Annotated in this window: 56 protein-coding genes (1 of these 56 running past the window's edge); 44 read left to right on the top strand and 12 right to left on the bottom strand. The window is 26.8% G+C overall.

The features are described from left to right. Nucleotides 1-480, bottom strand: a 480-nt coding sequence (locus Q7K47_05605; protein ID MDP0506695.1) for a carbamoyl-phosphate synthase domain-containing protein, incomplete at its 3' end; no start/stop codon positions are given. 284 nt (nt 481-764) lie between these two features. On the opposite strand from Q7K47_05605, the gene Q7K47_05610 reads away from it, so the two are divergent. From Q7K47_05610 to Q7K47_05630, 5 genes are all read left to right on the top strand, one after another. Next, nucleotides 765-1,166 (top strand): GrdX family protein, encoded by a 402-nt coding sequence (locus tag Q7K47_05610; GenBank protein ID MDP0506696.1) that lies wholly within the window; start codon nt 765-767, stop codon nt 1,164-1,166. A gap of 10 nt (nt 1,167-1,176) precedes the next feature. Beyond that, nucleotides 1,177-1,818: a hypothetical protein gene (locus Q7K47_05615; GenBank protein ID MDP0506697.1), complete on the top strand. Its 642-nt coding sequence runs from the start codon at nt 1,177-1,179 to the stop codon at nt 1,816-1,818. 271 nt (nt 1,819-2,089) lie between these two features. Continuing rightward, on the top strand, nt 2,090-3,259 hold the full coding sequence (locus Q7K47_05620; protein ID MDP0506698.1) for a M20 family metallopeptidase: 1,170 nt from the start codon (nt 2,090-2,092) through the stop codon (nt 3,257-3,259). A gap of 19 nt (nt 3,260-3,278) precedes the next feature. Next, nucleotides 3,279-4,022 carry a basic amino acid ABC transporter substrate-binding protein gene (locus Q7K47_05625; GenBank protein MDP0506699.1) on the top strand — a complete coding sequence of 248 codons (744 nt, stop codon included), beginning with the start codon at nt 3,279-3,281 and terminating at the stop codon, nt 4,020-4,022. A 65-nt stretch (nt 4,023-4,087) separates the two neighbouring features. After that, nucleotides 4,088-6,205: an EAL domain-containing protein gene (locus tag Q7K47_05630; GenBank protein ID MDP0506700.1), complete on the top strand. Its 2,118-nt coding sequence runs from the start codon at nt 4,088-4,090 to the stop codon at nt 6,203-6,205. 19 nt (nt 6,206-6,224) lie between these two features. Here the strand turns inward: Q7K47_05630 and brnQ are convergent, their stop codons facing one another. Beyond that, entirely contained in the window at nt 6,225-7,499 is a 1,275-nt protein-coding gene (gene brnQ, locus Q7K47_05635) for a branched-chain amino acid transport system II carrier protein (GenBank protein ID MDP0506701.1), read from the bottom strand. A gap of 232 nt (nt 7,500-7,731) precedes the next feature. Between brnQ and Q7K47_05640 the strand changes: the two genes are divergently transcribed. From Q7K47_05640 to Q7K47_05655, 4 genes are all read left to right on the top strand, one after another. Then, nucleotides 7,732-9,285, top strand: coding sequence for a CoA-transferase (locus Q7K47_05640; GenBank protein MDP0506702.1), 1,554 nt, complete (start codon nt 7,732-7,734; stop codon nt 9,283-9,285). Nucleotides 9,286-9,304: 19 nt separating this feature from the next. Then, nucleotides 9,305-10,081 carry an enoyl-CoA hydratase-related protein gene (locus Q7K47_05645; GenBank protein ID MDP0506703.1) on the top strand — a complete coding sequence of 259 codons (777 nt, stop codon included), beginning with the start codon at nt 9,305-9,307 and terminating at the stop codon, nt 10,079-10,081. A gap of 73 nt (nt 10,082-10,154) precedes the next feature. Then, nucleotides 10,155-11,297 (top strand): acyl-CoA dehydrogenase family protein, encoded by a 1,143-nt coding sequence (locus Q7K47_05650; protein MDP0506704.1) that lies wholly within the window; start codon nt 10,155-10,157, stop codon nt 11,295-11,297. A gap of 142 nt (nt 11,298-11,439) precedes the next feature. Next, on the top strand, nt 11,440-12,837 hold the full coding sequence (locus Q7K47_05655; GenBank protein ID MDP0506705.1) for a sigma 54-interacting transcriptional regulator: 1,398 nt from the start codon (nt 11,440-11,442) through the stop codon (nt 12,835-12,837). Nucleotides 12,838-12,843: 6 nt separating this feature from the next. Here the strand turns inward: Q7K47_05655 and Q7K47_05660 are convergent, their stop codons facing one another. The 6 genes from Q7K47_05660 to Q7K47_05685 form a co-directional block, all read right to left on the bottom strand. Further along, the gene (locus Q7K47_05660; protein MDP0506706.1) at nt 12,844-13,200 is read right to left on the bottom strand and encodes a DUF134 domain-containing protein; all 357 of its coding nucleotides are present in this window, start codon (nt 13,198-13,200) and stop codon (nt 12,844-12,846) included. A 77-nt stretch (nt 13,201-13,277) separates the two neighbouring features. Then, nucleotides 13,278-13,490, bottom strand: a complete 213-nt coding sequence (locus Q7K47_05665; protein ID MDP0506707.1) for a DUF5320 domain-containing protein — start codon at nt 13,488-13,490, stop codon at nt 13,278-13,280. 89 nt (nt 13,491-13,579) lie between these two features. After that, nucleotides 13,580-14,539 (bottom strand): dipeptidase, encoded by a 960-nt coding sequence (locus Q7K47_05670; protein ID MDP0506708.1) that lies wholly within the window; start codon nt 14,537-14,539, stop codon nt 13,580-13,582. A gap of 34 nt (nt 14,540-14,573) precedes the next feature. Further along, on the bottom strand, nt 14,574-15,911 hold the full coding sequence (locus tag Q7K47_05675) for a HAMP domain-containing sensor histidine kinase (protein ID MDP0506709.1): 1,338 nt from the start codon (nt 15,909-15,911) through the stop codon (nt 14,574-14,576). Beyond that, the gene (locus Q7K47_05680; GenBank protein ID MDP0506710.1) at nt 15,901-16,572 is read right to left on the bottom strand and encodes a response regulator transcription factor; all 672 of its coding nucleotides are present in this window, start codon (nt 16,570-16,572) and stop codon (nt 15,901-15,903) included. Before Q7K47_05680 ends, Q7K47_05675 begins: the two co-directional genes overlap by 11 nt. A gap of 92 nt (nt 16,573-16,664) precedes the next feature. Then, a complete protein-coding gene (locus Q7K47_05685) occupies nt 16,665-17,057 on the bottom strand; it encodes a hypothetical protein (protein MDP0506711.1) in 393 nt (130 codons plus the stop codon). A 175-nt stretch (nt 17,058-17,232) separates the two neighbouring features. On the opposite strand from Q7K47_05685, the gene Q7K47_05690 reads away from it, so the two are divergent. The 23 genes from Q7K47_05690 to Q7K47_05800 all read left to right on the top strand — a co-directional run bounded on the left by Q7K47_05690 (nt 17,233) and on the right by Q7K47_05800 (nt 37,239). Beyond that, the gene (locus Q7K47_05690) at nt 17,233-18,090 is read left to right on the top strand and encodes a cobyric acid synthase (GenBank protein MDP0506712.1); all 858 of its coding nucleotides are present in this window, start codon (nt 17,233-17,235) and stop codon (nt 18,088-18,090) included. A gap of 3 nt (nt 18,091-18,093) precedes the next feature. Then, complete coding sequence (cbiB, locus tag Q7K47_05695; protein MDP0506713.1) at nt 18,094-19,035, top strand: adenosylcobinamide-phosphate synthase CbiB; 942 nt, start codon at nt 18,094-18,096, stop codon at nt 19,033-19,035. Between the two features lie 12 nt (nt 19,036-19,047). Beyond that, nucleotides 19,048-20,106, top strand: a complete 1,059-nt coding sequence (locus Q7K47_05700; protein MDP0506714.1) for a histidinol-phosphate transaminase — start codon at nt 19,048-19,050, stop codon at nt 20,104-20,106. Then, nucleotides 20,103-21,446: a cobyrinate a,c-diamide synthase gene (locus Q7K47_05705; protein ID MDP0506715.1), complete on the top strand. Its 1,344-nt coding sequence runs from the start codon at nt 20,103-20,105 to the stop codon at nt 21,444-21,446. The genes Q7K47_05700 and Q7K47_05705 overlap by 4 nt, the downstream gene beginning before the upstream one ends. Continuing rightward, nucleotides 21,443-22,090: a precorrin-8X methylmutase gene (locus Q7K47_05710; protein MDP0506716.1), complete on the top strand. Its 648-nt coding sequence runs from the start codon at nt 21,443-21,445 to the stop codon at nt 22,088-22,090. Before Q7K47_05705 ends, Q7K47_05710 begins: the two co-directional genes overlap by 4 nt. Continuing rightward, on the top strand, nt 22,090-23,214 hold the full coding sequence (gene cbiD, locus Q7K47_05715; GenBank protein ID MDP0506717.1) for a cobalt-precorrin-5B (C(1))-methyltransferase CbiD: 1,125 nt from the start codon (nt 22,090-22,092) through the stop codon (nt 23,212-23,214). Before Q7K47_05710 ends, cbiD begins: the two co-directional genes overlap by 1 nt. Further along, nucleotides 23,211-23,834 (top strand): precorrin-6y C5,15-methyltransferase (decarboxylating) subunit CbiE, encoded by a 624-nt coding sequence (gene cbiE, locus Q7K47_05720; GenBank protein MDP0506718.1) that lies wholly within the window; start codon nt 23,211-23,213, stop codon nt 23,832-23,834. Before cbiD ends, cbiE begins: the two co-directional genes overlap by 4 nt. 1 nt (nt 23,835) lies before the next feature. Beyond that, nucleotides 23,836-24,405: a precorrin-6Y C5,15-methyltransferase (decarboxylating) subunit CbiT gene (gene cbiT / locus Q7K47_05725; GenBank protein MDP0506719.1), complete on the top strand. Its 570-nt coding sequence runs from the start codon at nt 23,836-23,838 to the stop codon at nt 24,403-24,405. A gap of 17 nt (nt 24,406-24,422) precedes the next feature. After that, nucleotides 24,423-25,142: a precorrin-2 C(20)-methyltransferase gene (gene cobI, locus Q7K47_05730; protein ID MDP0506720.1), complete on the top strand. Its 720-nt coding sequence runs from the start codon at nt 24,423-24,425 to the stop codon at nt 25,140-25,142. Then, a complete protein-coding gene (cobM, locus tag Q7K47_05735) occupies nt 25,121-25,891 on the top strand; it encodes a precorrin-4 C(11)-methyltransferase (GenBank protein ID MDP0506721.1) in 771 nt (256 codons plus the stop codon). The genes cobI and cobM overlap by 22 nt, the downstream gene beginning before the upstream one ends. Continuing rightward, nucleotides 25,888-26,868, top strand: coding sequence for a cobalt-precorrin 5A hydrolase (cbiG, locus tag Q7K47_05740; protein MDP0506722.1), 981 nt, complete (start codon nt 25,888-25,890; stop codon nt 26,866-26,868). The genes cobM and cbiG overlap by 4 nt, the downstream gene beginning before the upstream one ends. Then, nucleotides 26,861-27,589 carry a precorrin-3B C(17)-methyltransferase gene (cobJ, locus tag Q7K47_05745; protein ID MDP0506723.1) on the top strand — a complete coding sequence of 243 codons (729 nt, stop codon included), beginning with the start codon at nt 26,861-26,863 and terminating at the stop codon, nt 27,587-27,589. The genes cbiG and cobJ overlap by 8 nt, the downstream gene beginning before the upstream one ends. Next, nucleotides 27,590-28,360, top strand: coding sequence for a precorrin-6A reductase (gene cobK / locus Q7K47_05750; GenBank protein ID MDP0506724.1), 771 nt, complete (start codon nt 27,590-27,592; stop codon nt 28,358-28,360). Then, nucleotides 28,344-29,246 carry a hydroxymethylbilane synthase gene (gene hemC / locus Q7K47_05755; GenBank protein ID MDP0506725.1) on the top strand — a complete coding sequence of 301 codons (903 nt, stop codon included), beginning with the start codon at nt 28,344-28,346 and terminating at the stop codon, nt 29,244-29,246. The genes cobK and hemC overlap by 17 nt, the downstream gene beginning before the upstream one ends. Beyond that, complete coding sequence (gene cobA, locus Q7K47_05760) at nt 29,236-30,714, top strand: uroporphyrinogen-III C-methyltransferase (GenBank protein ID MDP0506726.1); 1,479 nt, start codon at nt 29,236-29,238, stop codon at nt 30,712-30,714. The genes hemC and cobA overlap by 11 nt, the downstream gene beginning before the upstream one ends. A gap of 116 nt (nt 30,715-30,830) precedes the next feature. Next, nucleotides 30,831-32,042 (top strand): threonine ammonia-lyase, encoded by a 1,212-nt coding sequence (gene ilvA / locus Q7K47_05765; protein ID MDP0506727.1) that lies wholly within the window; start codon nt 30,831-30,833, stop codon nt 32,040-32,042. Between the two features lie 72 nt (nt 32,043-32,114). Next, nucleotides 32,115-33,356 (top strand): serine/threonine protein kinase, encoded by a 1,242-nt coding sequence (locus Q7K47_05770; GenBank protein ID MDP0506728.1) that lies wholly within the window; start codon nt 32,115-32,117, stop codon nt 33,354-33,356. A gap of 1 nt (nt 33,357) precedes the next feature. Beyond that, nucleotides 33,358-34,140 carry a VacJ family lipoprotein gene (locus tag Q7K47_05775; GenBank protein ID MDP0506729.1) on the top strand — a complete coding sequence of 261 codons (783 nt, stop codon included), beginning with the start codon at nt 33,358-33,360 and terminating at the stop codon, nt 34,138-34,140. Continuing rightward, on the top strand, nt 34,140-34,922 hold the full coding sequence (locus tag Q7K47_05780; protein ID MDP0506730.1) for an MBL fold metallo-hydrolase: 783 nt from the start codon (nt 34,140-34,142) through the stop codon (nt 34,920-34,922). Before Q7K47_05775 ends, Q7K47_05780 begins: the two co-directional genes overlap by 1 nt. Before the next feature lie 8 nt (nt 34,923-34,930). Then, nucleotides 34,931-35,515, top strand: a complete 585-nt coding sequence (locus tag Q7K47_05785; GenBank protein MDP0506731.1) for a uracil-DNA glycosylase family protein — start codon at nt 34,931-34,933, stop codon at nt 35,513-35,515. Beyond that, nucleotides 35,508-36,068, top strand: a complete 561-nt coding sequence (locus Q7K47_05790; protein MDP0506732.1) for a 5-formyltetrahydrofolate cyclo-ligase — start codon at nt 35,508-35,510, stop codon at nt 36,066-36,068. Before Q7K47_05785 ends, Q7K47_05790 begins: the two co-directional genes overlap by 8 nt. 56 nt (nt 36,069-36,124) lie before the next feature. Continuing rightward, nucleotides 36,125-36,877 carry a YebC/PmpR family DNA-binding transcriptional regulator gene (locus tag Q7K47_05795; GenBank protein ID MDP0506733.1) on the top strand — a complete coding sequence of 251 codons (753 nt, stop codon included), beginning with the start codon at nt 36,125-36,127 and terminating at the stop codon, nt 36,875-36,877. A gap of 107 nt (nt 36,878-36,984) precedes the next feature. Continuing rightward, nucleotides 36,985-37,239 (top strand): SemiSWEET transporter, encoded by a 255-nt coding sequence (locus tag Q7K47_05800; GenBank protein ID MDP0506734.1) that lies wholly within the window; start codon nt 36,985-36,987, stop codon nt 37,237-37,239. Between the two features lie 30 nt (nt 37,240-37,269). Here the strand turns inward: Q7K47_05800 and mgsA are convergent, their stop codons facing one another. Continuing rightward, a complete protein-coding gene (gene mgsA / locus Q7K47_05805) occupies nt 37,270-37,641 on the bottom strand; it encodes a methylglyoxal synthase (protein MDP0506735.1) in 372 nt (123 codons plus the stop codon). Nucleotides 37,642-37,656: 15 nt separating this feature from the next. Next, the gene (locus Q7K47_05810) at nt 37,657-38,406 is read right to left on the bottom strand and encodes a DeoR/GlpR family DNA-binding transcription regulator (GenBank protein MDP0506736.1); all 750 of its coding nucleotides are present in this window, start codon (nt 38,404-38,406) and stop codon (nt 37,657-37,659) included. A 141-nt stretch (nt 38,407-38,547) separates the two neighbouring features. Between Q7K47_05810 and Q7K47_05815 the strand changes: the two genes are divergently transcribed. From Q7K47_05815 to Q7K47_05865, 11 genes are all read left to right on the top strand, one after another. Then, the gene (locus Q7K47_05815) at nt 38,548-39,702 is read left to right on the top strand and encodes an iron-containing alcohol dehydrogenase (protein ID MDP0506737.1); all 1,155 of its coding nucleotides are present in this window, start codon (nt 38,548-38,550) and stop codon (nt 39,700-39,702) included. Nucleotides 39,703-39,705: 3 nt separating this feature from the next. Continuing rightward, nucleotides 39,706-40,554 (top strand): class II fructose-bisphosphate aldolase, encoded by an 849-nt coding sequence (locus Q7K47_05820; GenBank protein ID MDP0506738.1) that lies wholly within the window; start codon nt 39,706-39,708, stop codon nt 40,552-40,554. A gap of 240 nt (nt 40,555-40,794) precedes the next feature. Further along, nucleotides 40,795-41,814 carry an inositol 2-dehydrogenase gene (iolG, locus tag Q7K47_05825; protein MDP0506739.1) on the top strand — a complete coding sequence of 340 codons (1,020 nt, stop codon included), beginning with the start codon at nt 40,795-40,797 and terminating at the stop codon, nt 41,812-41,814. A gap of 36 nt (nt 41,815-41,850) precedes the next feature. Continuing rightward, a complete protein-coding gene (locus Q7K47_05830) occupies nt 41,851-42,645 on the top strand; it encodes a 5-deoxy-glucuronate isomerase (GenBank protein MDP0506740.1) in 795 nt (264 codons plus the stop codon). A 52-nt stretch (nt 42,646-42,697) separates the two neighbouring features. After that, on the top strand, nt 42,698-44,293 hold the full coding sequence (locus Q7K47_05835; protein MDP0506741.1) for a solute:sodium symporter family transporter: 1,596 nt from the start codon (nt 42,698-42,700) through the stop codon (nt 44,291-44,293). A gap of 229 nt (nt 44,294-44,522) precedes the next feature. Beyond that, nucleotides 44,523-46,454, top strand: coding sequence for a 3D-(3,5/4)-trihydroxycyclohexane-1,2-dione acylhydrolase (decyclizing) (gene iolD, locus Q7K47_05840; protein MDP0506742.1), 1,932 nt, complete (start codon nt 44,523-44,525; stop codon nt 46,452-46,454). 27 nt (nt 46,455-46,481) lie between these two features. Beyond that, nucleotides 46,482-47,384 (top strand): myo-inosose-2 dehydratase, encoded by a 903-nt coding sequence (iolE, locus tag Q7K47_05845; protein ID MDP0506743.1) that lies wholly within the window; start codon nt 46,482-46,484, stop codon nt 47,382-47,384. 27 nt (nt 47,385-47,411) lie between these two features. Next, nucleotides 47,412-48,422, top strand: a complete 1,011-nt coding sequence (gene iolG, locus Q7K47_05850; GenBank protein ID MDP0506744.1) for an inositol 2-dehydrogenase — start codon at nt 47,412-47,414, stop codon at nt 48,420-48,422. A gap of 29 nt (nt 48,423-48,451) precedes the next feature. Continuing rightward, a complete protein-coding gene (iolC, locus tag Q7K47_05855; GenBank protein MDP0506745.1) occupies nt 48,452-49,468 on the top strand; it encodes a 5-dehydro-2-deoxygluconokinase in 1,017 nt (338 codons plus the stop codon). Nucleotides 49,469-49,865: 397 nt separating this feature from the next. After that, nucleotides 49,866-51,911: an ATP-dependent DNA helicase RecG gene (recG, locus tag Q7K47_05860; protein ID MDP0506746.1), complete on the top strand. Its 2,046-nt coding sequence runs from the start codon at nt 49,866-49,868 to the stop codon at nt 51,909-51,911. 85 nt (nt 51,912-51,996) lie between these two features. After that, nucleotides 51,997-53,712, top strand: a complete 1,716-nt coding sequence (locus Q7K47_05865) for a proline--tRNA ligase (protein ID MDP0506747.1) — start codon at nt 51,997-51,999, stop codon at nt 53,710-53,712. 117 nt (nt 53,713-53,829) lie between these two features. Here the strand turns inward: Q7K47_05865 and Q7K47_05870 are convergent, their stop codons facing one another. Next, nucleotides 53,830-54,378 (bottom strand): ferritin family protein, encoded by a 549-nt coding sequence (locus Q7K47_05870; GenBank protein MDP0506748.1) that lies wholly within the window; start codon nt 54,376-54,378, stop codon nt 53,830-53,832. Nucleotides 54,379-54,468: 90 nt separating this feature from the next. Then, nucleotides 54,469-56,145, bottom strand: coding sequence for a phosphoenolpyruvate carboxykinase (ATP) (locus tag Q7K47_05875; GenBank protein MDP0506749.1), 1,677 nt, complete (start codon nt 56,143-56,145; stop codon nt 54,469-54,471). A 180-nt stretch (nt 56,146-56,325) separates the two neighbouring features. Here Q7K47_05875 and Q7K47_05880 point away from each other — a divergent pair, with 180 nt between their 5' ends. Continuing rightward, nucleotides 56,326-57,671, top strand: the beginning of a protein-coding gene (locus Q7K47_05880; GenBank protein MDP0506750.1) for an acyl-CoA dehydratase activase-related protein. Its footprint extends 2,905 nt past the window's final position; 1,346 of the gene's 4,251 nt are visible here — the first part of the coding sequence; its start codon is at nt 56,326-56,328; its stop codon lies off the right edge, out of view.

The raw sequence follows: 57,671 nt of genomic DNA on the forward strand, positions 1-57,671 counted from the left end.
TTCTTTTGTACTAACTTCACTGACAGCTTTTGAATTATCAAAACTGTTAAATTTTTCAGCTAGTTCTTTTTCTGTTAAATCTTCAGAAGTGATAATAGCTTTCATAGCTCCTTCTTCTCTAATTATTTTAACAAGTTGTCTAGTATCTACTCCTTTAAAAGCAACGATATTATTTTGTCTTAAAAATCCATCTAAAGTCATTTCACATCTAAAATTGTTAGGAAGTTTTGCATCTTCTTTTATTATAAAGCCTTTTAAATATGAACCGTTAGACTCCATATCTTCTAAATTTATACCATAATTTCCTATCATTGGATACGTCATAACAACAATTTGTCCACAGTAAGATGGATCAGTTAAAAGCTCTTGATAACCAGTCATTCCAGTATTAAAAACTATTTCTCCTACTGTATCGTTAAGTTCTCCAAAGATTTTCCCTTCAAAAACATTTCCATTTTCAAGAATTAATTTTCCTTTCATGTAACCTCCTAATAAAATTATATAAAAAAAAAGATATAACATTTAAGTTATATCTGAAATTCAAAATAAATATTAAAAAAATAAGAAAAAAATGAAAAAATAAATAAAAAATAGGAAATTCTTAAATTATCATAGTCCTTAAAAATAGTTCTAAATTTATACATCATTTCCTCCTTGTTAATTTCTTAAAGAAGAGTATACTATAAAAAAAAAATAATGTCAAATAAAATAAAAAATATGGTATACTAGATAGAGCATTAAAATTCATAGTAGGGAGGCTTCTAATGAAATTTAAAATAATAACAAATAACAAAAAAGTTTTTCATTTCTATAAGGAGACTGATGATGTTGTTTATTTGAAAGATACTTTAAAAGAGGCTAATTTAACAAAGGTTTTAGCAGAAGTTTATAAATATGTATTGAAGGGGCATAAATTATTGAGTGATCCAATAATTTATAATTTAGAAAATATAGAGAATCCATTTAAATCAATATTAATTTCTAAAGATATTGATAGAAGTGGAATAAATTCTTTAAAAATGGTAAAGGGTGCTTTAAAAATATCAGAAAAATTACCTCAGCCTGATTTAGAAAAAAATTCCAAGGATCGTCTAGAGGAATACAGGTACGTGGATCTTAATTTATTGAGAAATAGTATAAAAGAATTAAGTACAAAAAATAAATAGGTGGTGTAGGGTGAAAAATGATATTGATTTTAGAAAAATAGTACAAAAAACTAAATTTAAATTCATTCCAGTGATAAGTTTAAAAGATAACTCAATATATGGTTATAAAATTATAAAAGATTTTAGTGAAGCAGGTTTTGAGGATAATGACTATATATATAATTGTGCCTTTGAAGATGGACTGTTTGAATTTTTTATTTTAAAATTACAAGAAAGATCTTATAAAATAGCTAAAGAAAAAGGTCTTCTAAATAGTAAATTATTTTATACATTAAGAGCAAGTCATATAACTGATCCAGATTTCTTTTTTTCTAGTGTAAATAATTTAACAAGTAATTTTGGAATATTGCCAGAAAATCTTGTTTATGAAATAAAAGAGGCGAAAGAATGGAGTAAAATCGATAGCTTTTTAAATTATTTAGATGAGGATACAATATTTTTATTTAAAGAAACGCAAAAAAATCCTTTAAATTTAAGTATTGTAGAATATTTATCTCCAACATTTTTAGAAGTATCTTCTTTGGAGAGTGTAAATAAGATAAAAGCAAATAAAAATATAGATAGTAAAATTATTTTTAAAGTGAGCGGTAATAAAAGGATAATAAGCAGTCAGTTACTTAAGAAAAAAATTGATTTAGCATACAAATATTAGAAAAAATTTGACAATTTAGAAAATAAGTTTTATAATAGCACAAATAAAAAAAAAGGAGTTCTTAATATGTTTAAAACTATAAGGAGACAAAGGAATATTAGTAGTAAAATAGAATATTCTAGAAGTCTGTTTAGGTTATTTTAAAATATATAAGAATGAGATTAATTAAATAAGCATATAAAATGCATTAATTTTTAAGTTAAAACCATTTTTAGATATAAATCTAAAAATGGTTTTTTTTGTTTATAAAAATAAAAAAAGGTGGTTAGAAATGTTAGAGAAAATAGAAAAAAAATATAAAGAAATATTTTCAGATTTAAAACATTTAAATGAATATTTATATAATAATCCAGAAATTGGAAGAGAGGAAATAAAAGCGTCAAAAGCGCATATAGAATTATTAAAAAATAATGGATTTGAAATAACTGAAAAATATATAGGGATAAAAACAGCCTATAAAGCAGAATATAAATCTAAAAAAAAGGGACCTAGAATTTGTTTTATGGCAGAATATGATGCGTTACCTGAAATAGGACATGGATGTGGTCATAATATATTAGGAGTGACAAGTGTTGGAGCAGGAATAATATTAAAAGAATTTGTGGATATTTATGGAGGAAGTGTTATAGTACTGGGAACTCCAGCAGAAGAAAACTTTGGTGCAAAAGTAGATATGGCAAAAGCAGGGGTATTTGATGATATAGATGTAGCTATAATATCTCATCCAACAGGGGGATGTCATAAAAAAAGTTCATCTAGCCAAGCTATTCAAGCCTTAGAATTTAAATATATAGGGAAAAGTGCCCATGCAGCGGGAGATCCTTATAATGGGATTAATGCTTTAGATGCAGTTATTCAATTATTCAATAGCGTTAATGCTTTAAGACAGCAAATAAAACCTACTTCAAAAATACATGGGATAATTTCTAAAGGTGGAGAAGCAGCAAATATTATTCCTGATTTAGGGGTGGCTAATTTCTATATTAGAGAAAAAACAACTAAAGAAATGGAAAAATTAAGTGAAAAAGTAATAAATTGTGCTAAGGGAGGAGCAATAGCTACTGGTTGTAAATTAGAAATAAGAAATTATGAATATACATTTAAACATTTAATTACAAATGAAAAATTATCAAATATTTATAGTGAAAATTTGATGAAATTAGGAATAAAGAAAATAGAAATGTCAGAATCTGATGGTTCAACAGATGCAGGGGATGTAAGTCATGTTTGTCCCACAATTCATTCTTATTTTCCAATAGCAAACAAAGAGTTGGTAGGTCATAGTTTAGAATTTGCAAAGGCAACTATAACAAAAGAAGCTTATAAAGGAATGAAGGAAGCTATGTTTGCGATGATTTTAACAGGAATAGATATAATTACAAAAAAAGATTTACTTGAAGATGTAAAAAAAGAATTTAAAAAAATTAAAAAATATAATTAAAATATTAGGAGGAAAAATTATGAAAAAAATATTAGTTTTAATGTTAACAGTGGTTGTTTTTAGTTTTAGTTTTGGAATGAAAAAAATATATGTTGGTACAAATGCAGAATTTAAGCCTTATGAGTATTTAGAAGGAGATAAAATAGTAGGTTTTGATATAGAGCTTATGGAGGCTATGGCTGGAAAATTAAATTATGAAGTTAAATGGGTAAATATGAGTTTTTCAGGTTTATTACCAGCTTTACAAAGTAATAAAATAGATATTGTAATAGCTGGTATGGCAGCAACTCCAGAAAGAGCAAAAGCGGTAGATTTTTCTAAACCTTATCTTGCTTTTGGAACAGGGCACGCAGTTATTGTTAATAAGGACAGTAATATTCTTATAAAGGAAGATTTAAAAGATAAAGAAGTGGGAGTTCAGTTAGGTTCCAAACAAGAACAATTAGCTGAAAAAGAGGGGGCTAAAATAGTTTTATTTGATTCTTTTGCAGGAGCGATTCTAGCATTAAAACAAAATAAGATAGATGCAGTAGTTATGGATGAGAATAGTGGAGAAGAATATATGAAAAAAACAAAGGAATTAAAAATAGTTGATAAAATTATGGATAATTCTCCGGGGGAATCTTTAGCATTTAAAAAAGGAAATAAAAAATTATTAAAAGAATTTGAAATAGCCTTTGAGAAAGTATTAAAAAATGGTGAATATTTAGAATTAGTTAAAAAATATTTTCCTAATAAAGTAGAGAAAAATATTATTAAATAAATATTTGAAAAACATATGAAATATAGTATACTAGTATCGGAAGTTGCTTTTTATGGAGGGAAATTATGGTTAATAAAAAATACACGATATTAGTAGTTGATGATAGTGAAATAAATATAAGTATATTAGATAAAATATTAAAAGAGGATTATAATGTCTTATCTGCAAAAAATGGAAAAGAAGCTTTAGAGATTATTCGTTCTGAAAAGCATAAAATAGCAACTATTTTACTGGATTTGGTAATGCCTATAATGGATGGATTTGAATTTTTAAGGATACATCAAAAAGATAGATTAATTTCAGGTATACCTATTATTGTTATGACTCAGCAAAATGATACACAAACTGAAATAAAGGCTTTATCATTAGGTGCTTCTGATTTTTTACCTAAACCCTATAATCCAGTTATAATAAAACATAGAATTAACAATATCATTGAATTAATCCAAAATTCTTTACTTGTAAATACTTTAGAAAAAGATAGTTTAACTAACTTATATACTAAAGAAGCTTTTTATGGATATGTTGAAAGATATTTAAAAAATTCCAAATTAGAATTTGATATAATCGGTTTAAATATTGAAAGATTTAAATTGATTAATAATATTTTTGGAATGAAAGAGGGAGATAAATTACTTAAATTTATAGCAAATTTAATAGAAAGAAAATTTGCTGATTATAAGATTATATGTTCCAGAGCTGTTGCAGATCAATTTTATATTTTTATAAATAGGGATGCAAAATATGAAAAGATATTATACGAAATAGAGAAAGAAATAAAAAGTTATAATTTAAATATAGAAATTTTAATGCATTTTGGAATATATGAAATAAAAAATTTAAAAGATCCAGTGAGTATAATGTGTGATCGAGTAAAATTAGCTATAGATTCAATAAAAGGAAAATATAATATACTTTATTCCTATTATGACGATGAAATAATAGAAAAAATAATGGCAGAACAGCAGCTTTTAAATTGTATGGAAGAGTCTCTAGAAAATAAAGATTTTAAAGTTTATTTACAACCGAAAACTAACTTAATAACAGGAGAAGTTGTAGGAGCAGAGGCATTAATTAGGTGGATACATAAAGATTTAGGTTTTATAACTCCAAATAGATTTATTCCTTTATTTGAAAAAAATGGATTTATAACAAATATTGATATGTTTGTATTAGAGAGAGTATGTTTTGTAATAAAAAACTGGTTAGAACGAGATATAAAACCAATAAAAATTTCAATAAATTTATCTAGAGTAGATATATATAACCCAAATTTAATAAATATGATGATGGTAATTATTGATAAATATCAAGTTCCTATTAAATATATTAGTTTAGAAATAACAGAAACTTCTTATACAGAAAATTCTAAGCAATTAATAACAGTAGTAAAACAATTGAAAAAAATAGGATTTAACATAGAAATGGATGATTTTGGAAGTGGTTATTCTTCTTTAAATATGCTTGAGGAATTACCAATTGATGTTTTAAAATTAGATATGAAATTTTTGGAAACTTCTTCAAAAACAAAAAATAATATAGGAATTTTAAATTTTGTAGTAAGTTTAGCAAAATGGTTAGATTTATCTTTGATTGTAGAAGGGGTAGAAACTTTAGAACAAGTTAATTATTTAAAAAGTATAGGTTATGTTTATGGTCAAGGGTATTATTTTTCTAAACCTATGCCAGAAAATGATTTTGAAGAATATTTATTGAAAAAAAGAGATGGATTAATAAATTTAAGTAAAAAGGAAAAAGTAAAAAATTTGTTTGTTCCTTTGATTGAGATAGAAGAAATATGGAATCCCAATTCTCAATTTAGTAAAATTTTTGGAAGTAATCTTGGAATTTTTTCAATATTGGAATATACAGATAGAAAATTATCAGTAATAAGAGCCAATGAAAGATTTTTTGAAAAAGTTAACATTTCTAGAGATATAATCTATAATAAAGAATTAAATATTTTAGATTTAATTCACAATCAAGATAAGGAAGAGTTTATTCAAAAACTTGATGGGGTATTTATAGGGAATAAAGAATTTTCAATGAAATTAAAAGTAAAAGATTTAAATGATTTCTCTACTTATTTTAAATCGGATATAAAAGTAGTTCCTTTGATAACCACAACAACAAAATTAATTTTGTTAGTTTCTTATGAAAATATAGAAAAAATAAATAATTAAAATGAAAAAGAACCAAAGTTTATAAAACTTTGGTTCTTTTTTTTGAGATAATAATTGAAATAATAATTCCGATTAGGCAAGGGAAAAGCCATGCAAAACCAGATTTAGAAAAAGGAATTGAATTAAAAAAATTATAAAGATATGAAATTTTTAAAGTACTAGTAATCATTTGCAAAATAACAATTGTTAGAGTTGTATAAGTAGCTGTTCTATAAACTAGCTTATTTGATACTTCAAAAATATTAAGAAGTATTAAAATTATTGTAACAGGATAAAGAATACATAAAACAGGAACAGATAATTTTATAATGAAATCAACACCATTAATAGCCATAATAGCTGAAAAAATACAAGTGAAGGTTGCAATATTTTTATAAGAAAAAGTGGTTATTTTTTCAAACCAGTCTCCAACTAGAGCAACTAGTCCAACAGAAGTAGTTAAACAAGCTGCAGAAACACAAATTCCAAAAATTAATTTTCCTAAATGTCCCATTGTTATCTGTGCAAGATATAGAGAAGCCATTGTTGTTGAAGAAAAATTAGAAATGCCACTTATTCGAGCTCCTAAATAAATTAAACAAAAATAAATAAGTCCAAGTCCAAGAGCAGCAATGATTCCTGCAATAGATAAATATTTTTTCTTTTCATTAAAATTAGTTATTCCTTTTTCTTCTAAACCTTTTACAATAATACTTCCAAATAAAACAGAAGCAATAGCATCCATAGTTTGATATCCATTAATAAATCCATAAGTAAATACATTATCTACATCTTTAGAAATTGGAGATCCTATATCCTTTGTTATTCCTAAAAAAGATAATAATATAAGAATTATTAAAATAATAGGTGTTAAAAATTTTCCAATAATATCGGTAATAGTAGATTTTTTTAAAACTAAAGCTAAGGTTAAGCTAAAAAAAAGAATAGATCCTATAATAGATACAAAGAAATGATAGTTGCTATTAACAAAAGGAAGGATACCCATTTCTAAAGTTGTGGATCCTGTTCTAGGAATAGCAAATAAAGGTCCAATTACTAAAACTAAACAAGTGCAATAAGTAGTATTGAAACGAGAAGAAATTTTAATTGCAAAATTATCTAATTTTCCAATTTTAGTGAAAGAAAGAATACCTAGTAAAGGTAACCCTACTCCAGTAAGAAGAAAACCTATTCCAGAAAAAAACCAATCTTTTCCTACATTAACTCCTATAGAAGGAGGAAATATTAAATTTCCTGCTCCAAAAAACATCGCAAATAAAGCAAAACCCATAATAATAATTTCTTTTTTTTTCATAATTTAATCCTTTACATATATATTTTTTAACGCTTGAATATAAATTATATCAAAAATATAAAATTGTATCAACTTTTTGTAAGGGGGATTAGCTATTTGGAGACAAATTCTTCACATGGAGACAAAAAAATACAAGCGAAATAACTTATGTTAAGAATAAATGGGGATTGAAATTTTGGCATAATTTTTGCTTACTCTTATACCAGAGATTAAGGAAAGTAAGGGGTGAAAAATGAGACCAATTTCAATAATAACAGCAGAAGCAGCAGCAAACTTAATAAAAGATGAATCAACAGTATTTATTGGAGGGTTTGTTGGAGTTAATGCTCCAGAAGCTTTGAATAAAGCAGCAGAAAAAAGATTTTTAGAAACAGGATCACCTAAAAATTTATTCGTTTATTTTGCAGCAGGGCAAGGTAATAGAGATGGAAGTCAAACAGATCACTATGCACATGAAGGAATGGTAAGGAAAGTAGTTGGCGGGCATTGGAATATGATTCCTAAAATGGGAAAGATGGCTTTAGAAAATAAGATAGAAGCTTATAACTTTCCACAAGGGACTCTATGTCAATTATTGAGAGATACAGCAGCTAAAAAACCTGGGATAATCACACACGTAGGGCTAAATACTTATGTGGATCCTAGAATTTCAGGAGGAAAATTAAACAATATAACTAAAGAAGATTTAGTTGAGTTAATTGAAATTCATGGAGAAGAAAAATTATTTTATAATGCTATTCCTATAGATATTTGTTTTATCAGAGGAACATATGCTGATGAATCTGGAAATATTAGCTTAGAAAGAGAAGTAGCAACTTTAGAAGCAACTTCTGCAGCACAGGCAACTAAAAATAATGGTGGGGTTGTAGTAGTTCAAGTAGAAAAAATATTAAAAAATGGGATGTTAGATCCTAAATTAGTTAAGATACCAAGAATATATGTGGATGCCGTTGTAATAGCAGAGCCAGAAGATCATGAACAGTGTTTTGGATGTTCTTATGATCCAGCAATGACTGGAGAAGTTGTTATTCCTTTAAATAGCATAGAAACTCCTAAAATGAGTACTAAAAAAATAATAGGAAGAAGAGCTGCAATGGAGTTAACTGAGGATACAGTAGTTAATTTAGGAATAGGAGTTCCTGAATACATTTCATCAGTTGCAAATGAAGAAGGAATAGGAGAATATTTTACTCTTACAGTTGAGGCAGGAGCAGTTGGAGGAATACCTCAAGGTGGAACTCGTTTTGGAGGGTCTATAAATCCAGAATGTATATTAGATCAACCTTATCAATTTGATTTTTATGATGGTGGGGGAATCGATTTAGCATTTTTAGGCTTAGCAGAAGCAGATGCGAAAGGTAACATAAATGTATCAAAATTTGGTCCTAGAATAGCAGGATGTGGAGGATTTATTAATATAACTCAAAACGCTAAAAAAACATATTTTTGTGGAACATTTACTACAGGAGGATTGAAAACAAAAATAGAAAATGGGAAATTAGTAATTTTAGAAGAGGGCAAGAAAATAAAGTTTGTAGAAGAAGTAGAACATATAACTTTTAGTGGAGATTATGCAAATAAAATTAATCAGCCTGTTAAATATATTACTGAAAGAGCTGTTTTTGAATTAAGAAAAGATGGAGTTTATTTAGTAGAAGTAGCTCCAGGGATTGATATACAAAATCAGATAATTGATTTAATGGGATTTGTTCCTAAAATAGATGGAAAAGTTGAGCTGATGGATGAAAGAATTTTTAAAGATCAAGTAATGGGATTAAAAAGATAATTATAAGGAGGAGTTAAAGATGGAAAATATATTATTTGAAGAAAAAGATGGGGTAATGTTTATAACTATTAATAGACCAAAGGCATTAAATGCTTTAAATTCTTCAACTATAGAAGAACTAGGAGAAGTTATAGCTAATGTTGAAAAGAGAAAAGATATAAAAACAGTTATAATTACAGGATCAGGAGAGAAGGCATTTGTTGCAGGAGCTGATATTTCTGAAATGCATACGCTTAATGCTATGGAAGGAAGAGAATTAGCTAGAAAAGCTCAAAAAGTATTTTCTAAAATAGAACATATGCCACAAGTTGTAATTGCTGCTGTTAATGGATATGCTTTAGGTGGTGGATGTGAATTATCAATGGCTTGTGATCTAAGAGTTGCATCAGAAAAAGCAAAGTTTGGGCAACCAGAAGTTAATTTAGGAATTTTACCTGGATTTGCAGGAACACAAAGATTGCCAAGATTAGTAGGAAAAGGAATTGCAAAAGAATTAATTTTTACTACTGATATGATTGATGCAAAAAGAGCTTATGAAATTGGACTTGCAAATAAAGTAGTAGCTCATGAATCATTGATGGAAGAAACTGAAAAAATGGCTAGGAAAATAATGACTAAGGGAATGTTTGGTGTATCATTAGCAAAAGCAGCTATAAATGATGGAATGAATATGGATACTGAGTCAGCTTATAAATATGAAGCGGATATGTTTGGATTATGTTTTGCAACAGAAGATCAAAAAGAAGGTATGGAGGCTTTTTTAAATAAAAGAAAAGCTGATTTTAAAAACTTTTAAAAATTTTAATATTTAAGAATATATGACTAAAAATCTTTAGGTATTAAAATAATTAATAAAACAGGAGGAAAAAATGGATTTTAAATTAACAGAAAAACAACAATTTATTCAAAATATGGTTAGAGAATTTTCAGAAAAAAAATTAGCACCAGGAGCAATAGAAAGAGATAAAACTAGTGAATTTGATGTGGAATTATACAAAGAACTTGGGAAAATGGGAGTAATAGGGTTACCTTATCCTAAAGAATATGGTGGATCTGGAGAAGATTATATGGCTTATGCTCTTGCTGTGGAAGAAATTTCAAAAGTAGATGCGGCAGTTGGAATTTCATATTCAGTAAGTACTTCACTTTATGGTGGATCAATAATGGCTTCAGGGGCAACAGAAGAACAAAAGAAGAAATTTTTAACACCAGTAATGAAGGGAGAATCTTTTGGAGCTTTTGGTTTAACAGAACCAAATGCAGGATCTGATGCAGGTGGATGTATAACAACAGCCGTAAGAGATGGAGATTATTATATTATAAATGGTTTGAAATGTTTTAGTACTAATGGACCTTTAGCAGATTACTATGTGGTTTATGCTCTAACAGAACCAGAAAAAGGAGCAAAAGGATTATCAGCATTTGTTCTTGAGACAAAAACTCCAGGATGTTCAGTAGGTCATATTGAAGATAAATCAGGAATAAAATCAGCTCAAGTTTCAGAGATGATTTTTGAAAACTGCAGAATTCCAGCAGAAAATTTACTTGGAAAAGAGGGAGATGGATTTAAAATAGCAATGAAAACTCTAGATGGAGGAAGAATAGGAGTTGCAGCTCAAGGTTTAGGAATTGCAAAAGGTGCATTTGAAATAGCAAGAAAATATTTAATGCAAAGAAAACAATTTGGAAAGCCACTATTTAAAAATCAATATATAGCTTTTAAAATGGCGGAATTAAAAGTGCAAATAGCTCAAGCAGAAATGATGCTTTATAAAGCAGCAACAGATAAATCATTAGGAGAACCTTATTCTCAATCAGCAGCAATGGCTAAATTAGTTTGTACAGATGCAGCAATGAAAGTAACTACAGAAGCAGTACAAATGTTAGGTGGAAATGGATATATGAGAGAGTATGAAGTAGAAAGAATGATGAGAGATGCTAAAATTACTCAAATTTATGAAGGAACAAATGAAATTCAAAAATTAATAATAAGTGGATCTATTTTTAGATAAAGTTTAATTAAAAATTTGGATTAATTATAAAAGGTAGCTATTTTTATAGCTATCTTTTTTTATTGCTTTTTTTTGATAAAACCTTTAAAATGAGATTAAGAAATATTTTGAAAATAAAGAATATTTTTCAAAAGGGGTGAGTATGAAAGATAAAGATTATTATTTGAGTAGAGAAATATTTGAACAACTATCTTCTATGACAGATGATGGTTTTATAGTTGTTAACAGAGAAGGGGAAGTAATTCATATAAATCAAAAATATTGTGATTTTTTAGGAACAAGTGAAAAAGAAGCGTTAGGGAAATCTATATTAAAAATAATACCTAATAGTATGATGCTTGATGTTATGGAAAAAAAATATTGTGAAGAATGTGTAATTCAAACATATATTTCAGGAACAGAAGCAGAAAAAGGAGCGATTGTTAGTCGTTCTTATGTTGAGGATAAATCAGGAGAAGTTATAGCTGGAGTGGCTCAAGTAAAGTTTAGAATACAAACTTTAGATATAGCTCAAAAATTAATGAAAAATTATATAGAACTAAAGTATTATAGAGAAGAATATGTTAAGAATAATAAGCTTAATTTATCTTTCGAAACTATGGTAGGAGATTCAAATAGTTTTTTAAGAGTTAAAAAATTGGGAATAAAAGCTTCTAAAACAAGTTTTCCTGTTTTTTTAACAGGAAATACAGGAACAGGAAAAGAAGTATTGGCTAAAGCAATTCATTTAAATAGTAATAGAAAAAATCGTCCTATGGTAAGTATCAATTGTGCTGCAATTCCTGAAAATTTATTAGAAAGTGAATTATTCGGATATGAAGAAGGAGCTTTTACTGGAGCTAGAAAAGGTGGTAAAAAAGGTAAATTTTTGATAGCAAGTGAAGGAACTTTATTTTTAGATGAAATAGGGGATATGTCTCTTGGAATGCAAGCTAAATTATTGAGAGTTTTACAAGAAAATGAAATAGATCCAATAGGAAGCACGTGTTCTGTTCCTATAAACGTAAGAATTATAGCAGCAACAAAGAAAAATATTGAAAAAATGGTTGAAGTAGGAGAATTTAGAGAGGATTTATATTATAGGTTAAATGTACTTAGAATAGAACTTCCAAATTTAAATGAAAGAAGAACAGATATTTTGAAATTGGCAGATTATTTTTTAAACAAATTAAATGTAGAATATAATACAGTGAAAGGATTTTCTAAAGAAGTAAAACAATGTTTAGAGAAATTTAATTGGCCAGGAAATATTAGAGAACTGGATAATGTTATAAAAAGTGCTTATGCTATAAGTGATGATTTAATAATAAAATTGATTGATTTACCTTCTAAAATTTCATTTTATACTAAAGAAAAAAATCTAAAAAATAAAGAAAATTTTGGTAATTTAAACATGTCGGTAGGAGAATATGAAAAAAATGTTATTTTAAATATATTAAAAGTTTCTAAAAATTGTCAAGAAGCTTCAGATAGATTAGGAATTCATAGAAGTGCTTTATATAAAAAGATAAAAAAATATAAAATAGAAAAAGACTTTTAATTGTAATTAAAAGTCTTCTTTGTTTTTTTGTTGATAACATCCTTTTCTTTTACAGTTTCTTTTAGGTTTAGTACAAATTTTATAATTTCCACCTTCAATTTTTAATAAGCCTCCGTTAACTATAAAATTGGCAATTTTTTTTCTAGCGCGAGTATATAAAAGTTGTACACTAGGACGTGACACTCCTATTTGTAAAGAACATTCTTCTTGGGTCATATTTTCATGATCAATAAGCCTAATAGTTTCATATTCTTCTAATGAAAGGATATTTTCTAAAAAGTTGCCCATAAGAGGATCATCTTGTTTAAAACTATTATATTTAGGCAATTCACATATATTTTTAAATTTTTTAGGTCGAGCCATAAAAAACCTCCTTTTTCATAATTATAGCATAAATAAGGTGGATTTTATCCACCTTATTTATGCTATAATTGATAATTTTATTTAAGAATTTCTTCAATTTCTTTAAGTCTATTTTCTAAAAAGTTTTTCTCTTCAAGTAAAGCTTCTTTTGTAATAGAAGAATAATCTTGTTTAAATCCAAAATTAAATCCTCTTCTCTTAATTCTTAAATTAGAATTATTGCTATTATTAACGCAAACTCCATTTATAGGGCCAGTTCCCATTGGACCAGTACCATCTCTTCTAGGCATAAACAACCTCCTTTAAATTATAGTTTTTAACATATGTTATTTATATAATTATTCTACTCTTTTTATTAGCATATGTCAATAACTATTTTTTATTTAAAGTTATTTTTTAAAAAGCTTATAAAATTTTTATAAGCAACTTTTTCAATCATTTCTTTAGAATAACCTTGTTTGTACAAAAAATTTATAAAATTTTGACATTTAGAAGCATTTTCTAGTCCTGTGGGAGTTTTATCAAAATGATTATTATCTAAATATTCACAAAAATCAAAGCCAAAGGCAATATAATCAATTCCTATAAGATCAACTAAGTATTTGAGGTGATTGAATAAATCTGATAAATAGACGTTTTCACAATTTTCTTTAATAAAATATTTATAGGCGTTAATACCAATCAATCCTCCATTTTTAGCGATTGCTATAATTTGATTATCGCTTAAATTTCTTGGAGAGTTACAAAGAGCTTTAACATTTGAATGGGAAGCTATTATTGGAGAAGAAGAAAGATTATAAATATCCCAAAAAGTTTTTTCATTAGCATGGGATACATCAATAATCATACCCAGTTCATTCATTTTAAGAATAATTTTTTCTCCATCAGAAGTTAAACCTCTATTTTTATTTCCTTTAGCTCCAGTTGCGAGTGAATTTTCTTCATTCCAAGTTAGAGAAGCATGTCTAAAACCAAGATTATAGAATACCTCTAACATGTTTAAATTATTTTTTATAGCTCTAAGCCCTTCAATGCCAAGTATTATATTTATTTTATCAGAAGAGATTTTATCTATATCAGAACGATTTTTAAGGACATTAAAAATATCTAAATTATTATTTAATTCTTCTATTGAAGAATTAATCATAAAAATCATTTCTTCTTCTTCTTTTTCTTTTGGAATTTTATTATTAAGCCATGCTACAAATATTCCCCCGATAATATTTCCTTTTTTAAATTTCTGTAAGTGATATTTTTTAAAAATATTTGTTTTTATTCCAAGTTTGCTTTTATTAGAAAAATCAAATAATATATCTGCATGTAAATCGAATATATTCATAAATTTTATTAAATTCCTCCTCATTATATTAAATTTAACAATTATTATCTTTAAACCAAAAAATAATATGTTTTTCTTTTTTATAAACTCCAAAGTCAAAATTTTGTTTGTGGAGAAGTTCTTTTACTATAGCAAGGCCAAGTCCAGTTCCATTTTTTCTGTTTCTGTTCTTATCCATTCTGTAAAAAGGGATCCATAAATTTTCTAAATTATTTTCAGAAATTTCGCTTGGATTTTTAATTTCAAAATAATTATTTTCTATAAAAATTTTAACGAAATCATTTTTATTAGAATATTTGCAAGCATTTTCTAAAAGATTTTTAATAACAATAGTCATTTTTTCTTTATCTGCATAAAAAAGATTGTCTTTCAATTTTAAGGAGATATTAATTTCAGGATATATTTTTTTTATTTTAGGTAATAATATATTTAAAATTTCTTCTGCTTTAAATTTTTCTTTTTTAAATGTTAAATAATTTCTTTCAGAACGTGATAGAAATAAAAGAGAAGAAATAAAATTATTCATTGTTTTTGTTTCTTCAATAATTGAATTTAGATAATATTCTTTATCTTTTTCTGTTTTAGCAATATTTTCAATTAAACCTTCTGAATAATTTTGGATAATAGATAAAGGGGTTTTTAATTCATGGCTAATATTAGATATGAATTCTTTTCTTAGTTGTTCAGTTTCTTTTTGTCTTTGAATATCTTTTTTTAGCAAATTTATATTTTCTTGAAGTTTATTTTCCATAATGTTTAAATTTTGTCCTAAAGTTCCAATTTCATCATGAGATTTAGAGTTGAAATTTTCAGAAAAATCCATAAGAGCTACTTTTTTAGCAGTTTCACTCATTTTTTCAATAGGTTTACTTATAAAATAAGAAACTATTAGAGAAAGAAAGTATCCACTTAGAAGTAGTAAAAAAAGATATTTTAAATATAAATCAGTTATTATATTTACAGGCTCTTTTACAGAACTAAAAGGTGAAGTGACAATTAATATTGAATTATTATTATAGTTAGTAGCCATTAAAATTTGTTTTTTTGTTTCAGAATTTTTATTGATTAATTTTGAAATGATATTGTTATTATGAATAAGATTATCAAATTCTGATTCATTTATTTTTAGATCAAAATCTTTCAAAAAAGATTTTCTTATAAGAAAAATTTGAATGTTATAATCTTCTTGTAGAGATTGAAGATCTCCAATATAGTTAGGATCTTTAATAATTTTAACAATTGATAAAAGTTTTTCTTGTTTAATTTTAAGATAATAATTTTCAAAGAAAAATTTATTGAAGATAAAAATACATGAAATAATTAATGTAATTATTGAAGAAGTCAATAGAAAAATTTTATTTTTAATTTTCATTTTTGTCCTCCTCTAATTTATATCCAAGACCTCTAACAGTTAATATATAATTTCGATTTATTTTTTTTCTTAAACGTTTTATTTGAGAATCAACAGCTCTAATATCTCCAGAATATTCATAACCCCAAAGTGAAGTTATGATTTCTTCTCTAGTTAAAACTTTATTTTTATTCTTTAAAAATAGATTTAATATTTCAAATTCTTTTTGAGAAATTTCTATAAATTCATCTTTAATTTTAACAGTTCGTTTATCTATATTTAAAATTAAATCTTTAAATATAATTTCTTGATTATTTAAATCTTTTCTTAAAAAGGCTTTAACTTTAGCAACTAAAATTTTCATACTTACAGGTTTAATAATATATTCATTGATTTTAAGATTGTAACCTTTAAGTATATCATCTTCGTCGCCTCTAGCAGTAAGCATAATAATAGGAATATCCTTATTATGAGTTCTTATTTCTTTTAATACTTCAAATCCATTTAATTTGGGAATCATTAAATCTAGGATTATAAGGTTAGGTTTTTTTGAAAAATATAAGTCTAAAGCATCTTCACCGTTGTCAGTTTCAAGGATATTAAATTTTTCATTTAAAAGAAAATCTTTTATAATTCTTCTTAATTTTAAGTCATCTTCTACTATTAATATTTTTAAATTCATATAATCCTCCTTAAAGTATTTATGTTCATTTTAATTATATCAAAAAAAATAAAAAAATAGTGAGAATTATCTCACTATTTTAAAAAGATAAGTTATTTATTTTTATGAGTATGTCTAAATTTTTGGATAGAAGTTTTAATTTCAGCTTTTGTTAAACCAATATTTTTGTTTGTTTCTTCAACTTTATTCCAATCTACTTTTTCTTCTAGTAACATTTTTTTAACTGAAAGATTAAGTTCTTGAACATGAATTCTTTTTTTATCTAATTCTAATTTTAGTTCTTTAGGTAAATTAGATTTTTTTCTTTTTTGAGAACCCATCATTTTTTCATGATGCTGTTCATTAGAATGTTTAAGATTAACATTTTTAGTTTGCGTATTACAATATTCTTTTTTCATTGTTTCTTTTTGATCGTTGTTTCCTCCTTGAGCAAAAGATAGTGCAGATATTAAAGTTAATCCTATTAAAATATTTTTCTTTTTCATAAATATCACCTCTTTAATTAATATGTTTTGTTTTATTATGGTTTAAATATATCATTAAAATATGTCATAAAGATGTCAAAAGAAAATAATCTTTATAAAAACTTGTAAAAATGATAATATATCTAATAAACAATTAAATTATTATTTAAATAATAAATTATAGAAGGAGAAAACGATGCAAAAAAAATTAATTATTTTAGGAACATCTTCAGGTGTTGGTAAATCAATTTTAACAACAGGAATATGTAGAGTTCTGTATAAAGATGGATATAAAGTAGCCCCTTTTAAAGCTCAGAATATGTCTAGAAATTCATTTACTCTTGAAAATGGATTAGAGATATCAATAGCTCAAGTTTTACAGGCGCAAGCCTGTAATTTAAATCCAAAAGAATATATGAATCCTCTTTTATTAAAACCTTTAGGAAATAATATGATAGATATATATTTAAACGGAAAACATTATTGTAACATGAATGGAAAGGAATATACTAAAAATAAAGGAAAATTTAAAAATGATGTTTTAGAGGCTTTTAATAAGCTAAATAATTTTCAAATATGCATATTAGAAGGGGCAGGGAGTCCAGTAGAAATAAATATAAAAGAAAATGATTTAGTAAATATGGGAATGGCAGAAATGATAGATTCGAAAGCTGTTTTAGTGGCAGACATAGATAGAGGAGGAGTATTTGCTTCTATTGTAGGGACAATTACTTTATTAGAGCCTGAAGAGAAAAAAAGATTAAAAGGAATTATTATAAATAAATTTAGAGGAGACAAGGATATTTTACTTCCAGGAATAGAAAAATTAGAAAAAATAACAGGAGTTAAGGTTATAGGGGTTATTCCTTATAATGAAATTGATTTAGAGGAAGAGGATAGTCTTAATGATAAAAAGGATAGAAAATATATAGAGAAAAAATTAAATGGGAAAACATATGAAGAATATAAAGAACATCAATTTAATAGATTGGAAGAATTAGTAAGAAATAACTTAGATATGAATGAAATTTATAAAATTTTAGGGGATGAATAAATTATGTTTAGTTTAAAGTTTCTTATAGCCTATGTTCTTGATTTAATTTTTGGAGATCCTGAAAAATTTCCTCATCCAGTTAGAATAATAGGAAATCTAATTAGTTTATTAGAAAAAAAATTATATTCTTATGATAAAAAAGTTTTTTTTGGTGGTATAACGGCAATTCTAACTATAATAATTACATTTTTAGTGAGTTATTTAGTTGTTTCTTTATCAGAGATTTTAGAAATAATACTTTTATATACAACCTTAGCTACAAAATGTTTAGCTGATGAAGGGATGAGAGTATATAAAATCTTAAAAAAAGGAGATTTAAAAGAAGCTAAAGAAAAATTAGCTTATTTAGTGAGTAGAGATACAGAAACAATGGAAAAAGGAGATATAGTTAGAAGTGTTTTAGAAACAATTTCAGAAAATTCTATAGATGGAGTTATTGCTCCAATGTTTTATGCATTTATAGGGAGTTATTTTTCTATTAAGGGAATTTCTTTAGCTGTTCCTTTCGCTATGACATATAAAAGTGTTAATACACTTGATTCTATGTTAGGCTATAAAAATGAAAAATATTTAAAATTTGGAAAAATATCAGCTAAAATTGATGATTTAGTTAATTTGATACCTGCGAGACTAGGAGGGATGATATTTATTCCTTTAGCTTCAGCATTAATAGGGTATAATTATAAAGAGAGTTTAAGGATTTTTTTTAGAGACAGAAAAAATCATGCTAGTCCAAACTCAGGGCATGGAGAAGCTGCTTTTGCAGGAGCTTTAGGAGTTCAGTTTGGTGGAAAAACAAAATATTTTGGTACTTGGTATAATAAACCAACTATAGGGGAAAAAATAAAAGAATTTACAATTTCAGATATATTAGAAGGTAAAAAATTATTATATAGTTCATCTTTTATAAGTTTTTTAATTTTTTTCATTATATCTTTAATTTAGAAAGGGGAAAAATTGGATTTACACGGAGGAAATATTTATAAATTATTAAGAAGAGGAGAAAAAAATATTTTAGATTATAGTTCTAATATAAATCCTCTAGGAGTTCCAGAGAGTTTAAAAAAAAGTATTATTGAAAATTTTGAAATCTTAGAAAAATATCCAGATATAAATTATATAGAGTTAAGGGAAAGCATAGGGAAATATAATAAAATTTCAAAGGAGAATATTTTAGTAGGAAATGGAGCTACAGAAATTTTATTTTTATATATGAAAGCTTTAAAACCTAAAAAAGTAATAATAGTTTCTCCTACTTTTGCAGAATATGAAAGATCTTTAAAAACTTTTGATATAGAGATTGATTTTTTTCCCCTTAAGGAAGAAGAAAATTTTATACTGGATATTGAAAAATTAAAAAATAAAGGTAAAGATTATGATTTAGTAGTTTTATGTAATCCTAATAATCCAACAGGAACTTTTATAGAAAAAAACAAATTATTATATTTAAATAATTATTTAAAAAAATTTAATACAAATCTATTTATAGATGAATGCTTTATAGAATTTGTAAAAGACTGGGAAGATAATACATTAATAGATTTAAAAAGTGAAAATATATTTATTCTTAGAGCATTAACAAAATTTTTTGCACTTCCTGGGATAAGATTAGGCTATGGATTAACTTATGATTCTCATATAATAAAAAAAATAGAAGAGATTAGAGAACCCTGGAGCGTTAATGCTTTTGCTGATTTAGCGGGGAAAGTAATATTAAAGGATGAAAAATATATATCAGCAACTAAAAAATGGATATTAGAAGAAAAAATTTGGTTTTATAAAGAATTGGGAAAAATAGAAAAATTAAAAGTTTATAAGACTCATTCAAATTTTATATTAGTAAAATTAAAAACAATGAGTTCAGAAAATTTTTGTAAGTTAATGGAAAAGAAAGCTGTATTAGTGAGAAACGCTTCAAACTTTAGATTTTTAGATAATAAATATGTAAGATTAGCGATAAAAGATAGGGAGAAAAATGAAAAAGTTTTAAAAATAATAAAAGAGGTATTAAAATGAGAGGATTTTTAATAGCAGGAGCTAGAAGTGGGGTAGGGAAAACAACCATAGCTATGGGGTTGATGAAATGTTTTGAAGATGTTTCTCCTTTTAAAGTAGGACCAGATTATATTGATGGTAAATTTCATGAATATGTTACTTTAAATAAGAGTTATAATTTAGACTATATACTTATGGGAGAAGAGGGAATAAAAAAAACATTTATAAAAAATTCTAAGAAAATTTCTATTGTTGAAGGAGTTATGGGGCTTTATGATGGGAGAGGAATAGAATTAAATAATGGAAGTTCAGCCCACATAGGAAGGATTTTAGATTTACCAGTTATATTAGTTGTTGATGGAAGAAAAATAAGCACTAGTATAGCAGCTGAAGTTTTGGGCTATAAAAATTTAGATAGAAGAGTTAATATTGCAGGGATTATTGTTAATAAGGTTTCAAGTGAAAAAACTTATAAAATTCTAAAAGATTCAATAGAGAAATATTGCGGTATTAAATGTATAGGGTATATGAAAGATATAAAGAATATAGGAATAGAAGAAAGACATTTAGGATTAATGCAAGCAGAAGAAATAAAAGATTTAGATGTAAAAGTAGAAAAAATAAGTTGTGAAATGAGAAAAACTATTGATTTAGATTATATATATAAAATTTCCAAATTAAAAGAAATAGAAGAGGGAAATTTTCTTAAAAAATTAATATCTGATAATAAGAAAAAATATAGAGGTATAAAAATAGGAATAGCTAAAGATGAGGCCTTTTCTTTTTATTATAATGATAATATAGAATTTTTAAATGAAATAGGCATTGAAGTTATTTATTTTTCACCTATTCATGATGATGAAATTCCAAAAGATTTAGATATGCTATATTTTGGGGGAGGTTATCCTGAAAATTATACAAAGGAATTATCTGAAAATAAAAATATGATTAGTTCTATAAGAAATTTTTTTAATAAAAATGGAGTTATATATGGAGAGTGTGGTGGGTTTATTTATTTATCAGATACTTTAGAAACTTTGGATGGGGAAAAATATAATTTTGTAGGGATATCAGGAAATAGTATAAAAATGAAAAATCGACTAAATATAAAGAGGTTTGGATATGTTGATATAGAATATAAAGATAAACTTCAAGGTAAAGGACATGAATTTCATTATTCAGAAATTATATCTTCAAATGAAAATATAAAAAAAGAATTTAAAGTAAAAAAAACAGATGGTAGAAATTGGACATGTGGATATCATGTGAAAAATCTTTTATGTGGTTATCCTCATATTCATTTTTTTAAAAGTCAAGATATAATTTTTGATTTATTAGATAAAGCAAAGGAGTTAAAATGAAAAAATATATAAAAGTTCCTGAAAATATAGAGAAAAAAAGTTTTGAAATTATTGCTGAAGAATTAGGAAGTAAGGAAAAAGAATTTTCTCAAGAGGAACTTAAGATTGTTAAAAGAGTAATACATACAACAGCAGATTTTGAGTATGCAAATTTAATAAAGTTTATAAATGATCCGATAACTAAAGGAAAAGAAGCTTTGAAATTGGGATGTAAAATATATTGTGATACTAATATGATTGTAAATGGTTTAAACAGTAAGATTTTAAAAAATTTTAATTGTGAAGCTTATTGTTTAGTAAGGGATGAAGAAGTTGTTAAAGAAGCAAAGGAAAGAGGAATAACTCGTTCTATAGTAGGAATTGAAAAAGCTGCAAAATCAAATGATACAAAAATATTTTTAATAGGAAATGCTCCAACAGCTTTATATAAATTAAAAGAAATGATTATTGAAGGTGAAATAGAAAAGCCATTATTAGTAGTAGGAGTTCCTGTAGGTTTTGTAGGAGCTGCAGAATCAAAGGAATATTTTAAGGATACAGGAGTTCCTTATATAACTATTGATGGAAGAAAAGGAGGTAGTACTGTAACAGTTTCCATTCTTCATGGAATTTTATATCAACTTTATAAAAGAGAGGGATTCTAATGGGAAAAAAATTAAAATCTGGTTACACCACAGGGAGTTGTTGCGCAGCTGCTATAGCAGCAGGATTAAATTTTTTGATATATAATAGAAAATTAAAAAATATTCAATTAGAAACTTTAAATAGTAAAAAAATAAAAATACCAATTTTAAAATTAAGAAAAAAAAATAATTTTGTAACCGTAGGAGTTAAAAAATATTCTGGGGATGATCCTGATGTAACTAATGGAATTGAAATTTATGCAAAAATAAAAATAGTTAAAAAGTTAAAAAAAGATAGTGCAGGTTATATTCTAGGTAATAACTTAATTATAGGTGGAAGAGGAATAGGCAAAGTTACTAAAAAAGGACTTAGATGTGAGGTTGGGAAATATGCAATTAATCCAGGACCTTTAAAAATGATGGAATTAGTTTTAAATGATTTTGTAGATGAATTGGAAAATATTTTTTTAGAAATAACATTATATATACCTAAAGGAAGAGAAATAAGTAAAAAAACATTTAATCCTAAGTTAGGCATAATAGGTGGAATTTCTATATTAGGTTCAACAGGAATTTTAAATCCTATGAGTGAAGAAGCTTTAAAAGATTCTTTATATGTTGAGATGAAGGTTTTAAAAGAAAATAGTGATAAAGATTATATAGTTTTTGTTTTTGGAAATTATGGTAAAAAATATTGTGAAAATATAGGATTAGATTCTTCTAATTTAATGGTTATTAGTAATTATGTGGGGTATATGTTGGAAGTAGCTAAAGAATTGAAATATAATAAGATAATTCTTATAGGGCATATTGGTAAAGCAATTAAGATAGCAGGAGGTATTTTTAATACTCATAGTAAGGTAGCAGACGCTAGAATGGAGATTATGGGAGCCAATGCTTTTTTAAATGGAGAATCAAATGAAAATGTTAAAAGAGTTTTAAGTTCTAATACAGTTGAAGAAGCTTGTGATTATATAGAAAATGATGAATTTTTTTTCAAAATAGCAAATAAAGTTTCTGAAAAGATAAAAAATTACTTAAAGACAGAAGAAGTTCAATGTGAGGTTTTATTATTTTCTTTTAAAGAAAAAATATTAGGGTATAGTGATAAGTTTTATAAATTAATTGAAGAGGTAAAAGAATGAGTATAAATATTGTTGGTTTAGGAGTAGGAAACTTAGATTATATAACTGAAATAGCTAAAAAAAAATTAATTGATTCGAATATAATTATAGGAGGAGAAAGACAGTTAAAAGATATTTCTTCTATAGTAACTTCTCAAAAGCTATATAGATTAAAAAAATTAGATGATATGAAAATATATGTGGATAATAATATAAATAAGAAAATATGTTTTATAGTTTCTGGAGATACAGGCTTTTATAGTTTAGTTTCATATTTAAAAAAATTTTATAAAGAAGAAATAGATAGTATAGTACCTGGAATATCTTCTTTTCAATATTTATTTTCTAGAATAGGAGAAACTTGGGAATATTATAATTTATATAGTATTCATGGAAGAAACTTAGATTTTATTAAAGAATTAGAAAAAAGTAAAAAAGGAATAATATTATTAACTGATAAAAAAAATTCTCCTAGATATGTTGGAGAACAATTATATAAAGAAAAGTATTATGACGTTGAAATGATTATAGGAGAAAATTTATCTTACGAAAATGAAAAAATAGAAAGATTTAAAATTGCAGATTTAAAAGAAAATATACGAGATTATGAAATTAATGTTTTGATTTTAAAAAAGGAGTAATATGCATATTAGAGATGAAGAATTTATAAGAGATAAAGTTCCTATGACAAAAGCAGAAGTAAGAATGATTTCTATAGGTAAATTGGATTTAAAAGAAGATTCTATTTTAATAGATGTAGGCGCAGGAACAGGAAGTATTGGGATAGAAGCATCAACTTATTTAAAAAAAGGAAAAGTTTATGCTATTGAGAAAAAGGATAGTAGAGTAGATTTAATTAATAAAAATTTAAAGAAGTTTAAAGTTAATAATTTAGAAGTTATTTATGGGAATGCTCCAATAGATTTAAATATAAAAAAATTTAATAGAATGTTTATAGGCGGTTCTTCTAATAATATGAGTGGAATAGTAGATTATTTTTTAGAATATTGTGATTCTTTAGGGGTTTTAGTTATAAATGTTATTGCTCTTGAAACTTTAAGTGAAGTTTTAGAGATTTTAAAAAATAATAAAGATAGATTAGAAGATATTGAAGTGGTAAATATAAGTATTTCTAAAAATAAAAACATAGGGGATTATACTATGATGATAGGTGAAAATCCAATATATATAATTAGTGCTAAAAAAAAATAAAAAGAAAGAGGTAAAGAATGAACAAGTTTTATGGTATAGGGGTTGGAGTTGGAGATCCAGAAATGATAACAGTGAAAGCTGTAAATATCTTAAAAAAGATAGATATAGTTTTAATACCTAATGCAGGGAGAGATTATACAAGTACAGCTTATAATATAGCAAAAGAGTATTTGAAAAAAGATGTTAAATTAATAAATATAGAATTTTCAATGAATCCAAAATTAGAAGAAAGAAAAAAAGAAAGAAAGAAAAATGCTGGTATAGTAGAAAAATATTTAAAAGAAAATAAAAATGTAGCTTTTTTAACTATAGGAGATCCAATGGTTTATAGCACATATATATATTTATTAGAAAATATATCTTCTGAATATCAAGTTCAAACAATTTCAGGAATATCATCTTTTGCAGATATTAGTTCAAGATTTAATATACCACTTGTCATAGGGAATGAAACTTTGAAAATTTTACCTTTACATAAAAATTGTGATATAGGAAAAGAAATAGAGACTGCAGATAATGTGGTTATAATGAAAGTTGCTTTAAAATTTAAAGAATTAAAGAAAGTTTTAAAAGAAACAAATAATGAAAATAATATTATTTTAGTTTGCGAATCAGGAAAGGAAAAGGAAAGGGTATATTTTGATTTAAATGAAATAGATGAAGATAATGTACCTTATTTTTCTACTCTTTTATTAAAAAAAGGAGGAATAAATAAATGGAAAAAGTTTATTTCATAGGAGCAGGACCAGGAGATCCTGAGTTAATAACTGTAAAAGGGCAAAATATTATTAAATTAGCTGATATAATAATTTATGCAGGTTCATTAGTTCCCAAAGAGGTTTTGGAAGTTCATAAGGAAGGGGCAGAAATTTATAATAGTGCTAAAATGACATTGGAAGAAGTTGTGGATATAATGATAAAAAATGCCAAGGAAGGGAAAAAAGTAGCAAGAGTACATACTGGAGATCCTTCTATTTTTGGGGCTCATAGGGAACAAATGGATATATTAGAAGAAAATAATATAGATTATGAAGTAGTTCCAGGAGTAAGTTCATTTTTAGCTTCAGCAGCAGTATTAAAAAAAGAATTTACTTTACCAAATGTTAGTCAAACAGTTATTTGTACAAGATTAGAAGGAAGGACTCCAGTTCCAGAAGAAGAATCATTAGATAAATTAGCTTCTCATAAATGTTCGATGGCTATATTTTTATCAGTTCATATGATAGATGATGTAGTTGAAAAATTATTGAAATATTATGATGAAGATACTCCTATTGCCATTGTACAGAGAGCTACATGGAAAGATCAAAAAATTGTACAAGGAAAATTGAATAATATCGTTGAATTGGTAAAAGAGTCAAATATAACTAAAACTGCTCAAATTTTAGTAGGTAATTTTTTGGGAAATAAATATTCTAAATCTAAGTTATATGATAAATATTTTACTCATGAATTTAGAGAAGGAATAAAAGAGGAAGAATTATGAAAATAGCAATAATAGCAGTTACAAAAAAAGGACTAGAAAAAAGTCATGAAATAAAAAGTAAAATAGAATGTGATATTTATACTCTTGAAAAATTAAAAAAAGAAGGAGATAAATTAATAAAAATTTCTTTATCAAAAACTTATATGGAAATTTATAGGAAATATGATGCTTTTATTTTTGTAACTTCTACAGGAATTGCAGTTAGAATAATAAGTCCATATATAGAGAGTAAAGAAAAAGATCCAGCAGTATTGGTTGTTGATCAAGAAGGAAATTTTGTAATATCTCTTTTATCAGGACATTTAGGAGGAGCAAATAATTTAACAAACAGGATTTCTAAAATTTTAAATTCTATTCCTGTAATAACAACAGCATCTGATATTTCAGGAAAAATAGCAGTGGATACGATTGCGATGAATATTAATTCTAAAATAGAAGATTTGGAAGCAGCAAAAAAAGTGACTAGTTTAATAGTAGCTGGAGAAAGAGTTCAACTAAGGATTCCAGAAAATATATCTAACAATAATCCTAGCGGGATTATTGTTATTACTAATAGAGAAAATATAGAAATTTCTAAAATAATTCCTCAAAATTTAATAGTTGGAATTGGCTGTAAAAAAAATATTGAAAAAATTAAAATTATAGAAGCAATAAATGATATATTTTTTAAAAATAATTTATCTTTAGAGGCTATTAAATGTTTTGCTACGATAGATATAAAAAAAAATGAAAAAGGAATATTAGAAACAGCTGAAAAATTTAAAAGAAATTTAAAAATAATAAATAGAGAAGATGTGAAAAAAGTGCATGATAAATTTAAGGGTTCTGATTTTGTATATAAAACAATTGGAGTTTATAGTGTTTCTGCACCAGTAGCCTATCTAGCTTCCAGTAGAAAAGGAAAATTATTGGTAGAAAAATTAAAATATGATGGAATTACAATTTCAATCTTTGAGGAGGAAACAAGAGATGGGTAAAATTTATGTTGTTGGGATAGGACCTGGCAATAAAGAAAATATGACATTTAGAGCATATGAAGCAATGAAAAAATCGGATATTATAGTAGGTCATAAAACTTATATTTCTTTAGTTGAAAATATGTTTAAAAATAAAATTTTTATAAAGTCTTTTATGAAAAAAGAAATAGAAAGATGTGAGGAGACATTAAACTTAGCAAAGGAAGGGAATATAGTTTCTTTAATAAGCTCAGGAGATGCAGGAGTTTATGGTATGGCGGGGATTATGTTGGAAATAGCTAGTGATTCTGGGATAGAGGTTGAAATAATACCTGGTGTAACAGCATCTAATGCTAGTGCTTCTTTAGGTGGAGCTCCGATTATGCATGACAGTGTAACAATTTCTTTAAGTGATTTATTAACTGATTGGGAGTTAATAAAAAAGAGAATAAAGTTAGCTTCCATAGGAGATTTTGTAATATCTCTTTATAATCCTAAAAGTAAAACAAGAATAACACAAATAAAAGAGGCAAGAGAGATTATGCTTAATTATAAAAATCCTAAAATTCCTGTTTTAATTGCTAGAAAAGTAGGAAGATTAGGAGAAAATTATGAAATAACTAATTTAGAAAATATGCTAAGTTGTGAGATAGATATGTTTTCAACTGTTATCATAGGAAATTCAAAAACATTTGTAAAAAATGGGAAAATAATAACTCCAAGGGGATATAAGGTGAAATAAATGGATTGGATAATTGGTGGAACTAAAGATTCAAGAGATTTTATAGAAAATATATTAAAATTAAAAAAAAATATAATAGTAACAACAATTAGCGAGTATGGAAAAAAATTATTAGAAAAATATGAAATAAATGTAATTGTTAAGTCCATGAAAAAAGAAGAAATGCAAGAGTTTATAGAGAAAAATAAGATAAAGAGAATATTTGATTTTAGTCATCCCTATGCAGTAAATGTTTCTAAAAATGCAATTGAAATTGCAAAAATAAATTATATTGAATATTTTAGATTTAATAGAAAAACTTATAACTATAAAGAATGTATAGAATTTAATGAAATTGAAAAATTGGTAAGATTTACTTCTACATTAGAGGGGAATATTTTAAATACTTTAGGGAGCAATAGTGTTGAGAAATTTGAAAATTTAAAAAACTTAGAAAATATTTATTTTAGAATTTTACCTACTAAACTTTCCATTGAGAAAGTTGAAAATATAGGAGTTTTACCTAAAAAAATAATAGGAATTCAAGGACCATTTACAAAAGAATTTAATTCTTTTATTTATAAAAATTATAGTATTAAATATTTAATTACAAAAGAAAGTGGCGATATCGGAGGAGAAAAAGAAAAGATAGAAACGGCTTTAGAAAATAAAATTAAAGTTCTTGTCTTAACAAAGCCTATTATAAATTATCCTTGGGGAACTGATGATATGGAAATTATTTTAGAAAAATTTAAAGAAAATATAGGAGATGAAAATGAAAAAACTTTTTAAGATAGGAACGAGAGGAAGCATTTTAGCTTTAGCTCAAACAAAAATAGTTAAAGAATTAATTAAAGAAAAGTTTCCAGAATTAGAGCTTGAAATAAAAGAAATCATAACAACAGGAGATAAAGATTTAAGAACAAATTGGGGAGATAAAAATATTTCTTTGAAAAATTTTTTTACAAAGGAAATAGAAAAGGAATTATTAGAAGGGGAGATAGATTTTGCAGTTCATTCTATGAAAGATATGCCAATTATAAATCCTAAGGGCTTAATTTTAGGAGGAGTACCTAAAAGAGCTGATAATAGAGATGTTTTTATATCAAAAACAGGTAAAACTTTAAAAGAATTACCAGAAAATCCAATAATAGGAACTAGTTCTATAAGAAGAGCAACATGTGTTAAAGAATTAAGAGAAGATGCAGTTATAAAACCAATTAGAGGGAATATTCATACTAGATTAAGAAAATTAAAAGAAGAAGATTATGATGGGATTATTTTAGCTGGAGCAGGATTAATTAGAACAGGTTTAGAAGAGAAAATAACAGAGTATTTTAATATAGATGAAATAGTACCAGCACCAGCTCAAGGAGCCATATATATTCAATGTAGAGAAGATGACACTGATCTTTTAAATATACTTAAAAAAATAACAGATGAAAAGACTTTAGAAATTATAAAAATAGAAAGAGAGTTCTCTAAAATTTTTGATGGGGGCTGTCATACACCAATGGGATGTGCAGGCTATTTTATAGGAGATGAAATTGAACTTCAAGGCATGTATTATTCTAATGGAATTATGTCTAAAAAAACTTACAGAGGTAAAAAAGAAGAAAAAGAAAGGATAGCTCGTATTTTAGCTGAAAAAATACAGGAGGAAATCAATGGAAAATAAAGGAAAAGTCTATATTCTAGGGGGAGGTTCTGGAGATTTTGAGTTATTAACTTTAAAAGGAAAAAGATCCTTAGAGGAAGCTGATTGTATTATTTATGATAGATTAGTGAATGATATTATACTTAGATTTGCTAATTCTAAAGCTGAAAAAATATATTTTGGGAAAAGAAATACTGAAGGTGGATTAATACAAGAAGAGATAAATAAAATGCTAGTAGAAAAAGCTTTACAGGGTAAAAAAGTTGTTCGTTTAAAAGGAGGAGATCCCTTTGTTTTTGGAAGAGGGGGAGAAGAAATAGAGGAATTAATAAAAAATAATATAAAATTTGAAATAATTCCTGGAATAACTTCTGCAATATCAGTTCCAGAATATGCAGGAATACCAGTAACGCATAGAGGAATAGCTAAATCATTTCATGTTTTTACAGGAATGACGGCTAAAAATAATTCATATCATAATTTTGAAAATATATCTAAATTAGAAGGAACATTGGTCTTTTTAATGGGAGTTAAGAATTTAAATTTAATTTCAAAAGAACTGATGAAAAATGGAAAATCTTCAATGACTCCAGTTGCAATTATAGAAAAAGGAACAACTGGAGATCAAAGGGTTGTACAAGGTGTTTTAGGAGATATAGAGTTTTTAGCTAACGAACAAAATATTAAACCACCAGCAGTTATAGTGGTTGGAGAAGTTGTAAATAAAAGAGAAAAATATAAATGGTTTGAGGATAAACCGTTGTATGGTAAAACTATTTTAGTTACAAGAGAGGAAAGGTTAGGGAAAGAATTTTGTAGAAAAATAGAAAAAAAAGGTGGAAAGTCAATATTATTTCCTATGATAAGTTTAAAAAATAATATGCATAAGTTTTGTTATGGAAACTTAAAGAATTATAAAGCTTTAATGTTTAATTCTCCAAATGGAGTGAAATTTTTTTTTGATAGTTTAGATGATATAAGAATACTTGGAAATATTAAAATAGGAGTAGTGGGAGATAAAACAAGAGAAGAACTAGAAAAATATAAAATAAAAGCAGATATTATGCCTAAAAATTATTTAGGAATGGAATTAGCTGAAGAAATGACAAAAATTACTAAAAAAGGAGAAAAGATTTTAGTAATAACTTCAGACATTTCTCCTTTAAAAGAGGAAGAATTAAAAAGTAGATTTAAAAGAAATTTTAAAATTTTGCATGCCTATAAAAATAGTCCTTTAAAAGTAGAAAAAAACAAATTATTGGAAAAAATATCTGAGGCTGATTACATAACGTTTTTTAGTGGCTCAGCGGTGGAAAATACAATTAATTGTTTGAAAAATGACGTATTTTCTTTAAAAAATACAAAAATAGTTTCAATAGGTCCTTCTACAACGAAAAAAATAAAAAAATATTTAGATAAAGAAGTCTTACAACCTCTTATATACCAAGGAGATGAAATGATAAAGACCATTTGTGATACAGAAAAATAAAAAAAAAGCTTGAAAAAAGTTACCAAAAAAACTATACTTTTACTGGAAAGTAATTGATATTTTGGTATGAAATACTCTTATCTTTTAAAAGCAAGTTAAATTAGGGAGGATAAAAAATGGAAAAAGCAGTTACAATTGAAATGATTAAAGAGGCGGCAGAAACAATAAAAAGTTCAATAAAAAGAACTCAAGTAATTGAATGCCCTACTTTATTTGAAGAAACAGGAAATAGAGTTTTTTTTAAGTTAGAAAATTTGCAAAAAACAGGTTCTTTTAAAGTTAGAGGAGCTATGAATAAAATAATGAATCTTACAGATGAAGAGAAATCTCATGGAGTAATTGCTTCTTCAGCTGGAAACCATGCTCAAGGTGTAGCTTTAGGAGCAACAGCTTTAGGAATAAAATCAACAATAGTTATGCCAGGAACAGCCCCATTATCAAAAGTTATTGCAACAAAAGGGTATGGAGCAGAAGTTGTTCAAGTGGGTACAGTTTATGATGATGCATATAAAAAAGCATGTGAATTACAAAAAGAAACAGGGGCTACTTTTTTACATCCATTTGATGATCCTTATGTGATAGCAGGTCAAGGAACAATAGGTCTTGAAATATTAGAAGATATAAAAGATGTAGATATAGTTTTAGTTCCAATTGGTGGAGGAGGGATTTGTTCTGGGATAGCAAAAGCTATAAAAAGCTTAAAACCTTCAACAAAATTAATTGGTGTAGAACCAGCTAATGCAGCTTCAATGATGGAAGCAGTAAGAGAAGGACATCCATGTACAATAAAAACAACCCCTACAATAGCAGATGGAATAGCAGTTGCAAGAGCAGGGGAATTAACTTGTAAGATGATATCAGAATATGTAGATGAAATAGTTACAGTAACAGAAGATGAGATAGCAAAAGGAATATTATTTTTGCTTGAAAAATCTAAAATATTAGCAGAAGGAGCAGGAGCTTCTACAGTAGCGGCAGTTTTATCAGGTAAAATAAAAGATCAAAATAAAAAAGTTTGTTGCGTAATATCTGGAGGGAATGCAGATATTAATGCAGTTGAAAGAATAATAAATAAGGCACTTATATTAGAGGGAAGAAAAGCTGAAATAAATGTAGAGTTACAAGATAAATCAGGAGAATTAGAAAAATTACTTAAAATATTAGCAGAAAATAAAGCAAACATTTTAAGAATAAACCAGTCTATGTATAGAGCAGATGCAAAAATGAATTCTCAAGTAGCAACAATAGCAATAGAGTGTAAAGATGCGACTCATAGAGACAAAATAATAAATAATATAGAAGAAGCTGGTTATCATTTAATGAAATAGATTTAAAAAATTTGTTTTTTCATTCGAATTTTAGTATTATATAATTATAAAACTAAAAAAGGATGGATTTTTATGAAGAAGATTATATTGATATTTTATGTTGTTTTACAGAGTTTAGTTTTTGGATACAAATTTCCATTAAAAGATCCTTATGTAGCAACAGTTGTAGGGACTTCTAAAATGATGACTAATGGAATAAAAGAAAAAATTCCACTAGAGGTTCATCGAATGAAAATGATAAAAACTAGAGATATTCCAGAAAGTTTAAAATATCAAGAAGAATACAAATTTTCTTTGGCACTGCAAAAGAAAAAAGCTCCTGTGATATTTATTTTATCAGGAACAGGTTCTTCTGCTACTTCAATAAAAACAAGATATTTTGAAAGAATATTTTATACAGCAGGGTACCACGTAGTTGGAATTTCATCAATTATGAATTCTAATTCCGTGGTTTCTTTGTCGTATAATAAAATGCCAGGAAATTTATTGGCGGACGGGTTTGATTTATATAGAGCTATAAAAAATATAAGCAGTTATATCGAGACACGTACTAAAGTTGAAAGTTATAGTCTTATGGGTTATAGTTTAGGAGGAACACATTCAGCGGTATTAGGTTTTATAGATAATAAAGAGAATTATTTTGATTTTAAGAAAATATTTGTTGTTAATCCTTCAGTAAATTTATATGATTCTGCAGAATTACTAGATGTTATGTTTGACAAATTAACTAATGGAAATATAGAAGTTTTACTAAGAAGAGTGGATGAATTGGTAGATGAATTATCGAAAAATAAAGAAAGGTTAGATATAAAAAATCCAGAGAGAGCCTTTACTCATCTTAATATTCATAGGGATGATTTGAAATTAGGTATAGGATTTATTTTTAGATTAACTTCTGTAGATATTAATTTTTTATCAGATTTGTTAAATAAGAGGAAAATTTATAGTAATGGGGAAGTATCTAAATATGAGGATATGACAAAGTATTTTAAAAAAATTAATTTTGCTAATTTTGAAGATTATGCACAAAATATAGCGTATCCTTATTATAAAGGATTATATGGAGAAAAATTTACATTAAAAAAAGTTAAAGAAATGTCAGATTTAAAAAGTATAGACAACTATTTAAAGAATGCTAAAAATATTTATGTTGTTACAAATAAAGATGAGTTAATATTAACAAATAAAAATTTAAAATATTTAAAAAGAACATTTAAAAATAGACTAAAGGTTTATCCATGGGGAGGACATTGTGGGAATATGTTCTATCAAGAAAATGTGGATTATATGTTAAAAATAATGAAGGAGAAATAATATGAAAGAAAATAGAAATAAGATACTTCTAATATGTTTAACCTTAATATTTATTTCTTGTTCATCTATAAAAAGAGGATATAGATATGGAAAAATAGAAAAAGTTAATTATTTAGAAGAAATGGAATATGATAAGACTATATTTTTTGGAGGGAGTGATAAATTAGGACCAATAAATAGAAGAATATATTATTTTAATGGGATGTTTGATAGATATGTATCTTATCCAGTTTTAAGTAGATATGATTATTATACTCCTAATTTTTTAAAAAAAAGAATTAGTAATTTTTTCTCTAACTTTGCAGAAATACCTACAGGAATAAATGAGTTTTTACAATTAAGGTTTTATGATGGGATGGAAACAACTTTTAGATTTGCAATAAATACAACGGTTGGAATTGGTGGATTATTTGATCCAGCTTCTAAGATAGGGTTATCGAAGCATAGAGAAACGTTAGGAAGAACTTTGGCCTATTATGGAGTAGGGGCAGGATCGTATGTAGTAGCTCCATTTTTAGGACCAACTAATGTAAGAGATTTGAGTTGTTATGGTATAAGTTCTTATGGATTGAATCAAGTAGGAGTTTATGATTATTTAGGGATGGATTTGGCCAGTCCGTATGGAATTTTAGCTTTTGCTATAGATACTAAAAATAATATGGGAATATATTTTATGGATACAGATTATGTGTTTGAATATGAATATTTTAGATATTTGAATAAAAAATATTTAGATATTTTAGATAAGCAGAATAAATATTATTCAGAAGGAAAGGGAATATAATGAGGATATCAATACTAGGAAGTGGAAGTGGAGGGAATGCTACTTTTGTAGAAATTGATGGAGTTAAAATACTTATTGATGCTGGATTTAGTGGGAAAAAAATTAATGAAAGATTAAATGAAATAGGTGAAGAGATTAAGAATATAGAAGGGATTTTAATTACTCATGAACATATTGATCATATTCAAGGGGCAGGAATTATTTCTAGAAAATATAATTTAAAAGTATATATAACTAAAGAAAGTTATAATATTTGTGGAAAAAAATTAGGAAAAATAAAAAAGGAAAATTTAAACTTTATTGATATAGATCAAGTTTTCTTTAGAGATAAAGTTAAAGTTAAACCTTTTGATGTGATGCATGATGCAGCAAGAACAGTTGGATTTAGAATAGAAGGGATAAAATCTAAAAAAGTTTTAACTATTTCTACAGATATAGGTTATATAGATAATAGAGTAAGAGAATATTTTAAAAACTCTGATATAATAGTAATTGAATCAAATTATGATTATCAGATGCTTATGGAATGTAATTATCCTTGGGATTTAAAAGATAGGGTTAAAAGTAGGAATGGGCATTTGTCAAATAACGATGCAGCAAAATTTATTTGTGAAACCTACAATAAAAAATTAAAAAAAGTTTATTTAGCTCATGTGAGCAAAGATAGTAACAGCAGAAAAATTGTTTCAAAAACAATATTAGATGAGTTAAATAGATTAAAAATAAATATACCAGTGGAAATTGCTAGTCAAGATGTGGTAACTAAATTGTATAAAATTTAGGGGGACTTATGAACAAAGAAGAATTATGGGAAGAATTAAAATTTGAAATAGGAAATTTAGAACGTTTAAAAAATATAACAGAGGAAGAAATTATTTTAGGAAGTGGAAATAAAAATGGCAGTCTTTTATTCATAGGGGATGATAATAAATTATATGAAGATGAAGATTTAAGATTTGAAATAGGTTCTAGTGGAGAGTTTTTTATAAAATTATGCGATTTAGCAGAAATTTCACCAAAAGACTATTTTATAACAACTTTAACTAAACAAGAATTAAGGTTTAGAGATTTGTTTGAAGAAGAACAAATTAAAATTTTAGAATTGTTAGATATGCAAATTTCATTGCTTTCTCCAAAAGTGATTATATTTTTTGGCCAAAGTGTAGCAGAAGCTGTATTAAAAAAAGAAGTAAATATGGGGAAAGAAAGAGGCAAATTTTATAAATGGAAAGGTGGAATAGAGTTTCTTATAACTTATGATGTAGAATATATAAAAAAAGTTAGAGAAAATACAGGAAGAAAATCTAAAGCTGCTTTGGAATTTTGGAAAGATTTACAAAATATAAAAAATAAATTGGAACAAATAAATGGATAAAAAAGAATTGAGAGCAAAAATAAAAAAAATTAGAGAAGGATTATTGTTTGAAGAAAAGAATAGATTAAGCGAAAATATAACTAATAAATTTTTAGAATTAGAAGAAGTTAAAAAAGCAAAAGTTATAATGAGTTATATGGATATAAAAAATGAGGTACAAACTAAAAAGCTTAATGAAAATTTAAAACAAATGGGAAAAAAAGTATTATTACCTTCTGTAGAGGATCTTGGGATAAAGGTTTATGAGGATAATGAACTTTACAAAAAAAGTAAGTTTGGAGTTTTAGAACCTTTTGGGGAAGAATATAGAGGAAATATAGATATAATTATAGTTCCTGGAATTGTTTTTAATTCTAGTGGAGATAGAATAGGATTTGGAAAAGGATACTATGATAAATTTTTATCAAAAAATATTTATAAAAAAAGTTTAAAAATATCGATAATTTATAATTTTCAATTGGTAAATGACTTTTTAGGAGAAGAATTTGATCAAAAAATAGACATGCTAGTGAAAGAAAATGATATTTTGAATTTTCTAAACATTGAAAAATAAAAGATGTTATGCTAAAATGTAGAATAGATAGATTTTAACAAGTAGGAGGGATTTTTGTGTCAGGACATAGTAAGTGGAATAATATTCAACATAGAAAAGGAGCTCAAGATAAAAAAAGGGCTAGCTTATTTACAAAATTAGGAAAAGAATTAACAATAGCGGCTAAAGAAGGTGGAGGAGATCCTGGATTTAACCCTAGGTTAAGACTAGCTGTAGAAAAGGCAAAGGCAGGAAATATGCCTAAAGATATATTAGAAAGAGCAATAAAAAAAGGAACTGGAGAATTAGAAGGTGTAGATTATCAAGAAATTAGATATGAAGGTTATGGTCCATCAGGAACAGCTTTTATAGTTGATGTTGTAACAGATAATAAAAATAGATCAGCTTCAGAAGTAAGAAGCACTTTTTCAAGAAAAGATGGTAATTTAGGATCAGATGGAGCTGTTTCTTGGATGTTTAATAAAAAAGGAGAGATTATAATTTCTTCAGAAGAAGTTAAAGATGCAGAAGAATTTATGATGGAAGCTTTAGAAGCAGGTGCGGAAGATATAGTGGAAGAAGAGGGAGAATATCAAGTAATTACTGATCCAACAGATTTTCAAGTAGTTTTAGATGCTTTAACAGAAGCAGGATATAAACATGAAGAAGCTGAAGTAACTATGTTACCAGAAAATAAAGTTAATATAACTGATTTATCAGTAGCTAAAAAAGTTTTAGCTTTATATGATACTTTAGATACTTTAGATGATGTACAAGAGGTGTATTCAAACTTTGATATACCAGAAGAAATTTTAAATCAACTTGATTAATAAAAAATATGACTTTCTAGATATTTTAGTATCTAGAAAGTTTTTTTATAGACAAAAATAAAAAATGTGTTAAAATAGGTAATAAATTGCAATTTTAAGGGGGAGATATGGAAACTTTAGGATTGATAGCGGCAGTTTTAACCACATTATCTTTTTTACCACAAGTTATGCAAGTAATAAAGACCAAGGATACAAAGAGTATTTCTTTAGGAATGTATTCGATGTTTGTTTTAGGAGTTGTATTATGGGCGGTATATGGTTTTCTAATGAATGATAGACCGGTTTTTATTGCGAATTTAATAACTTTCTTTTTATCTTTTATAATATTAATTTATAAAATAATAGAGATAAGAAGAAACTAAAAAACTACTGTATTAACAGTAGTTTTTTTGTTAACTATTTAAACCTTTTATTAATAATTCGGCTGTTTCACGGTTAGTAGCAATCGGAATTTTATGAACATCAGATAGACGAATTAAAGCTTGTACATCAGGTTCATGTGGCATTGCAGACAATGGATCTCTGAAGAAAAATACAGCAAGTATGACTTCGTTTGCTATATCAGCACCTATTTGTTGATCTCCACCAAGGGGACCAGATAAATATCTAGTAATATTTAAATCGGTAGCTTGTATAATTCTAGTTCCAGTAGTTCCAGTTCCAACAAGCTCATATTTAGAAAAAAAATCTTTGTGTTTTTTTACAAAATCAACAAGTTCATCCTTTTTTTTATCATGAGCGATAAGAGCAATTCTTTTTTTCATATTTCCTCCTAAAAATTAACAAAGTTCTAATTTTATTTTATTTTCTTTTAAGAAATTTTCATATTCTTTTGGTATAGAATCAGTTAATAAGAAATCAATATCTTCAAATTGAGCATAGGTAACAAGTCCAAGAGAAGAGAATTTTGAGCTGTCTATAAGTAGAAAAATTTCTGAGCTTTGTTTAATAGCTGTTTTTTTTATTCCAGATTCTTTAATAGAAGCATTAGTGATTCCATTCTTTATAGATATTCCAGTAGAAGCCATAAAGGCTTTTTGGATATTTAAATTTTTTAAAAATTCAATAGATTCTTTCCCGACAAAAGAATTAACAGTTCTATCAAGAGATCCAGATAAAGCGATTATTTTAATATTTGGATAAGGCAAAGCTTTAATTATAAAATTTAAATTATTTGTAAAAACAGTAATAGATTTATTTTTAAGTCCTTCTATCATATGGACAGTAGTTGTTCCTGAGTCTATGTAAATAATATCGTTTTCATTTACAAATTCGCTTGCTTTTAGAGCTATTTTTAATTTTAGATTTTGATGAATAATTCTTCTGTCTTTGAATGAGACTAATGTAGAGTTATCTGCAACAGTTACTCCTCCGTAAACTTTTTCAATTGTTCCTTTTTTTAGAATTTCTTTAATATCTCTTCTGATAGTATTCGGAGAAACTTTAAAAACTTCACAAAGTTTTTCCATTTTTACTGTTTTATGTTCTAAAATATATTCTTCTATTTTTTGTGTTCTTTCGTATTTCATAAGCACAACCTCTCATTTAAAATTATATTATCATTATACAACATTTTTTTTTCTTTGACAAATAAGAAAAAAAATAATATAATCAAATTAACAAAAATATAATCAAAATATAATCAAAAGTTATTTTTAAAAGGGGGAGCAATGGCGAATATATTTCAAATTCCTAAAAAAATTATAGCAGGAAAGGATGCATTACAATTATCTAAAGAGAGTTTATCAACTTTTGGTAAAAAGGTGTTAATTGTTACAGATGATGTTATGATTAAATTAGGGAATGTAAAAAAATTACAAGATGTGTTAGAAGAAATTAGTGTGGATTATGTTGTTTATTCAGGTGTTAACGGGGAACCTACTGATAAAATGGTAGAAGAAGGGATAAATGTTTATAAAGATAATAAATGTGAATTTCTAATAGCTATAGGTGGAGGAAGTCCTATAGACACAATGAAAGCAATAGGGGCAATGATAACTAATTCAGGAGATATAAAAGATTATAATGGTAAAATTATTGAGAAAGAACCTCCAATATTAGTAGCTATACCAACAACTGCTGGAACTGGATCAGAGGCTACAAAGGTTACTATTATAACAGATACAAAGAATAATATAAAGATGTTATTACAAGGAGGAAAATTAATTCCTACATTAGCTGTAGTGGATCCAGTATTCACATTAACAGCGCCTAAAGGAATAACTGCAGCAACAGGAGTAGATGCATTAACTCATGCTATCGAAGCTTACACTTCAAGAAAATCTTTTCCTTTAGCGGATACTTTTGCTATATCAGCTGTAAAAAAATTATATGATAATTTGTTAAGGGTTTATGAAGATGGATTAGACATAAGAAGCAGAGAAATAGTTGCAACAGCAGCAACAGAGGCAGGTATTGCTTTTAACAATTCTTCAGTAACAATAGTTCATGGAATGAGTAGACCTATAGGAGCTTTATTTCATGTTCCTCACGGTTTGTCTAATGCTGTTTTACTTGAAAAATGTTTAAAATTTTTAAAATCTGGTGCAGTAGATAGATTGGTAGATTTAGCTAAGGCTATAGGGGTTTATGATTCTAAAATGACAGATGAAGAAGCAGCAGATAAATTTATAGAAGCGATAAGTGAATTGCTTGAAAGATTAGAAATACCTAATTTACAAGCTCTAAATATAGATAAAGATTTATTTTTTGAAAATATAGATAAAATGGCTAAAGATGCTCTAGATAGTGGAAGTCCAGCAAACACTAGAAAAGTTGTGGCCCATGAAGATATAGTCTCTATTTATAAAGAGTTGTGGAGTTAAAAAATGGCTTTAGTAAAAACTAAAACATTATTAGATGATGCTCATGCTGGAAAATATGGAGTTGGAGCTTTTAATGTTGCTAATATGGAAATGATAATAGGTGCAATTAGGGCAGCGGAGGAACTTGATACACCAATAATATTACAAATAGCAGAAGTACGTTTAAATTATTCTCCTTTGGAGTTAATAGGACCGATGATGGTTGCAGCAGCTAAAAATGCTAAGGTTCCAGTTGCTGTTCATTTGGATCATGGTTTAACATTAGAAACTATAAAAAAAGCTTTAGATCTTGGTTTTTCATCAGTTATGATAGATGGATCAAAGTTACCATTGGAAGAAAATATAGAATTAACTAAGAAAGTTGTAAAAATGGCTAAAGAATATGATGCTGATGTAGAAGCTGAGATAGGTGTAGTTGGCGGAAGTGAAGATGGCACAGAAAAAAATGAAATTAAATATACAGATTTAGATGAAGCGTTAAGATTAGCGGAGGAAACAGGTATAGAAGCTATGGCAGTTGCAATTGGAAATGCTCATGGAGTTTATAAAAAAGAGCCAAAACTAAATTTTGAAATTTTAAAAAAAATACATGAATCATTAAAAGAAACAAGATTAGTTTTACATGGAGGAAGCGGAATATCACAAGAAGATTTTAGAAAAACAATAAAAAATGGAATAACTAAATTAAACGTTGCTACAGCTACATTTTTATCAGTTTATGATCAAGTTGAAAATCAAATTGATAAAATTAACAATTACTTTGAATTGAGTGAAACAGAGGTTCAAGGAGCTTATAAAAACGTAAAAAAACATATAAAAATATTTAAAACAGCAAAAATTAATAGAAACTAACGAAAAAAATCAGAGAGGTTTTCACCATTTTATGGGCATAAACTTCTCTTTTTTTATATTATTCATTTTATAAATGTGTACTTTCAAAACATATATAGTTAAAGCTGGCTATTTTAATCTAAAATAATAAAAAAAATTTGACAAATTTTGTAAAATGTAATATACTCAAAACATGATAATGAATTAACCAAAAATAAACAAAAAGTATTTTAAAACTTTATAAGGAGGACTTAAAAGGAAATGAAGAAAGTTAAGTTTGGAATAGTGGGATTAGGAAGATTAGGAATTAAACATGCAGAAAACATAGCTTTTTCTATTCCAGAAGCTGAATTAGTTGCAGTTTGTGGGTTAGATGATATTGTTCTTGAAAAAGTTAAAAAAGAATGGGGAGTAAAATATACATATAAGAATTATGATGAGATGATTTCTAATGATGAGTTAGATGCTGTATTTGTATCATCACCATCAGGATTACATTGTGAGCAAATTGAAAAAGCTCTAAAAGCAGGAAAACATGTTTTTTCAGAAAAACCATTAGGTACTACTGTTGAAGAATGTAAAGTAGCTGAAAAAGCAGTTGAAAAATATGGAAAAGATTTAATATTTATGCTTGGATTTATGAGAAGATTTGATCCATCTTATAAATATGCCAAAGAAATGGTAAAAGCAGGTAAAATAGGAAAACCTTTTATGTTTAGATCTTATAGCCAAGACCCAGAATCATGTATTGAAGGGGCAATAGCTTATGCAGGACATTCAGGAGGAGAATTTTTAGATATGTCTGTTCATGATATTGATTTAGCAAGATGGTTTATGGAAGATGAACCTATGCAAGTTTGGGCAATAGGTGGATGTTATAAACATCAAGAATTTGGACAATATAACGATGGAGATAATGTATCAGCACTTATGAAATTTAAAAATGGAGGTATGGGATTTTTATTTGCAGGAAGAACAGCACCTCATGGATATAATGTGGAAAGTGAAATTATAGGGACAGAAGGGATTTTAAGAATAGGAAGTGTTCCTCAAAAAAATCTAGTTGAAATATTAGATAATAGTGGAGTTAGAAAAGAATGTTCTCAGGATTTCTTAGAAAGATTCAAAGAATCTTATGTTAATGAATTAAAGGAATTTGTAGATTGCGTAATAAATAATAGAAAACCAGAAGTAACTGTTTATGATGGTACTAATTGTACAAAGATAGCTTATGCTTGTAAAGAATCATTTGAAACAGGAAAATTAATAGATATAGAATAGAAAATTAGAGTCTTAAACATTTTAGGAGGAGCAAAAATGATTAAATATCAACCAAATAATACATTGGTAAGTGGATTTAATACAGTAACAAAAGAAGAAGACCATACACAAAATATGTTAATGGATTTCGATATATATAAAGGGGAAAAAGGAGAAAAATTAGAGATATATAGTTCAACTAAGGAAATAGCAGTAATTTTATTTCAAGGAAAAATAAAATTTTATTGGAATGAAGAAGAGTGTGAAGCTCAAAGAGAGAATGTTTTTGATTTTGGACCTTATGTATTACATGTTTGTAAGAATAAAAAAATTGTAGTTGAATTCTTTGAAGAAACAGAAATAGGAATCCAAAAAACAACTAATGAAAAAGAGTTTGAATCAAAATTATATACTCCTAAAGATTGTGTTGATAATATTTTTGGAAAAGAAGGTATGGATGGAACAGCTAGAAGATTAGTAAGAGATGTATTTAAATATGAAAATGCACCTTATTCTAATATGGTTATGGGAGAAGTCATAACTTATCCTGGAAAATGGTCAAGTTATCCACCTCATTCACATCCACAACCAGAAGTATATTTTTATAAATTTACAAAGCCACAAGGATTTGGAGCAGGATTTGTAGGAGAAGATGTTTTTAAAATAAAAAATAATTCTTCCTTATTAATAGAAGGTGGATTAACACATCCTCAAACTTCTGCACCAGGCTACGGGATGTATTATTGTTGGATGATAAGACATCTAGAAAATAATCCTTGGACGAAAAGGGTTGATGATGAGGCTCATACTTGGTTATTAGATCCTAATGCTAAGATATGGCCAAATAAATAAATATATATGTTACTTCTTGGGCGAGTGTAACATAAAATAAGGAGGGGTTGTTTTGTTTACAGTAATTTCGTTTTTATTTTTCACATTGTTAGTAGCTTTTTTATCGTATCGTATTTGTAAGGGTGAGGATACACAAACAAATGATGGATATTTTTTAGGAGGACGTGATTTAACAGGTATTTTCATAGCAGGATCTTTGATGTTAACAAATTTATCATCAGAACAAATAATAGGACAAAATGGAGTATCTTATTCAAGTTCTATGGTTATAATTGCTTATGAAATAGGGGCAGCTGTTACATTGGTTCTATTTGCACTTATATTTTTACCAAAATATTTAAGAGCAGGTATTACAACAGTTCCGGATTTTTTAGAAGAACGTTTTGATCATAGTTTTAGACAAATAATATCAGTAGTGTTTGTTGTAAGTTATGTTTTAACTTATTTACCAACAGTTCTTTATAGTGGTGCAATAGTATTTAATCAATTATTCAACATTCAAGAAATAACAGGATTAAATTATTTTGCAACAATAGCTTTAATAGTAGCGGTAATAGCAATAGTTGGGGCAATATATGCTGTAAAAGGTGGATTGAAGGCAGTAGCTGTATCGGATACTTTAAACGGAGTAGGTTTATTAATAGGTGGATTATTGATACCAGTTTTAGCTTTATTGAAATTAGGACATGGAAATATTGCAGCAGGTGTTTCTCAATTATTTATAAATCATCCAGAAAAATTAAATACAATAGGAGATAGACATTCAGCTGTACCATTTGCAGTAATTTTTACAGGAATGTTATTTAATAACTTATATTACTGGTGTACAAATCAAATGATTATTCAAAGAACTTTTGCAGCTAAAAACTTAAAAGAAGGACAAAAAGGGGTTTTATATGCAGGATGCTTGAAATTATTAGGACCATTTATATTAGTATTTCCAGGAGTAATAGCATTTCATTTAATTCCAGGATTATCAAATGGAGATTTAGCTTATCCAGCTTTAGTAGGATTAGTTTTACCAAAACCATTAATAGGATTCTTTGCAGCGGTTTTATTTGGAGCAATATTAAGTTCATTTAACTCTGCTCTTAATAGTACTTCAACAATATTTGCTTTAAATCTTTATAAACCAAGATTAGAAGCTAAAGGTGAAGATGCTAGTGATGAGAAAGTAATTACTATGGGTAAAAGAGTTGGTATAACTTTAACAATATTATCTATTTGTGTAGCTCCTTTCATAATGTACTTCAAAGGTGGATTATATGGATTCTTACAAGAAATGAACGGATTCTATTCAGCACCATTATTTGCAGTAGTTTTAGTAGGATTCTTTACAAAGAGAGCAACAGCTAAATCAGCAAAGGCAGCAATGCTAGTTCATATGGTTTTCTATGGATTATATGAAATTATAAAACCAGATATAAATTTCTTACATATACTTGGAATAATGCTTCCAATAGAAATTTTAGTAATGGTATGGATGACTAAGAAAAATCCTAGACCAGAACCATACACATTTAAAAGAAAAGAAGCTCCAGTTGAAATGACTCCTTGGAAATATAGATATCACTTATCAGCTTTAATTTGTATAGTGTTTGTTCTATATTATGTAATGTTCTCGAGAATAGGATTATTACATTATTAATAAAATTTAAGTTAGATTATTAATTATGAATATTAAGGAGATGATTTGAAATGTCGGATAAATTAACAAAAGATGATTTTAAAGGAATTAATATGATGGGAAAAATAGCTATGTTTTGGTTAGTTTTAGAATTAGTGTTATTAGGATTAGGTGGATAGAAATACTGTAATTATATATTAAGGGCATATTATATATGCCCTTATAAAAAAATTGTATAGCGAGGAAGAATATGGAAAGAGTAAAATTAACAATGGCACAGGCCTTAGTAAAATTTTTAGATAACCAATATATTGAGGTTGATGGAGTTGAAAATAAATTTGTAGAGGGGATATTTACAATATTTGGTCACGGAAATGTTTTAGGATTAGGAGAAGCGTTAAAATATACAGAACATTCTTTGAGAGTTCATCAAGGTAGAAATGAACAAGGAATGGGACTTGCAGCAATGGGATTTGCAAAACAAAGCAATAGACAAAAAATATATGCTTGTACTTCTTCAGTAGGACCAGGGGCAATGAATATGGTTACTGCAGCAGCAACTGCAACAGCAAATAGAATACCAGTTCTATTTTTACCAGGAGATACGTATGCTTGTAGACAACCAGATCCAGTTTTACAACAATTAGAGCAATTTCATGATTTGTCTATAACAGTAAATGATGCATTTAAACCAGTTTCAAAATATTGGGATAAAATTTATAGACCAGAACAACTTATGACAGCAATGATAAATGCAATGAGGGTATTAACAAGTCCTCGTGATACAGGAGCAGTTACAATTGCTTTACCTCAAGATGTTCAAGGGGAAGTTTATGAATATCCAGTTGAATTTTTTAAAAAAAGAGTTCATACAATAGCGAGAACATTACCAGCAGACACATTAATAGAGAAAGCTGTTAAGTTAATAAAAAGCAAAAAAAATCCAATGTTAGTTTGTGGTGGTGGAGTTAGATATTCAGGAGCGGGAGAAATATTTAAGAAATTTTGTGAAAAATTTAATATTCCTTTTGGGGAAACACAAGCAGGAAAAAGTACAATAACTCATGATAATGATTATAATTTAGGTGGAATGGGAACTACAGGAAATTTAGCAGCAAATTTAATAGCTCAAAAAGCTGATTTAATTATAGGAGTAGGAACGAGATATACAGATTTTACAACTGCTTCAAAATGGTTATTTAAAAATAAAGAAGTAGAATTTTTAAATATAAATATAGGGGAATTTGATGCAGAAAAAATGGATGGATTAGCGTTGATAGGAGATGCAAAACAAACATTAGAAAAATTAATAGAAAAATTAGATTCTTATAAAAGTAACTATAAAGATGAAATAAAAGATGCTAAAAATGCTTGGGAAAAAGAATTAGAAAGATTATATAAAACTAATTATTTTGAAGAAGGATATGAAGAAGAAATCAAAGGTCATTTACCACATGTTTTAAAAGAATTTGGAGAATTAACAGGTTCTTATTTAACACAAACAAGAGTATTAGGACTTTTAAATAAAAAAATAGCTAAAGATTCAGTAATAGTTGGAGCATCAGGAAGTTTGCCAGGAGACTTACAAAGAGTGTGGAAAGCTTCTGTTCCAGAAACATATCATGTAGAATATGGATTTTCTTGTATGGGATATGAAGTTAATGCTGCTTTAGGTGCAAAACTTGCTGTAGGTGATAAGAGAGAAGTTTATACAATGGTTGGGGATGGAGCATATATGATGTTACATTCAGAATTACCAACTTCAATACAGGAGAAAAAGAAAATTAATATTATCTTGTTTGATAATATGGCTTTTGGATGTATTAATAATCTTCAAATGGGTCATGGAATGGAAAGTTTTGGAACAGAAATGAGATATAGAGATTATACAACAGATACAATGACTGGAGAATTAGTGAAAATGGATTTTGCTAAGAATGCAGCAGGGTACGGATGTAAAACTTATACTGTAAAAACAGAAGAAGAATTATTGGCAGCCTTAGAAGATTCTAAAAAACAAGAAGTTTCTACATTAATAGATATAAAAGTTTTACCAAAAACAATGACAGATGGATATGAAGCTTTCTGGAGAGTTGGTAATGCTCAAGTATCTAATAGAAAAGAAGTTGAAAATGCAACAAGAAATTTAGAAAAAGAATTAAAGAAAACAAGAGATTATTAAAATAACATAAAAGTAGGGGGAATTAAGATGAATTTAAATAAAGCTAATATAAAATTAGGGATAGCTCCAATAGCTTGGACAAATGATGATTTACCAGAATTAGGAAAAGAAAATACTTTTGAACAATGTGTTTCAGAAATGGCTTTAGCTGGATTTACAGGAAGTGAGGTAGGAAATAAATATCCTAAAGATACTAATATTTTAAAAGAAAAATTACAAATCAGAGGAGTTGAAATTTGTAATGCTTGGTTTAGTACTTTCTTTGCAGCAGGAAAAGAAGAAGAAACAATTGAAGAATTTAAAAAACATAGAGATTTTTTACATGAAATGGGAGCAAAAGTAATAGGATGTTCAGAGCAAACATATAGTATTCAAGGGTTAGATAAAGCTATATTTGAAGAAAAACCTTGTTTTACTAAAGAAGAATGGAATAGAGTTTTTGAAGGATATAATAAACTAGCTAAATTAGCAGCTGAAAAAGGAATGAAAGTATCTCTTCATCATCATATGGGAACAGGAGTTCAAACTCCAGAAGAAGTTAAAATATTTATGGAAGGAACAAATGAAGATGTATACTTATTATTTGATTCAGGACATATTTATTATTCAGAAGGATCTCAAGAAGCTACTGAAAAATTATTAAAAGATTATATTGAGAGAATAGCTCATATACATTTAAAAGATGTTAGAGATGAAGTGGTAGAAGAAATAAAATCTAAAAAAGGTTCTTTTTTAGAAGGAGTAAAGAAAGGAACATTTACAGTTCCAGGAGATGGAAATATAAACTTTGAACCATTATTTAAAATTATTGGAGATGCAGATTATAAAGGATGGATGGTAGTTGAAGCGGAGCAAGATCCAGCTTTAGCTAATCCATTTGAATATGCACTAAAGGCTAGAAAATTTATATCAGAAAAAACAGGATTATAATATAAAGTTATATAAGGAGATGGAGATATGTTAAATTTAGGAGTTATCGGATTAGGAAGAATAGGAAAAGTTCATATAGAAAGTATTACTACTCGTGTTAGAGGAGCTAAAGTTAAAGCTGTTGCTGAACCTTTTCTTAATGATGAAGGAAGAGAATTTGCAAAAAAACATGGAATAGAAAATGTATATACAGATTATAAAGAAATATTAAAGGATAAAGAAATAGATGCTGTTGTAATATGTTCTTCGACAAATACTCATGCAAATATTTCGAAAGAAGCAGCTCTTGCAGGGAAACATGTTTTCTGTGAAAAGCCTATAGATCATGATTTAGAAAAAATAAAAGAAGTTATTAAGACAGTAGAAGAAACTAAAGTTAAGTATCAAGTTGGTTTTAATAGAAGATTTGATCATAATTTTAGAGCTATAAAAGATGCAGTATTAGCAGGTAAAGTAGGAGAACCTCAAATTATAAAAGTTACTTCAAGAGATCCTGAAGCTCCACCAGTAGAATATGTAAAAGTTTCAGGAGGAATATTTTTAGATATGACAATTCATGATTTTGATATGATGAGATTTTTATCAGGAAGTGAAGTAGAAGAAGTTTACGCAGTAGGGGGAGCTCTTATAAATAAAGAAATAGGAGAAGCTGGAGATATAGATACAGCTATAATAACTTTAAATTTTGCTAGTGGAGCAATGGGAGTTATTGATAACTCAAGAGAAGCAGCCTATGGTTATGATCAAAGAGCTGAAGTTTTTGGTTCAAAAGGAGCAATTGAAACTAAGAATGATTCTAATTCTACAGCAGTTATTTCTACTAAGGATGGGGTAACAGGAGAAAAACCATTATATTTCTTTTTAGAAAGATATATGGCTTCATTCTCTCAAGAAATGCAAGAATTTGTTGATGCTATAATTAATGATACTGAAACACCTGTAACAGTAATGGATGGATTGAAACCAGTATTAATAGGAATTGCAGCTAAAAAATCTTTAGTTGAAAAAAGACCTGTTAAAATTAGTGAAATAATGTAAATAAATTTTAAATAAAAGAGGTAAAGAAAATGATAAAATTTGACCAAACAAAACCACTTGATATTATACCTATTGGTAGAGCAACAATAGATTTAAATCCCACAGATGTTCATAAACCATTGAACGAAAGTTCAAATTTTAATAAATATGTTGGAGGATCACCAGCAAATATAGCTGTAGGTCTTGCAAGATTAGGTAAAAAAGTAGGATTTATAGGAAAAGTTTCTGATGATCAATTTGGAACTTATGTTATTGATTATTTTAAAAATGATGGAATAGATACTAATCATATATATAGAGCTAAAAATGGAGAAAATTTAGGATTAACTTTTACAGAAATAAAAAGTCCAACTGAAAGTTCTATTCTTATGTATAGAAATAACGTTGCTGATTTAGAATTAGATCCATCAGAAATAGATGAAGAATATATAAAAAGTGCGAAGGGAATTGTTATTTCAGGAACTGCACTAGCAAAAAGTCCTTCAAGAGAAGCTTGTTTTAAAGCTATAACTTTTGCAAAGAAACATGGAACAAAAGTTATATTTGATATTGACTATAGAGAATATACTTGGAAATCAAAAGATGAAATTTCAATTTATTATTCATTAGTAGGAAAACAAAGTGATATAGTTATTGGTTCAGAAGAAGAATTTGAATTAATGGAATATGTTATGAATCCTGATGATAAGACAGATAAGGCAGTAGCTAAGAGATGGTTTGATTATGGAAATGAAATAGTAGTAATTAAACATGGGAAAGAAGGGTCTGAAGCTTTTGTGAAAGAAGATAATACTAGTTATAAAATTAAACCATTCCCAGTTAAGCTATTAAAATCATTTGGTGGTGGAGATGCTTATGGATCAGCTTTAATTTATGGATTATTAGAAGGATGGGAAGTTATAGATGCTTTAGAATTTGGAAGTGCTTCTGCTGCTATGCTTGTAGCAAGTCATAGTTGTTCAGCTGATATGCCTTCAGTTGATGCTATCAAAGAATTTATAAGAAAAGAAAAAGAAGAATATGGAGAAATGATAGCAAGATATTAAGTTAGCGTGTAATTGTGTTTTACTCGATATATTACCTTGAATAGAAAAATACCCTATAATATTATAGGGTATTTTCTATTTGTTTTATTTTTGTTTTTTCATTTCAACAACTGTTGTAATTATAGCAAAAGATACTGCTAACATTCCAGTTATTCTTAAAACTTCACTAAAATACATAAAAACTCCTTTATATAAAAAATTTATTTTTAAAATTATCAGTCAGTATTTTATTATATAATTAAAAAAAAATAAAGAAAAAAATATTTTTTTTAGTATTTTATAATAAAAATAAAGAAAAGTGAAAAAAGTGTTTTTAAAATATACATATAATGAAAAAGAATATAGAATGTATGATATAATATTTTATATAAAAATAACTAAATATTTTGGAGAAAATATGGATAAATATAATGAAATCTTTAATAAATTAAAAGAAAAAGAATTTAATATAACTTCTAGAGAGTTAAAGAATTTAAATTCTTTAGGAATAAGTACAATACAAGAACTATTATATTATTTTCCTAGGGCCTATGATGATAGAACTAATATTAAAAAAATTGGAGAATTAAAAGGGGATGAATATGTAGTTTTAAAAGTTAAATTTTTAACAGTAACAACTCCTTTTTTACCATCTAGAATGAAAATGACAAAAGCAAGGGCAACAGATGGTACAGGAATAATGGATGTTGTTTGGTTTAGAATGCCATATTTAGCTAAAACTTTAAAAATAGGAGAAGATTATATAATTATAGGAAATGTAAAAAGAGGGTATAATTTTCAAATGATAAATCCAGAATATAAAAAAATATCAAATCAAAAAACATTGGTCTCAGGTGAAATATTACCTATATATAGTTCCAAAAAGAATTTTTCTCAAAATAATCTTAGAAAAATTTTAAAAAAAGCATTGAAAAATTATAAAGATTATTTTCAAGAAAATATTCCTTCTGATATTTTACAAAAATATAAAATATTAGATAGGAAAAAAGCTTTGGATACTATTCACTTTCCTAAAAATAAAAAATTATTAGAAGAAGCAAAGAGAAGATTTGCAATAGAAGAATTATTAGTTTTAGAACTAGGAATTTTAGAAAATAAATATAAAGAAGGCAATTTAAAAAAGAGAAAATATAGTATTAGCGAAAAAAAAGAACTAGTTAAAGAATATTTAAAAAATCTGAATTTTAAACTAACCAATGCCCAAAAAAAAGTGATAACAGAGATATATAAAGAACTAAATAGTGGATATTCAATAAATAGGTTAATTCAAGGAGATGTTGGAAGTGGAAAAACCATAGTATCTATAATTTTATTGTTATATATAATTGAAAATGGATATCAAGGGGTTATAATGGCTCCAACAGAAATTTTAGCAGTTCAACATTTTTTATCAGTTAAAGATGATTTTAGAGATATTGGAATAGAAGTAGAGTTACTTACAGGAAGTGTTAAAGGAAAAAAAAGAGAGAAAATATTATCTAAGATAAAAGCTGAGGAAGTTTCTTTAGTTATAGGAACACATGCATTAATTGAAGACAATGTAGAATTTAAAAAGTTAGGATTAATAGTCATAGATGAACAGCATAGATTTGGAGTTGTTCAAAGAAAAAGATTAAGAGATAAAGGAATATTATCTAATTTATTAGTAATGAGTGCAACACCAATTCCAAGATCTTTAGCCCTAAGTATATATGGAGATTTGGATGTATCTGTAATAGACGAACTACCTCCAGGAAGGCAACCTATAAAAACTAAATGGATAAATAATGATGGAGATTTAGAGAAGGCCTATAGCTTTATTAGGAAAAAATTAGTTCAAGGAAGGCAAGCTTATTTTGTAGTGCCTTTAATAGAGGATAGCGATAAAATATCAGCTAAATCAGTGGAAGAATATAAAGTGGAAATTGAAAATAGATTTTCGAATTTTTCAATAGGAATTTTACATGGAAAAATGAAAAATGATGATAAGTATAATGTGATGAAGAAATTTAAGAATAGAGAAATAGATATATTATTATCAACAACAGTTGTAGAGGTAGGAATAAATGTTCCTAATGCAACAATAATTTCTATTATAAATTCAGAAAGATTTGGATTATCTTCTTTACATCAATTAAGAGGAAGAGTTGGAAGAGGGGAATATCAATCTTATTGTTTTTTGATTTCTAGAACAGAAAATGATAATTCTAAAGCGAGAATGAAAATAATGGAAAAAACAAATGATGGCTTTGAAATTGCAGAAGAAGATTTGAGAATTAGAAAATCTGGAGAAATATTTGGGATAAAACAATCAGGTTTAAGTGATTTAAAATTTATAGATATTACTCAAGATGTAAAAACTATAAAACAAGTTAAAGAAATTTGTGAAAACTATTTAGAGTTAACCCAAGGAAAGATTGAAAATCCTTATTTAAAAAAGGATATAGAAGAAAAATTTGTATAATCTTTTAATCTTTTGAGCTTTAAAAAAATATATGATTATGATAGAATATAACGTATGATAAAAAAAATAAAGAGGAGAAAAATAAATGAGATTTAGTAAATATTATGTGAAAACTCTTAAAGAAAATCCAAAAGAGGCAGAAATAGAAAGTCATAAACTTTTGCTTAGAGCTGGAATGATAAAAAAATTAGCAAGTGGAGTATATTCTTATTTACCTTTAGGATATAAAACTCTTAGAAAAGTAGAAAATATAGTAAGAGAAGAGATGGAGAAAGCTGGAGCATTAGAATTACATATGCCCGTATTACAACCTGCAGAATTATGGAAAGAATCAGGAAGATGGGATGTAATGGGTGAAGAAATGATGAGACTTAAGGATAGACATATGAGAGATTTTGTTTTAGGTCCAACCCATGAAGAAGTAATAACAGATATTATTAGAAATGATATTTTTTCTTATAAAGCTTTACCAGTAAATTTGTATCAAATCCAAACTAAATTTAGAGATGAAAGAAGACCTAGATTTGGACTTATGAGAGGAAGAGAATTTCTTATGAAAGATGGATATTCTTTTTCAACAAATAAAGAAGGTTTAGATATTGAATTTGAAAATATGAAAAAAGCTTATTCTAATATTTTTAAAAGATGTGGTTTAGACTTTAGAATTGTTGATGCTGATTCAGGAGCAATAGGTGGAAGTGGATCTAATGAATTTCATGTAATTGCTAACTCAGGAGAAGATGAATTAATATTCTGTGATAATTGCCACTATGGAGCAAATGTTGAAAAAGCAACAAATACAATAATTGATCAAATAAAAGAAGAACCTAAAGAAATAAAATTAGTGGATACTCCTAATGTTGGAACAATAGAGGAAGTGTGTGGATTTTTAAATGCTGATGTTAAACAAAGTGTGAAATCATTAGTATATAAAGATTTAGGAACAGATAAACTTTATGTAGTTCTTATTAGAGGAGATTTTGAAGCAAATGAAGTTAAAGTGAAAAACGCAATAGGAGCTATTGAAATAGCTATGGCAACAGATGAAGATATAAAAGAGGCTGGATTATTTAAAGGGTATATCGGGCCTTATAAATTAAAAGAAATTAATGAACATATAACAATCATAGCTGATGATTCTATAGTAGGTATCCCTAATCAAATTATGGGAGGGAATAAAGAAAATACTCATTATATAAATATAAATTATGATAGAGATTATAAAGCAGATATGGTTTTAGACTTAAGAACAGTTAGAGAAGGAGATGTTTGTTCTATATGCGGCGAGCCATTAAGAGTTGCTAGAGGAATAGAATGTGGACATATATTTAAATTAGGTACAAAATATTCTGAAGCAATGAATGCTAAAGTTTTAGATGAAAATGGTAAAGAAGTTGTATTAGAAATGGGTTGTTATGGTATAGGGATAGGTAGAACTATGGCAGCAGCAATAGAACAAAATAATGATGAAAATGGGATTATTTGGTCTTCTAATATAGCTCCATTTGTTGTAGATGTTATAGTTGCTAATATAAAAAATGAAGCTCAATCTAAATTAGGTGACGAATTATATAATGCTTTACAAGAGAGTGGAATTGAGACTATTTATGACGATAGAAAAGAGAGAGCAGGATTTAAATTTAAAGATGCAGATTTGATAGGTTTCCCTTTTAAAGTAGTTTGTGGTAAAAAATCAGAAGAAGGAATTATAGAATTAAAAATTAGAAGGACTGGTGAAACAATAGAACTTCATAAAGATGAAGTGGTAAATGAAATAAAAGAATTAATGAAAAAATATTAGATTAAGATTAAAAAGAATTTCTTCAGTTTTAAACTGAAGAAATTTTTATTTGTTTAAAAATATAAAAAAGTGAAGGTATTTATTTAAATACCTTCACTAAATAATCTGTTTAATTAATTATTTATTGAAATATCTTTTAAGTAATCCAGCCATTCCTTTTCCATGTCTAGCTTCATCTTTAGCCATTTCATGAACAGTATCATGTATAGCATCAAGTCCTAATTTTTTAGCCCTTTTAGCTAATTCAAATTTACCAGAACAAGCACCAAATTCAGCTTCTACTCTTTTTGATAAATTAACTTCAGTAGATTCACTTACACATTCTCCTAAAAGTTCAGCAAACTTAGCAGCATGTTCAGCTTCTTCTAAAGCATATCTTTTATAAGCTTCAGCAATTTCAGGATAACCTTCTCTATCAGCTACTCTAGACATAGCAAGATACATACCAACTTCAGTACATTCTCCTTCGAAGTTAGCTCTTAATCCTTTAATAATTTCCTCATCTTTTGATTCCATACCTTCACCAATTTTATGTTCAGAAGCCCAAATTTTAGCTTCATTTTCATTAATTTCTTCCCATTTATCAGGTCCTACTTTACAAACTGGACATAATTCCATTCCTTCTTCAATAATTTCTCCGCATACTGTACATCTAAATCTTTTCATTTTGTTCCTCCCTAAATTATATAAAGTAATTTGTAATCGTTTCAAATCTGAAATAATTATAACAGAGGAAATATAGTTTGTCAAGAAAAATTATAAAGAATTAAGTTTTGAAACTACCTTAATTAATGCATCCAATGCATCTTTTGGTAATTTGTCTTTTCCTTCTTTGAAAGTTTCTCTAGATTTAATAAAGTCAACTCTATCATTCATTCTATTTTTAAGAGCAGTAACATAGTTTTCATCATTCATATTTGGAATAAATCCATCTATTTCAAAAATTTCAATATCTGAGAAAGGAGTCCAAGGTTTAAAATTAGCTTTATTTTCAACAATAGATTCCAAAATTCCTAAAGTATGTTTTGGTTCAACTTTTTTACCCATAAATTCACCTGTATTTAAAATATAACAATCAACATTTTTTTCTTCAACTAGTTTTTTAAATTTATTATAGTCATCAGCAAGAGCGTGAGTTCTAAAAGGGTTAGCATAAGGTTCTACAACAAGAGCGTTTGGATCAACTCCTTTAGCAAGTCTTTCAGCATTACTTCTTTTAGTTGCTAAGGTAGCTCCCATAACAGATGCTAGAGAAGCTCCATTTAATTTAATTACCGGTGGTAAAGTTGGATCTTTCATTAACCAAAAAATAGCATTAACAGGGTCTTCTATTTTATTAACTCTATTAGGAGACCATAATTTTGATTTTATAGCACGACCATTACCATTTCTAATATCTTCAGTAACTATGACTACTTTTCCATCTTCATTAAGTGTAGCAGAACAATTTTGAACAGTTAGTAGAAATTTGTTATCAGGACTTCCTGCAGGATAATCATTTGTTTTATCAAAATAAGATGGTTCTAATGCAATTGAAGAACAAGTATCTGTATTAATAATAAAAGCATCATCATGAAGTATAGTAACATCATATTTTCCATTATGTCTTGCATGTGTAATTGTAGATTTTCCAGTTCCAGATAATCCGAAAACAGAAGCTACAAATGTTTTTCCACTATTTAATGTATATTTTTTTTGTCCTCCGTGACAACAAACATATTTATGACGATTTGCAATAGCCCAAGCTAGAGTTAATGTTCCTTTTTTAAATTCTCCAAAATATTTCATTCCAAGAATAGCTCCGCAGTTGTTAGCAGGATCAAAATATGTTAAATATTCAGGATCAGCAGCTTCTACATATCTAGTTCCCTTCCATAAGGGATCAGAAAATATATAAATGTCTGGTTCGTTTGGAATAACTTTAGAATCTTTATATTTTTTTACATAATCTATAGAAAGATATTGGAAATTTAACATCCAAGAATACATTAAATTTTCTTGTCCTTCTGGAATTAAAAGATGTGCTTTAACCATAAATTCAGAATCAAGGCCTATATATGCTTCAGCATGATATAATTTTTGGAAACGAGTATAGTAAATGGCATTCATCAAAGATTTATCAAGTCTAGTATTATTAACATCAGGATCTCCAACAATTCTTCTAGCAGCAGCAAAACGACCAGTGATAGGTCCATCATTGAATAATAAAACTTTAGATTCTGGTTCTAATCCTAATTCTTCAGCTCTGTGAACAGGCATATCAGTTACAATAGTTCCAGGAGAATTTTTAGCTAATTTATAAGCTTCTTTTAAGGATGTTACTTTGGTAACATTATTCCCATAAAAAGCAGCTTCAACAATAGAACGAGTTCTAGCAAATCCAGGTTTTCCTTTTCCGATTTCTTCATTTTTGTAATATGTTTTTGTAGACATAAAATCACCTCTTTAAAATTATAGTAAATACTTTACTATATATTATTAGGGATAAATTATTAAAATCCTTTTTTTAAAATAAAAGTTTAAAATTATGGAATTAAAAAAAAATAAGAGGTATAATCATATTACAGTGAATAGGAGATAAAATATTTTTATATATGGATTAGGAGAGAGGATATGGAAAAATTATTTTTAGGAATTGATGTAGGTTCTACAACGATTAAGATTGTTTGTATTAATTCTCAAAAAGAAGTATTATATTCTATTTATGAAAGACATTTTTCAGATGTTAGAAATAAATTAAAAAATCTTTTGGAAAATATGATTGAAATATTAGAACTTAATTTTGAGAATAAAATGTTGTTTAAAATTAATATAACAGGTTCAGCAGGAATAGGTATAGCTAAGGGGTTGGATTTATCCTTTGTTCAAGAAGTTATTTCTTGTATAAAATCAATAGAAACATTGATTCCTGAAACAGATGTAGCAATTGAATTAGGAGGAGAAGATGCAAAAATTACTTTTTTGAAAAATGAAACTGATCAAAGAATGAATGGAAGTTGTGCAGGAGGAACTGGAGCTTTTATAGATCAAATGGCGACTTTATTAAATACAGATGCTAAGGGATTAAATGAATTAGCTAAAGAGGGGGAAACTATTTATCCAATAGCTTCAAGATGTGGAGTTTTTGCAAAAACAGACATACAACCTCTTATAAATGAAGGAGTAAGACGAGAAGATATAGCTATATCTATTTTTCAAGCTGTAGTTAATCAAACTATAACGGGGTTAGCTTGTGGTAAAAAAATAGAAAAAAAAATAGCTCTTTTGGGAGGTCCTTTATATTTTTTAAGTGAGTTAAGAAAAAGATTTAAAGAGACTCTAAAGTTAAATGAAGAGGATTTAATTTTTCCTGAAGATTCTCAATTATTTGTTGCAAAGGGAGCATGTTTTCTTTCTCTAGAAGAAAATAAAAACTTTATTTCATTTGATGATTTTATAGAAAAAATCAAATTATTATCAAAAAATAATTTAAGTGAGTCTTCATCATTAAGACCTTTGTTTTTAGATAAGAAAGAACAAGAAATATTTTATAAAAAACATAATTTTGAAAAAGTTGAAAAAATTGATATAGATAATTATAGTGGAAATGCTTATTTAGGTATAGATGCAGGTTCAACCACAATAAAATTAATTCTTCTTTCAGAAAATTTAGAAATTTTATATTCATATTATTCTAATAATATGGGGAGTCCTATGGAAGCTCTCATTAAAGAAATGATTAAATTATACAAAAAAATAGGAAGCAAAATAATAATTAAGAGTTCGTGTGTAACTGGTTATGGAGAAAATTTGATTAAATCAGCTTTTAATATTGATTACGGAATAGTAGAAACGATGGCTCATTATAGAGGTGCTAAACATTTTTTACCTACAGTAGATTTTATATTAGATATAGGTGGACAAGATATGAAATGCTTGAAAATAAAAGATGGGGTAATAACTTCCATACTTTTAAATGA

It is taken from the genome of Fusobacterium sp. JB019, from assembly GCA_030673965.1.
Taxonomy (GTDB): Bacteria; Fusobacteriota; Fusobacteriia; order Fusobacteriales; family Fusobacteriaceae; genus Fusobacterium_B.

What these genes read in the sequence shown, in the direction of transcription:
- cobA (MDP0506726.1), top strand. Translation starts at nt 29,236, where the DNA reads ATGGAAAATAAAGGAAAAGTCTATATTCTAGGGGGAGGTTCTGGAGAT.
- Q7K47_05685 (MDP0506711.1), bottom strand. Translation starts at nt 17,057, where the DNA reads ATGAAAAAGAAAAATATTTTAATAGGATTAACTTTAATATCTGCACTA.
- Q7K47_05645 (MDP0506703.1), top strand. Translation starts at nt 9,305, where the DNA reads ATGGAAAATATATTATTTGAAGAAAAAGATGGGGTAATGTTTATAACT.
- Q7K47_05780 (MDP0506730.1), top strand. Translation starts at nt 34,140, where the DNA reads ATGAGGATATCAATACTAGGAAGTGGAAGTGGAGGGAATGCTACTTTT.
- cbiE (MDP0506718.1), top strand. Translation starts at nt 23,211, where the DNA reads ATGAGTATAAATATTGTTGGTTTAGGAGTAGGAAACTTAGATTATATA.
- cobI (MDP0506720.1), top strand. Translation starts at nt 24,423, where the DNA reads ATGAACAAGTTTTATGGTATAGGGGTTGGAGTTGGAGATCCAGAAATG.
- Q7K47_05875 (MDP0506749.1), bottom strand. Translation starts at nt 56,145, where the DNA reads ATGTCTACAAAAACATATTACAAAAATGAAGAAATCGGAAAAGGAAAA.
- cbiG (MDP0506722.1), top strand. Translation starts at nt 25,888, where the DNA reads ATGAAAATAGCAATAATAGCAGTTACAAAAAAAGGACTAGAAAAAAGT.
- mgsA (MDP0506735.1), bottom strand. Translation starts at nt 37,641, where the DNA reads ATGAAAAAAAGAATTGCTCTTATCGCTCATGATAAAAAAAAGGATGAA.
- Q7K47_05775 (MDP0506729.1), top strand. Translation starts at nt 33,358, where the DNA reads ATGAAAGAAAATAGAAATAAGATACTTCTAATATGTTTAACCTTAATA.
- cbiD (MDP0506717.1), top strand. Translation starts at nt 22,090, where the DNA reads ATGGGAAAAAAATTAAAATCTGGTTACACCACAGGGAGTTGTTGCGCA.
- brnQ (MDP0506701.1), bottom strand. Translation starts at nt 7,499, where the DNA reads ATGAAAAAAAAAGAAATTATTATTATGGGTTTTGCTTTATTTGCGATG.
- Q7K47_05865 (MDP0506747.1), top strand. Translation starts at nt 51,997, where the DNA reads ATGAGATTTAGTAAATATTATGTGAAAACTCTTAAAGAAAATCCAAAA.
- Q7K47_05705 (MDP0506715.1), top strand. Translation starts at nt 20,103, where the DNA reads ATGAGAGGATTTTTAATAGCAGGAGCTAGAAGTGGGGTAGGGAAAACA.
- Q7K47_05620 (MDP0506698.1), top strand. Translation starts at nt 2,090, where the DNA reads ATGTTAGAGAAAATAGAAAAAAAATATAAAGAAATATTTTCAGATTTA.
- iolG (MDP0506744.1), top strand. Translation starts at nt 47,412, where the DNA reads ATGTTAAATTTAGGAGTTATCGGATTAGGAAGAATAGGAAAAGTTCAT.
- Q7K47_05665 (MDP0506707.1), bottom strand. Translation starts at nt 13,490, where the DNA reads ATGCCTAGAAGAGATGGTACTGGTCCAATGGGAACTGGCCCTATAAAT.
- iolC (MDP0506745.1), top strand. Translation starts at nt 48,452, where the DNA reads ATGATAAAATTTGACCAAACAAAACCACTTGATATTATACCTATTGGT.
- cobK (MDP0506724.1), top strand. Translation starts at nt 27,590, where the DNA reads ATGGATTGGATAATTGGTGGAACTAAAGATTCAAGAGATTTTATAGAA.
- Q7K47_05640 (MDP0506702.1), top strand. Translation starts at nt 7,732, where the DNA reads ATGAGACCAATTTCAATAATAACAGCAGAAGCAGCAGCAAACTTAATA.
- Q7K47_05815 (MDP0506737.1), top strand. Translation starts at nt 38,548, where the DNA reads ATGGCGAATATATTTCAAATTCCTAAAAAAATTATAGCAGGAAAGGAT.
- Q7K47_05770 (MDP0506728.1), top strand. Translation starts at nt 32,115, where the DNA reads ATGAAGAAGATTATATTGATATTTTATGTTGTTTTACAGAGTTTAGTT.
- Q7K47_05670 (MDP0506708.1), bottom strand. Translation starts at nt 14,539, where the DNA reads ATGAATATATTCGATTTACATGCAGATATATTATTTGATTTTTCTAAT.
- cobM (MDP0506721.1), top strand. Translation starts at nt 25,121, where the DNA reads ATGGAAAAAGTTTATTTCATAGGAGCAGGACCAGGAGATCCTGAGTTA.
- hemC (MDP0506725.1), top strand. Translation starts at nt 28,344, where the DNA reads ATGAAAAAACTTTTTAAGATAGGAACGAGAGGAAGCATTTTAGCTTTA.
- cbiB (MDP0506713.1), top strand. Translation starts at nt 18,094, where the DNA reads ATGTTTAGTTTAAAGTTTCTTATAGCCTATGTTCTTGATTTAATTTTT.
- Q7K47_05820 (MDP0506738.1), top strand. Translation starts at nt 39,706, where the DNA reads ATGGCTTTAGTAAAAACTAAAACATTATTAGATGATGCTCATGCTGGA.
- Q7K47_05610 (MDP0506696.1), top strand. Translation starts at nt 765, where the DNA reads ATGAAATTTAAAATAATAACAAATAACAAAAAAGTTTTTCATTTCTAT.
- cobJ (MDP0506723.1), top strand. Translation starts at nt 26,861, where the DNA reads ATGGGTAAAATTTATGTTGTTGGGATAGGACCTGGCAATAAAGAAAAT.
- Q7K47_05680 (MDP0506710.1), bottom strand. Translation starts at nt 16,572, where the DNA reads ATGAATTTAAAAATATTAATAGTAGAAGATGACTTAAAATTAAGAAGA.
- Q7K47_05655 (MDP0506705.1), top strand. Translation starts at nt 11,440, where the DNA reads ATGAAAGATAAAGATTATTATTTGAGTAGAGAAATATTTGAACAACTA.
- Q7K47_05675 (MDP0506709.1), bottom strand. Translation starts at nt 15,911, where the DNA reads ATGAAAATTAAAAATAAAATTTTTCTATTGACTTCTTCAATAATTACA.
- Q7K47_05810 (MDP0506736.1), bottom strand. Translation starts at nt 38,406, where the DNA reads ATGAAATACGAAAGAACACAAAAAATAGAAGAATATATTTTAGAACAT.
- Q7K47_05830 (MDP0506740.1), top strand. Translation starts at nt 41,851, where the DNA reads ATGATTAAATATCAACCAAATAATACATTGGTAAGTGGATTTAATACA.
- Q7K47_05650 (MDP0506704.1), top strand. Translation starts at nt 10,155, where the DNA reads ATGGATTTTAAATTAACAGAAAAACAACAATTTATTCAAAATATGGTT.
- Q7K47_05625 (MDP0506699.1), top strand. Translation starts at nt 3,279, where the DNA reads ATGAAAAAAATATTAGTTTTAATGTTAACAGTGGTTGTTTTTAGTTTT.
- Q7K47_05790 (MDP0506732.1), top strand. Translation starts at nt 35,508, where the DNA reads ATGGATAAAAAAGAATTGAGAGCAAAAATAAAAAAAATTAGAGAAGGA.
- ilvA (MDP0506727.1), top strand. Translation starts at nt 30,831, where the DNA reads ATGGAAAAAGCAGTTACAATTGAAATGATTAAAGAGGCGGCAGAAACA.
- iolD (MDP0506742.1), top strand. Translation starts at nt 44,523, where the DNA reads ATGGAAAGAGTAAAATTAACAATGGCACAGGCCTTAGTAAAATTTTTA.
- Q7K47_05785 (MDP0506731.1), top strand. Translation starts at nt 34,931, where the DNA reads ATGAACAAAGAAGAATTATGGGAAGAATTAAAATTTGAAATAGGAAAT.
- iolE (MDP0506743.1), top strand. Translation starts at nt 46,482, where the DNA reads ATGAATTTAAATAAAGCTAATATAAAATTAGGGATAGCTCCAATAGCT.
- Q7K47_05690 (MDP0506712.1), top strand. Translation starts at nt 17,233, where the DNA reads ATGCAAAAAAAATTAATTATTTTAGGAACATCTTCAGGTGTTGGTAAA.
- iolG (MDP0506739.1), top strand. Translation starts at nt 40,795, where the DNA reads ATGAAGAAAGTTAAGTTTGGAATAGTGGGATTAGGAAGATTAGGAATT.
- Q7K47_05660 (MDP0506706.1), bottom strand. Translation starts at nt 13,200, where the DNA reads ATGGCTCGACCTAAAAAATTTAAAAATATATGTGAATTGCCTAAATAT.
- Q7K47_05630 (MDP0506700.1), top strand. Translation starts at nt 4,088, where the DNA reads ATGGTTAATAAAAAATACACGATATTAGTAGTTGATGATAGTGAAATA.
- Q7K47_05870 (MDP0506748.1), bottom strand. Translation starts at nt 54,378, where the DNA reads ATGAAAAGATTTAGATGTACAGTATGCGGAGAAATTATTGAAGAAGGA.
- cbiT (MDP0506719.1), top strand. Translation starts at nt 23,836, where the DNA reads ATGCATATTAGAGATGAAGAATTTATAAGAGATAAAGTTCCTATGACA.
- recG (MDP0506746.1), top strand. Translation starts at nt 49,866, where the DNA reads ATGGATAAATATAATGAAATCTTTAATAAATTAAAAGAAAAAGAATTT.
- Q7K47_05710 (MDP0506716.1), top strand. Translation starts at nt 21,443, where the DNA reads ATGAAAAAATATATAAAAGTTCCTGAAAATATAGAGAAAAAAAGTTTT.
- Q7K47_05800 (MDP0506734.1), top strand. Translation starts at nt 36,985, where the DNA reads ATGGAAACTTTAGGATTGATAGCGGCAGTTTTAACCACATTATCTTTT.